47 protein-coding genes and 1 pseudogene are annotated in these 56,559 nt (G+C 69.3%); 21 read left to right on the top strand and 27 right to left on the bottom strand.

The genetic code is table 11. The features are described from left to right. Positions 1–230 precede the first annotated feature (230 nt). On the bottom strand, positions 231–2,021 hold the full coding sequence (gene recJ / locus QM569_RS04430) for a single-stranded-DNA-specific exonuclease RecJ (protein WP_414986016.1): 1,791 nt from the start codon (positions 2,019–2,021) through the stop codon (positions 231–233). Further along, positions 2,018–2,944: a phosphoglycerate mutase gene (locus QM569_RS04435; RefSeq protein WP_414986017.1), complete on the bottom strand. Its 927-nt coding sequence runs from the start codon at positions 2,942–2,944 to the stop codon at positions 2,018–2,020. Before QM569_RS04435 ends, recJ begins: the two co-directional genes overlap by 4 nt. A gap of 67 nt (positions 2,945–3,011) precedes the next feature. Between QM569_RS04435 and QM569_RS04440 the strand changes: the two genes are divergently transcribed. Then, entirely contained in the window at positions 3,012–4,265 is a 1,254-nt protein-coding gene (locus QM569_RS04440; RefSeq protein WP_414986018.1) for a lipoprotein-releasing ABC transporter permease subunit, read from the top strand. A 149-nt stretch (positions 4,266–4,414) separates the two neighbouring features. Then, positions 4,415–5,104 carry a lipoprotein-releasing ABC transporter ATP-binding protein LolD gene (gene lolD / locus QM569_RS04445; RefSeq protein ID WP_414986019.1) on the top strand — a complete coding sequence of 230 codons (690 nt, stop codon included), beginning with the start codon at positions 4,415–4,417 and terminating at the stop codon, positions 5,102–5,104. Between the two features lie 43 nt (positions 5,105–5,147). Here lolD and QM569_RS04450 read toward each other — a convergent pair whose 3' ends face one another. From QM569_RS04450 to QM569_RS04465, 4 genes are read right to left on the bottom strand one after another with little or no spacing between them, the layout of a single operon-like run. Next, positions 5,148–6,194, bottom strand: coding sequence for a VWA domain-containing protein (locus tag QM569_RS04450; RefSeq protein WP_414986020.1), 1,047 nt, complete (start codon positions 6,192–6,194; stop codon positions 5,148–5,150). Between the two features lie 3 nt (positions 6,195–6,197). Next, positions 6,198–7,133, bottom strand: coding sequence for a DUF58 domain-containing protein (locus tag QM569_RS04455; RefSeq protein ID WP_414986021.1), 936 nt, complete (start codon positions 7,131–7,133; stop codon positions 6,198–6,200). Further along, positions 7,114–8,103, bottom strand: coding sequence for an AAA family ATPase (locus tag QM569_RS04460; protein ID WP_414986022.1), 990 nt, complete (start codon positions 8,101–8,103; stop codon positions 7,114–7,116). The genes QM569_RS04455 and QM569_RS04460 overlap by 20 nt, the downstream gene beginning before the upstream one ends. Positions 8,104–8,117: 14 nt before the next feature. Then, positions 8,118–9,011: a S1C family serine protease gene (locus tag QM569_RS04465; protein WP_414986023.1), complete on the bottom strand. Its 894-nt coding sequence runs from the start codon at positions 9,009–9,011 to the stop codon at positions 8,118–8,120. A gap of 87 nt (positions 9,012–9,098) precedes the next feature. On the opposite strand from QM569_RS04465, the gene QM569_RS04470 reads away from it, so the two are divergent. The 9 genes from QM569_RS04470 (at position 9,099) to QM569_RS04510 (ending at position 20,084) form a co-directional block, all read left to right on the top strand. Further along, positions 9,099–9,911: a TatD family hydrolase gene (locus tag QM569_RS04470; RefSeq protein WP_414986071.1), complete on the top strand. Its 813-nt coding sequence runs from the start codon at positions 9,099–9,101 to the stop codon at positions 9,909–9,911. Between the two features lie 75 nt (positions 9,912–9,986). Further along, positions 9,987–10,511, top strand: coding sequence for a DNA-deoxyinosine glycosylase (locus tag QM569_RS04475; protein WP_414986024.1), 525 nt, complete (start codon positions 9,987–9,989; stop codon positions 10,509–10,511). After that, positions 10,508–11,275: a spermidine synthase gene (locus QM569_RS04480; RefSeq protein WP_414986025.1), complete on the top strand. Its 768-nt coding sequence runs from the start codon at positions 10,508–10,510 to the stop codon at positions 11,273–11,275. Before QM569_RS04475 ends, QM569_RS04480 begins: the two co-directional genes overlap by 4 nt. 1 nt (position 11,276) lies before the next feature. Further along, a complete protein-coding gene (locus tag QM569_RS04485; RefSeq protein ID WP_414986026.1) occupies positions 11,277–13,055 on the top strand; it encodes a GspE/PulE family protein in 1,779 nt (592 codons plus the stop codon). A gap of 107 nt (positions 13,056–13,162) precedes the next feature. Further along, complete coding sequence (locus tag QM569_RS04490; protein WP_414986027.1) at positions 13,163–13,654, top strand: tripartite tricarboxylate transporter TctB family protein; 492 nt, start codon at positions 13,163–13,165, stop codon at positions 13,652–13,654. An 18-nt stretch (positions 13,655–13,672) separates the two neighbouring features. After that, complete coding sequence (locus QM569_RS04495; RefSeq protein WP_414986028.1) at positions 13,673–15,184, top strand: tripartite tricarboxylate transporter permease; 1,512 nt, start codon at positions 13,673–13,675, stop codon at positions 15,182–15,184. 100 nt (positions 15,185–15,284) lie between these two features. Beyond that, positions 15,285–16,211 carry a DMT family transporter gene (locus QM569_RS04500; protein ID WP_414986029.1) on the top strand — a complete coding sequence of 309 codons (927 nt, stop codon included), beginning with the start codon at positions 15,285–15,287 and terminating at the stop codon, positions 16,209–16,211. 125 nt (positions 16,212–16,336) lie between these two features. After that, positions 16,337–17,431: a TRAP transporter substrate-binding protein gene (locus tag QM569_RS04505; protein ID WP_414986030.1), complete on the top strand. Its 1,095-nt coding sequence runs from the start codon at positions 16,337–16,339 to the stop codon at positions 17,429–17,431. Between the two features lies 1 nt (position 17,432). Then, complete coding sequence (locus QM569_RS04510; RefSeq protein ID WP_414986031.1) at positions 17,433–20,084, top strand: EAL domain-containing protein; 2,652 nt, start codon at positions 17,433–17,435, stop codon at positions 20,082–20,084. On the opposite strand, the gene QM569_RS04515 is transcribed toward QM569_RS04510, so the two are convergent. After that, positions 20,073–20,975 carry a DMT family transporter gene (locus QM569_RS04515; RefSeq protein WP_414986032.1) on the bottom strand — a complete coding sequence of 301 codons (903 nt, stop codon included), beginning with the start codon at positions 20,973–20,975 and terminating at the stop codon, positions 20,073–20,075. The genes QM569_RS04510 and QM569_RS04515 overlap by 12 nt on opposite strands. A 70-nt stretch (positions 20,976–21,045) precedes the next feature. Here QM569_RS04515 and QM569_RS04520 point away from each other — a divergent pair, with 70 nt between their 5' ends. Beyond that, positions 21,046–22,029 carry a quinone oxidoreductase family protein gene (locus tag QM569_RS04520; protein WP_414986033.1) on the top strand — a complete coding sequence of 328 codons (984 nt, stop codon included), beginning with the start codon at positions 21,046–21,048 and terminating at the stop codon, positions 22,027–22,029. Further along, complete coding sequence (locus QM569_RS04525) at positions 22,026–22,829, top strand: NUDIX hydrolase (protein WP_414986034.1); 804 nt, start codon at positions 22,026–22,028, stop codon at positions 22,827–22,829. Before QM569_RS04520 ends, QM569_RS04525 begins: the two co-directional genes overlap by 4 nt. Here QM569_RS04525 and QM569_RS04530 read toward each other — a convergent pair. Continuing rightward, the gene (locus tag QM569_RS04530; RefSeq protein WP_414986035.1) at positions 22,783–23,814 is read right to left on the bottom strand and encodes an NAD-dependent epimerase/dehydratase family protein; all 1,032 of its coding nucleotides are present in this window, start codon (positions 23,812–23,814) and stop codon (positions 22,783–22,785) included. The two genes, QM569_RS04525 and QM569_RS04530, sit on opposite strands and share 47 nt — an antisense overlap. 98 nt (positions 23,815–23,912) lie before the next feature. Between QM569_RS04530 and QM569_RS04535 the strand changes: the two genes are divergently transcribed. Beyond that, a complete protein-coding gene (locus tag QM569_RS04535) occupies positions 23,913–24,830 on the top strand; it encodes a LysR family transcriptional regulator (RefSeq protein ID WP_414986036.1) in 918 nt (305 codons plus the stop codon). A 49-nt stretch (positions 24,831–24,879) separates the two neighbouring features. On the opposite strand, the gene QM569_RS04540 is transcribed toward QM569_RS04535, so the two are convergent. From QM569_RS04540 to QM569_RS04555, 4 genes are all read right to left on the bottom strand, one after another. Further along, complete coding sequence (locus QM569_RS04540) at positions 24,880–26,529, bottom strand: Na/Pi cotransporter family protein (protein ID WP_414986037.1); 1,650 nt, start codon at positions 26,527–26,529, stop codon at positions 24,880–24,882. 69 nt (positions 26,530–26,598) lie between these two features. Next, a complete protein-coding gene (gene lspA, locus QM569_RS04545; protein ID WP_414986038.1) occupies positions 26,599–27,093 on the bottom strand; it encodes a signal peptidase II in 495 nt (164 codons plus the stop codon). Next, positions 27,094–29,940 carry an isoleucine--tRNA ligase gene (gene ileS, locus QM569_RS04550; RefSeq protein WP_414986039.1) on the bottom strand — a complete coding sequence of 949 codons (2,847 nt, stop codon included), beginning with the start codon at positions 29,938–29,940 and terminating at the stop codon, positions 27,094–27,096. It lies immediately after the preceding gene. Between the two features lie 84 nt (positions 29,941–30,024). After that, positions 30,025–31,023 (bottom strand): bifunctional riboflavin kinase/FAD synthetase, encoded by a 999-nt coding sequence (locus QM569_RS04555; RefSeq protein ID WP_414986040.1) that lies wholly within the window; start codon positions 31,021–31,023, stop codon positions 30,025–30,027. 112 nt (positions 31,024–31,135) lie between these two features. On the opposite strand from QM569_RS04555, the gene QM569_RS04560 reads away from it, so the two are divergent. After that, positions 31,136–31,693 (top strand): HNH endonuclease, encoded by a 558-nt coding sequence (locus QM569_RS04560; RefSeq protein ID WP_414986041.1) that lies wholly within the window; start codon positions 31,136–31,138, stop codon positions 31,691–31,693. A 39-nt stretch (positions 31,694–31,732) separates the two neighbouring features. Here QM569_RS04560 and QM569_RS04565 read toward each other — a convergent pair whose 3' ends face one another. The 3 genes from QM569_RS04565 to QM569_RS04575 all read right to left on the bottom strand — a co-directional run bounded on the left by QM569_RS04565 (position 31,733) and on the right by QM569_RS04575 (position 34,843). After that, the gene (locus QM569_RS04565) at positions 31,733–32,371 is read right to left on the bottom strand and encodes a DUF937 domain-containing protein (RefSeq protein WP_414986042.1); all 639 of its coding nucleotides are present in this window, start codon (positions 32,369–32,371) and stop codon (positions 31,733–31,735) included. 162 nt (positions 32,372–32,533) lie between these two features. After that, complete coding sequence (locus QM569_RS04570; RefSeq protein WP_414986043.1) at positions 32,534–33,649, bottom strand: acyl-CoA dehydrogenase family protein; 1,116 nt, start codon at positions 33,647–33,649, stop codon at positions 32,534–32,536. A gap of 12 nt (positions 33,650–33,661) precedes the next feature. Beyond that, entirely contained in the window at positions 33,662–34,843 is a 1,182-nt protein-coding gene (locus QM569_RS04575) for an acyl-CoA dehydrogenase family protein (protein ID WP_414986044.1), read from the bottom strand. 123 nt (positions 34,844–34,966) lie between these two features. Between QM569_RS04575 and purN the strand changes: the two genes are divergently transcribed. Next, complete coding sequence (purN, locus tag QM569_RS04580; RefSeq protein ID WP_414986045.1) at positions 34,967–35,548, top strand: phosphoribosylglycinamide formyltransferase; 582 nt, start codon at positions 34,967–34,969, stop codon at positions 35,546–35,548. A 27-nt stretch (positions 35,549–35,575) separates the two neighbouring features. Here the strand turns inward: purN and QM569_RS04585 are convergent, their stop codons facing one another. From QM569_RS04585 to QM569_RS04595, 3 genes are read right to left on the bottom strand one after another with little or no spacing between them, the layout of a single operon-like run. Then, complete coding sequence (locus QM569_RS04585) at positions 35,576–36,481, bottom strand: transglutaminase family protein (protein ID WP_414986046.1); 906 nt, start codon at positions 36,479–36,481, stop codon at positions 35,576–35,578. A gap of 4 nt (positions 36,482–36,485) precedes the next feature. Then, a complete protein-coding gene (locus QM569_RS04590; protein ID WP_414986047.1) occupies positions 36,486–39,086 on the bottom strand; it encodes a circularly permuted type 2 ATP-grasp protein in 2,601 nt (866 codons plus the stop codon). 13 nt (positions 39,087–39,099) lie between these two features. Continuing rightward, on the bottom strand, positions 39,100–42,510 hold the full coding sequence (locus QM569_RS04595) for a DUF2126 domain-containing protein (RefSeq protein WP_414986048.1): 3,411 nt from the start codon (positions 42,508–42,510) through the stop codon (positions 39,100–39,102). A gap of 72 nt (positions 42,511–42,582) precedes the next feature. On the opposite strand from QM569_RS04595, the gene QM569_RS04600 reads away from it, so the two are divergent. After that, a complete protein-coding gene (locus QM569_RS04600) occupies positions 42,583–43,308 on the top strand; it encodes an alpha/beta fold hydrolase (protein ID WP_414986049.1) in 726 nt (241 codons plus the stop codon). Positions 43,309–43,357: 49 nt separating this feature from the next. Here the strand turns inward: QM569_RS04600 and QM569_RS04605 are convergent, their stop codons facing one another. After that, positions 43,358–43,792, bottom strand: coding sequence for a type II toxin-antitoxin system VapC family toxin (locus QM569_RS04605; RefSeq protein WP_414986050.1), 435 nt, complete (start codon positions 43,790–43,792; stop codon positions 43,358–43,360). Then, positions 43,789–44,100, bottom strand: a complete 312-nt coding sequence (locus QM569_RS04610) for a type II toxin-antitoxin system Phd/YefM family antitoxin (protein WP_414986051.1) — start codon at positions 44,098–44,100, stop codon at positions 43,789–43,791. The genes QM569_RS04605 and QM569_RS04610 overlap by 4 nt, the downstream gene beginning before the upstream one ends. A 111-nt stretch (positions 44,101–44,211) precedes the next feature. Between QM569_RS04610 and QM569_RS04615 the strand changes: the two genes are divergently transcribed. Together QM569_RS04615 and pabB are read left to right on the top strand one after the other, a co-directional pair. Further along, positions 44,212–44,508: a helix-turn-helix domain-containing protein gene (locus QM569_RS04615; RefSeq protein ID WP_414986072.1), complete on the top strand. Its 297-nt coding sequence runs from the start codon at positions 44,212–44,214 to the stop codon at positions 44,506–44,508. An 88-nt stretch (positions 44,509–44,596) separates the two neighbouring features. Beyond that, on the top strand, positions 44,597–46,387 hold the full coding sequence (gene pabB, locus QM569_RS04620) for an aminodeoxychorismate synthase component I (protein ID WP_414986052.1): 1,791 nt from the start codon (positions 44,597–44,599) through the stop codon (positions 46,385–46,387). 73 nt (positions 46,388–46,460) lie between these two features. On the opposite strand, the gene QM569_RS04625 is transcribed toward pabB, so the two are convergent. Both QM569_RS04625 and QM569_RS04630 read right to left on the bottom strand, forming a co-directional pair. Continuing rightward, the gene (locus tag QM569_RS04625; RefSeq protein WP_414986053.1) at positions 46,461–47,285 is read right to left on the bottom strand and encodes a segregation and condensation protein A; all 825 of its coding nucleotides are present in this window, start codon (positions 47,283–47,285) and stop codon (positions 46,461–46,463) included. A gap of 83 nt (positions 47,286–47,368) precedes the next feature. Further along, positions 47,369–47,575 (bottom strand): DUF3460 family protein, encoded by a 207-nt coding sequence (locus QM569_RS04630; RefSeq protein WP_414986054.1) that lies wholly within the window; start codon positions 47,573–47,575, stop codon positions 47,369–47,371. 52 nt (positions 47,576–47,627) lie between these two features. Here QM569_RS04630 and QM569_RS04635 point away from each other — a divergent pair, with 52 nt between their 5' ends. Continuing rightward, a complete protein-coding gene (locus QM569_RS04635) occupies positions 47,628–48,131 on the top strand; it encodes an outer membrane protein assembly factor BamE (RefSeq protein WP_414986073.1) in 504 nt (167 codons plus the stop codon). A gap of 36 nt (positions 48,132–48,167) precedes the next feature. Beyond that, positions 48,168–48,800 carry a YitT family protein gene (locus QM569_RS04640; RefSeq protein WP_414986055.1) on the top strand — a complete coding sequence of 211 codons (633 nt, stop codon included), beginning with the start codon at positions 48,168–48,170 and terminating at the stop codon, positions 48,798–48,800. 515 nt (positions 48,801–49,315) lie between these two features. On the opposite strand, the gene QM569_RS04645 is transcribed toward QM569_RS04640, so the two are convergent. The 5 genes and pseudogenes from QM569_RS04645 to QM569_RS04665 all read right to left on the bottom strand — a co-directional run bounded on the left by QM569_RS04645 (position 49,316) and on the right by QM569_RS04665 (position 56,521). Beyond that, positions 49,316–50,272 (bottom strand): hypothetical protein, encoded by a 957-nt coding sequence (locus tag QM569_RS04645; protein WP_414986056.1) that lies wholly within the window; start codon positions 50,270–50,272, stop codon positions 49,316–49,318. 20 nt (positions 50,273–50,292) lie between these two features. Continuing rightward, positions 50,293–52,380 (bottom strand): methionine--tRNA ligase, encoded by a 2,088-nt coding sequence (gene metG, locus QM569_RS04650; RefSeq protein WP_414986057.1) that lies wholly within the window; start codon positions 52,378–52,380, stop codon positions 50,293–50,295. 140 nt (positions 52,381–52,520) lie between these two features. Further along, positions 52,521–53,492, bottom strand: a complete 972-nt coding sequence (locus tag QM569_RS04655) for a Bug family tripartite tricarboxylate transporter substrate binding protein (RefSeq protein WP_414986074.1) — start codon at positions 53,490–53,492, stop codon at positions 52,521–52,523. Between the two features lie 64 nt (positions 53,493–53,556). Then, a pseudogene (locus QM569_RS04660) lies at positions 53,557–55,251 on the bottom strand (diguanylate cyclase domain-containing protein); the annotation flags it as partial. A gap of 7 nt (positions 55,252–55,258) precedes the next feature. Further along, positions 55,259–56,521 carry a patatin-like phospholipase family protein gene (locus QM569_RS04665; protein WP_414986058.1) on the bottom strand — a complete coding sequence of 421 codons (1,263 nt, stop codon included), beginning with the start codon at positions 56,519–56,521 and terminating at the stop codon, positions 55,259–55,261. Positions 56,522–56,559: the final 38 nt, after the last annotated feature.

Here is a 56,559-nt window from a genome sequence, read left to right on the forward strand (position 1 = left end):
CCGCGCCCAAGCCTGCGCCCCGGTCCGCCCCCGCCCCCGCCCGCGCGCAGGTGGGCGCGAGCAAACCTGCCGCACCCCAAGCGCCCCGCCTGGCACCGCCCGCGCCCAAGCCCGCTGCCGCCAAGCCAGCGCCTGCTGCTGGCGGCAACGAGGATGATTGGGAGAGCTTCTGATTTGATAGCAGCCAGCGCTTGCTGCATAAGCGCTGGAGGCCGATTTGGCTTGAAATATCAGAGCTGCGCGCCTTCCACCAGGAACTGCACGCGCCGCTCGCCCTTCCACTCGTTCACGTCCAGCCGGAAGGCCAGCAGCACGCGCTCGGGCAGCTGCTCCGTGTGGCCGAACCAGATCGCGTCGATGGGGCTGCCCTGGTGCAGCAGCTTGAGCGACAGGTGGTTCCTGCCCTCGCCCACCAGCCGCTGGCTGAGCACCTGCACCTCCTCGCTGAACGTGGGCGGCGCGAAGCCCTGGCCCCAGACCTCGCGGTGCAGCGTGTCCACGATGTCGGCGCGCACATGCTCGGGGGCGAGCGGGCCGTCCGTCTCGATGCGGCGGGTGAGGGTGGCGGCGTCCAGCCATTCCTGCGCCACTTGCGCCAGGGCGCGCTCGAAGGTGTCGAACGCATCCTCGGCCACGGTGCAGCCTGCGGCCATGGCGTGCCCGCCGAACTTGACGATGACGCCGGGGTGGCGCTTGGCGACCAAGTCCAGCGCGTCGCGCAGGTGAAAGCCCGGAATGGAGCGGCCCGAGCCCTTGAGCCTGCCTGCCTCGCTGCTGGCCGCGAACACGAACGTGGGGCGGTGCAGCTTGTCCTTGATGCGGCTGGCCACGATGCCCACCACGCCTTCGTGGAAGTCGGGGTCGAACACGCTCACGGCGGGCGGCGGGGCAATGGCCCCCACGCTCGGCACTGGCGTGTCCTCGCTGCCCCCCGAGGGGGCGCTCGCCGCCTTGGGGCGGCCCGGCGGCGGCTCGGTGGCGCGCTGTAGTAGCCGCTCCACGAGAGCGAGCGCCTGCTCGCGCATGCCGCCCTCGATCTCGCGGCGCTCGCGGTTGATGCCGTCGAGTTGCGCGGCGAGCTGGGCGGCGCGGGCGGGGTCGTCGGTCAGCAGGCATTCGATGCCCAGCGTCATGTCGGCCAGCCGCCCTGCCGCGTTGATGCGCGGGCCGAGGGCAAAGCCGAAGTCGAAGGTGGTGGCCTGCGGTGCCTTGCGGCCTGCTGCGTGGAACAGCGCGGCGATGCCCGCAGGCATGGCGCCCGCGCGGATGCGCTTCAAGCCCTGGGCGACGAGGCGGCGGTTGTTGGCGTCGAGCTTGACCACGTCGGCCACGGTGCCCAGGGCGACCAAAGGCAAAAGAGGGTCGAGCTTGGGCTGGCTGGCGGCGTCGAACATGCCGCGCGCGCGCAGTTCGGAACGCAGCGCGAGCAGCACGTAGAACATCACGCCCACGCCCGCCATGGACTTGCTCTCGAACGCGCAGCCGGGCTGGTTGGGGTTGACGATGGCGTCCGCCAGCGGCAGCTCGGGGCCGGGCAAGTGGTGGTCGGTGACGAGCACTGAGAGGCCCAGCGCCTTGGCCTGGGCCACGCCCTCGACACTGGCGATGCCGTTGTCCACCGTGACCAGCACGTCCGCGCCGCGCTGCTTCACGCGGCGGGCTATTGCAGCGGACAGACCGTAGCCGTCCGCCACGCGGTCGGGCACCAGGTAGTCCACCTGCTGCGCGCCCAGCAGGCGCAGGCCGCGCACGCCCACGGCGCAGGCCGTCGCGCCGTCGCAGTCGTAGTCGGCCACGATGACGATGCGTTGGTTTGCAGCGATGGCATCGGCCAGCAGGCGGGCGGCGTCGGTGATGCCTTTCAGGCCCGCGGGCGGCAGCAGGCGGGCCAGGCCGTCGTCCAGTTCGCCCGGGGCGCACACGCCGCGCGCGGCGTACAGGCGGGCGAGCAGCGGGTGGATGCCCGCCTGCTCCAGCGCCCAGGCGGCGCGGGGGGGGATGTCTCTTGCTACTATTTTCATAGCTGCTTGTGCAGATCCAGCAAGCGCTGGGGCCTGAAAAGGCTTTGAATGCGCTGCGTGAGGGAGCGCGGCGCGGTGTGGAAGGCGAGGGTGTTGCGCTCGCCGCACAGCGTGAGCTGCACGGGCGCGCGGCTTTGCAGCAGGTCGGCGACGGGGCCAGCGTCCAGCGCCTGCCATGCCTGCGCCCACGCGCTCCAGTCCTCGCGCAGCGCGGCATCGCGCAAGGTGGTGGGCATCTGGGGCGGCGTTGCGTCGGTCAGCGCAGGCAGCGCGCCCGCGCCATGCACCCAGAAGGAATTGATGACCGGCAGCCCCCGCGCCGCGCGCTCGTCGTTGAAGGCATGGGTGTACAGCAGCATCTGCATCTCGCTGTGCAGCCGGTGCAGCGTGCGGGCCTGGCGGGCATCGGGCATCCAGGCGCGCACGTCGCGCAGCAGCACGCGCTCCAGTGAGGCGGTGGCCAGGCCGACGAACAGCGCGCCGCTGGCAAGCCAGCGCGTGGGCTGGTCGTAGTGCAGGGCGATGCCGTCCTCGGCGAACCAGGGCGCGACGATGGCGAGCAGGGCGCGCGATGCGGCTTCGTCCAGACCCAGCGCTTGCGGGTCGCGCAGCGTCACGTGGTCGGTGCTGACCTGCCACTGGCAGGGCGTGACGAAGGCCCAGGCCCCGTCAGTGGCGCGGCGGTGCCATGCGGCCCAGGGGATGCGGCCGTCTTCAAAAGGCAGGCCCAGGGCGCGCGCCAGGGCGCGCTCGTGCGGGGGGGAGAAGCTGGTTTCCTCGCCGCTGTCGCTCTGCGCCGGGTGGGGCGCCAGCCGGGCCAGCAGCTTGTTCAGATTCGGAAGGGCGAGGGTCTGCAAGGCTTGCCGGCACCCCTCGGCGGTACACGCGGCGTAGGGGATGAGCAAATGGTTCGTGTCCGACATGGGCGTATTGTCCGGGATGCCACAATCGCCCCGGCCCGCAGCGTGCGGGCTGCCTTTTCTCCCATTCATGCAAATCCCTTACGAACTGGCCCTGGGCTGGCGCTACACGCGCGCGGGGCGCGCCACGCGGCGCAACGGCTTTATCTCGTTCATCTCGGGCGTGTCCATGCTGGGCATCGCGCTGGGGGTGGCGGCGCTCATCATCGTGCTCAGCGTGATGAACGGCTTTCAAAAGGAAGTGCGCGACCGCATGCTGAGCGTGGTCTCGCACATCGAAATCTTTGCGCCCCAGGGCGCCGCGCTGCCCGACCCGGCGCGCACGCTGGCCGAGGCCCAGCAGAACCCCAACGTGGTCGGCGCCGCGCCCTTCGTGGCCGCGCAGGCGCTGCTGGCGCGCGGCGAGGACATGAGGGGCACCCTGGTGCGCGGCATCGACCCGGCGCTGGAAGGCGCTGTGACCGACCTGGCGGCGACCAACGCGCAGGTGCTGCAGCAACTGGCGCCCGGCGAGTTCCGCGTGGTGCTGGGCGGCGAATTGGCCCGCGCCCTGGGCGTGCGCGCGGGCGATGCCGTCACGCTGATCGCGCCTGCCGGCCAGGTCACGCCTGCGGGCGTGGTGCCGCGCCTCAAGCAGATGACGGTGGCGGGCACGTTCGACTCGGGCCACTACGAATACGACTCGGCCCTGGTGCTGCTGCACCACGAGGACGCGCAGCGCATCTTTCGCCTCGAAGGCCCCACGGGCGTGCGCCTGAAGCTCAAGGACTTGCACCAGGCGCGCGAGGTGGCGCAGCAACTGGCGGGTTCCTTGAGCGGCCAGTTGCTGATCCGCGACTGGACGCAGCAGAACCGCACCTGGTTCGCGGCGGTGCAGCTCGAAAAACGCATGATGTTCATCATCCTCACCCTCATCGTGGCCGTGGCGGCGTTCAACCTGGTCAGCACGCTGGTGATGACGGTGACGGACAAGCGCGCCGACATCGCCATCCTGCGCACGCTGGGCGCCAGCCCCAAAAGCATCATGGGCATCTTCGTCGTGCAGGGCGCCATGGTGGGCGTGATCGGCACCGCCGTGGGCCTGCTGCTGGGCCTCTCCATCGCGTTCAACATCGACGTGATCGTGCCCGCCATCGAGCGCGCATTGAACGCGAGCTTCTTGCCCAAGGACATCTACCTCATCAGCAAGATGCCCAGCGAGCCGCAGAGCAGCGACATCGTGCCCATTGGCGTGATCTCGCTGGTGTTGGCCTTCGTCGCCACCCTGTACCCGAGCTGGCGCGCCAGCCGCGTGAACCCCGCCGAGGCGCTGCGCTATGAGTGAGAAACACCCCCCTGAGACGCTTTGGGTCCTCCCCCCGCTCTCCCATTGCTGCGCAATGCGGGCAGGGGGACGCAGCCAGCGCGGCGGGGCGGCCCTTGCGCGGCTGCCCTGGTCTGGCGAGCGCCAGTTGCATGCCATGGATAACTGAGATGAATGCAGTGAAGAATGACGTGGTGCTCCAGGCCCAGGGCCTGACCAAGCGCTTTACCGAAGGCCGCCTGGACGTAACCGTTTTGCAAGGCGTGGACTTGCAGGTGCGCGCGGGCGAGACGCTCGCCATCGTCGGCGCGTCGGGCTCGGGCAAGAGCACGCTGCTGCACCTGCTGGGCGGGCTGGATGTGCCCACTGCTGGCACGGTGCGGCTGCAGGGCCAGGTGATGTCGTCCCTGTCGCCCGAACGCCAGGGCCAGCTGCGCAACCAGCACCTGGGCTTTATCTACCAGTTCCACCACCTGCTGCCCGAGTTCAGCGCGCTGGACAACGTGGCGATGCCGCTGCGCATGCGCCGCATGCCGCTGGCGCAATGCCATGCCGAGGCGGAGCGTGTACTTGCCTCCGTGGGCTTGAAAGAGCGGCTGCACCACCGCCCGGCGGAGCTGTCGGGCGGCGAGCGCCAGCGCGTCGCCATCGCGCGGGCGCTGGTCACGCGCCCCGCCTGCGTGCTGGCCGACGAGCCCACCGGCAACCTGGACCGGGGCACGGCGGACGGCGTGTTCGCGCTGATGCTGGAGCTGGCGCGCAGCCACGGCACGGCCTTCGTGATGGTCACGCACGACGAATCGCTGGCCGCGCGCTGCGGGCGCGTGCTGCGGCTGGTGTCCGGGGTGCTATCGGGTTGATAGCTGGTGGTGCTTGTCCATCAAGCGCTAGGGGCCAAAAAGGCTACAAAATCCGCCCGTACCACCACACCGACAGCGCCGCTGCCAGCAGGGCCAGCGCGGCGCCCGCCAGGGCGAGCAGGGCGGAAACCTCCGTCTCCTTCTTCTCCACCGTCAGCCGCGTGCTCAGGGCTTCATAGACTTTGCGCAGGTCTTGCGCCGTGGCGGCGTGGAAGTATTCGGCCGCCGTGCGCGTGGCGACGGCCTTGAGCGTTTCCTCGTCCAGCCGCACGCGCATGGACCAGCCCTCGAATCCGATGGTGTCGCCCGCCACCGTGCCCACGCCCACGGTGTACACGCGCACGCCCCGGTCGGCAGCCCACTGGGCGGCTTCGAGCGGATCGACCCCGGTGGTGCGCTGGCCGTCCGTCAGCATGATGATGGCGGCCGAGTGGTACGAGCCGGGCGCGACGGGCGTGAAGGACTTGGCGGGGTCTTGCTGCTTGCCGATCTCGTCGAGGGATCGGGGCCGCATGGCCTGGCGACCGCCCAGGGCCGCGATGTCGATGCCCGCGTCAGGGAACAGCGTGGCGAGCGACAGCATGATGCCGTTGCCCGTGGCCGTGCCGCGCTGCAGCTGGAAGCTGTCGATGGCTTTCACCAAGTCCTCGCGGCTCTGCGTGGGCAACTGCGCCAGTTGCGCGCTGCCCGCGAAGGCGACGATGCCCACGCGCACGTGGCGCGGCAGGTCGGCGATGAAAGCCTTGGCGGCGTTCTGCGCGGCGGTCAGGCGGTCGGGCTCCACGTCGGTGGCGCGCATGCTGCCGGACACGTCCATGGCGAGCATGATGGTTTGCTCCTGCGAGGGCAGGGTGATGACGGCCAGGGGGCGCGCTGCGGCCAGCAGCAGGGCGATCAAGGCCAGCAGGAACAGCGCGGGCGGAATGTGGCGGCGCAGGCGCTGGCCGGGGCCCAGGGCCTCGCGCACCAGGGCAAGGCTGGGGTAATTCAGCGCCGTTTTCTTGCGCCGATGTAGCAGCCACCAGTACAGCAGCACGAGCAAGGGTGCGATCAGCAGCAGCCAGAGCAGGGTGGGCCAGAGGAAGACCATGGTTCAGGTCGCCTGTGGTGGGCGCACGCGGCGGCGGCGCAGGTCCATGAATCGCAGCAGGGCGTCGGTCAGGTCGTCGTCCGTACGCAGCTCCAGCGTGTCGGCACCTGCGCGGTCCAAGCTGTCGCGCAACGCGGCCTCGCGCTCGGCGGCCAGGGCGGCGAAGCGGCGGCGGAAGGCGGCGTCGTGCGTGTCCACCTGCAATTGCTCGCCGCTCTCGGCGTCGCGCAGGGTGATGAGGCCCACGTCGGGCAGTTCCAGTTCCAGCGGGTCGAGCAGCCGCACTGCCACCACGTCATGGCGCTGCGCGAGCTGGGCCAGGGGCTTGTCCCACCCGGGCGTGCTGATGAAGTCGGACACCACGAACACGGTGCTGCGGCGGCGCAGCGTGGCCAGGCCCGCTTGCAGCAGGCGGTGCAGTTCGGTGGCTTTGCCTGCAGCCTGGGGTTGCAGCAGCGCATGCAGCAGGTGCAGCACGTGTGTGCGGCTGCTGCGTGGCGGCAGAACGGTGTTGACCGCAACGACTTGATCGTTGCCTTCTTGGTTTACGCCGCCGTACAGCATGGCCCCCACGCGGTTGCCGTGGCGCGTGAGCAGCCGCGCCAGCACGCCGACGAAGCCCGCGAGGATGTCGCGCTTGCTGTGGCCTTCGGGGCCGAAGGCGGTGGACGGGCTCAGGTCGAGCAGGAACCACGCCGCCATCTCGCGGTCTTCGGTGAACACGCGCACGTGCGGCGTGGCCAGGCGGGCGGTGACGTTCCAGTCGATGTGGCGCACGTCGTCGTGCGGCTGGTATTCGCGCAGGTCGGCCAGGTCGAGCCCGCTGCCGCGCATCAGCGTGCGCCAGTCGCCCTGCAGCAGGCCGTCCAGGCGGCGGATGACCGTCCACTCCAGCCTGCGCAGCAACTGCTCGGCTTTTTCAGGCGGCTTGGCGTTCATGCTGCAGGACGCGCGCTGGCGCGGGTATCTTGGCCATGATGCGGGCGATGAGCGCGTCGGCGTCCAGCCCTTCGGACAGGGCTTCGTACGACAGCGTCAGGCGGTGGCGCAGCACGTCGGCCGCCAGGTCGCGCATGTCCTCGGGCAGCGCGTAGCTGCGCCCGCGCAGCATCGCCAGGGCCTGCGCGCCTGCGGCCAGGGCGATGGTGGCGCGGGGGCTGGCGCCGCAGGCGATGAGGCCCGCCATGTCCTTCAGGCCGTGCCGGGCGGGCTCTCGCGTGGCCGCGACCAGCCGGGCGGCGTATTGCAGCAGGGATGGATCGACATAGACGGCCCTGCATTCGGTTTGCAGCGCTGCAAGCTGGGCGGTGGTGGCGACGGGCAGCACCTGCACGGGCGCTTCCAATGCGCGCTGGGCGATCACGAATTCTTCTTCTTCGGTGGGGTAACCCAGCAGCACCTTCATCATGAAGCGGTCCACCTGCGCCTCGGGGAGCTGGTAGGTGCCCTCGGTCTCGATGGGGTTCTGCGTCGCCATCACCAGAAAGGGCGCGGGCACGTGGTGCGTCTCGCCCGCGATGGTCACCTGCCGCTCCTGCATCACTTCCAGCAGCGCGCTTTGCACCTTGGCGGGCGCGCGGTTGATCTCGTCGGCCAGCAGCAGGTGGGTGAACACCGGCCCCAGCGTGGTGCTGAACTCGCCCGTGCGCTGGTTGTACATGCGCGTGCCCACCAGGTCGGCGGGCACCAGGTCGGGCGTGAACTGGATGCGCTTGAAGCTGCCCTGGATGGTGCTCGCCAGCGTCTTCACCGTCAGCGTCTTGGCGAGGCCCGGCACGCCCTCGACCAGCAGGTGGCCCTGGGCGAGCATGGCGACCATCACGCGCTCCAGGAAGAGGTCTTGCCCGACGACGACGCGCTTGACCTCGTACAGCACCTGTTCCATCAGGGTGGCGTTGTTGGCTTCCATGGTGTTCATTCCTTTCAGAAGGGCGGCATGCCCACGGCGGATGCGGCGTTTTCAATCGGAACGGCAAAGCCGATGCCAATGAAAGTGCGCGCAGGCGTGGGGTTGAGGATGGCGGTGACGATGCCCACCACCTCGCCATCGAGCGTGACCAGCGGCCCGCCGGAGTTGCCGGGGTTGGCGGCGGCGTCGAACTGGATCAGATGGGTGAGCTGGCGCTTGCCCTCGGGCGAGGTGAACTCGCGCTCCAGCCCCGAGATCACGCCCGCCGAGGCCGACGGCCCGATGCCGAACGGAAACCCCACGGCCACCACGTGGTCGCCAGCGCGCAGGCCCTGGGTGGAGCGCAGCGGCGCGGCCTGCAGGTCGTCGGGCACCTTCTGCGCCTGCAGCACGGCCAGGTCGTTCTCGGGCTGGATGCCGGTCACGCGGGCCGTCGTCTCCGTGCCGTCGTAGAAGGTAATGCCGATGCGGTCCGCGCCCGTGACCACGTGCAGGTTGGTCAGGATGGTGCCCTTGTCCACGATCACCACGCCGGTGCCCACGCCGCGCTCGATTTCTTGCCGGCTCTTGCGGTCGCGCCCATAGCCCGCCACGCGCACCACCGAGGGCGCGATGGCCTCTGCGGCCCGCGCGGCGGCGGATGGCGGCGTGGTGGTCTCCAGCGTGCGCAGCACGGCGGCGTCGATGTCTTCCTGCGTGATGGCGCGCGGCGCGGGGCGCTGGTGCAGCGCCAGGCTGGCGGCCAGCAGCGCGCCCAGCAGCACGATGGCCGCCCACAGGCCGCGCGTGCGGGGCTGGGGCGGCGCGGCGGCTACCACCGTGTCAGCGGGCGGCGGCGCATCGGGCGCCGGGGCCTGCGCGGGGCGGCGCGCGGCGCGGGAAGGGCTGTAAAGGGCGGGCCGGGGCATGCTGTCACCTTGCACGACCGCGCCGGGAAAGGGCGCGTGCGGATCACGTTAGCACGGTTCGCCGCGCCATGGGGCATCATCCCCCGCATGCCCGCCTGGATCGACACCCATTGCCACCTGGACGCCCCCGAGTTCGACCCCGACCGCGGCGCGGTGCGCGCCCAGGCCCGCGCCCAGGGCGTGGCCCGCTGCGTCATCCCCGCCGTGGAGCGCGCCAATTGGGACGCCGTGCGCGCGCTGGCGCACCAGCAGGGGGACAGCTACGCGCTGGGCATCCACCCGCTGTACACCGGCCGCGCGCAGGACGCCGACCTGGACCTGCTGGCGCAGGAACTGCAGCGCCACCGCGCCGACCCGCGCCTGGTGGCCGTCGGCGAGATTGGGCTGGACTATTTCGTACCGGGGCTGGACGCGCAGCGGCAGCAGAGGTTCTACCGCGCGCAACTGCAACTGGCCCGCCGCTTCGACCTGCCCGTGATCCTGCACGTGCGCCGCTCGGCGGACCAACTGCTCAAGGGCCTGCGCGAGCTGCCGGTGCAGGGCGGCATCGCCCACGCCTTCAACGGCAGCCTGCAGCAGGCGCGGGCGTTCATTGCCCTGGGCTTCAAGCTGGGCTTTGGCGGCGCCGTCACCTTCGACCGCGCGCTGCAACTGCGCCGCCTGGCGGCAGAACTGCCGCTCGACGCCCTGGTGCTGGAAACCGACGCGCCCGACATCCCCCCGCACTGGCTCTACGTCACCGCCGCCGAGCGCGCGGCGGGCGCGGCCCCCGCGCGCAACACCCCCGCCGAGCTGCCGCGCATCGCCGCCGTGGTGGCGGGTTTGCGCGGCATCACGCCCGAAGAACTGGCCCAGGCATGCCACGCCAATGCCTGCGCCGCGCTCCCACGGCTAGCATAAAAAATAGGAGTGTTTTTGGCCTCCAGCGCTTATGCAGCAAGCGTCATCAGCTATTTAATTGATAGTATCCACCCCATGACACTTGCTGACGCCCCCCGCCTCGTCGGCCTGCCGCCCATGGTGGGCTCTGGCACGCGCGTGCTGCTGTTGGGCAGCTTTCCCGGCGCGGCTTCGCTGCGGGCGCGGCAGTACTACGGGCATCCGCAGAATCACTTCTGGCGCATCCTCGCGGCGCTGTGGCCCGCGCCGCCGCTGCCGGGCGACTACGCCGGGCGCTGCGGCTGGCTGCTGGCGCGTGGGCTGGGGCTGTGGGACGTGTACGCCGCCTGCGAGCGCGAGGGCAGCCTGGACGCCAGCATCCGCAACGCCCAGGTCAACGACTTTGCGGGCCTGCATGTGCGGGTGCCCCGGCTGGCCGCCATCGCCCACAATGGGGGCGAGAGCTTTCGCCATGCCCGGGCCGTGCGCGCCGCGCTGGGGGCTGATCTGCCTTCGCTGCGCCTGCCCTCGACCAGCCCGGCGAATGCGTCGTGGAGCTTTGACAAGAAACTGAACGCCTGGCGCGAAGCCCTGGCCCCCTTTGTAGATGGATTGACGTGAGCCGCAAGAAAACAAGCACTGCCGATCTGCCCGAAGTCAGCGTCTCCGACGATGGCGAGGTGCGCCACCTGCACCTGGGCACGCCGTGGATTCAAGGCTCCATGCGCATTGCCGAGCCCTTCGAGCTGGAGCTGGAATACGTGCAGCGCATGATGGCCTGGCTGCTGTTCGCCGAGCCCTCGCAGGTGTCCAAGGGCCATGCCATGCAGCTCGGCCTGGGCGCGGGCGCGATCACCAAGTTCTGCCACAAGAAGCTGCGCGTCTGCACCACGGCCATCGAGCTGAACCCGCAGGTGCTGGCCGTGTGCCGCCAGTGGTTCAAGCTGCCGCCCGACGGCCCCAAGCTGCGCGTGGTGCTGGCCGATGCGGCCCAGGAGATACGCAACGCCATGTGGCAAGGCACGGTGGACGGCCTGTGCGTGGACCTGTACGACCACGAGGCGGCGGCCCCCGTGCTGGACAGCGCGGATTTCTACGCCGACTGCCGCGCTCTGCTGACGGAAACCGGCTGCATGACGGTCAACCTGTTTGGCCGCGCATCCAGCTTTGAGCGCAGCCTGCAAAGCATGGCGGCGGCCTTTGGCGACGAGGCGCTGTGGGCCTTCAAGCCCACGCGCGAGGGCAATACCGTGGTGCTGGCGCAGCGCACGCCCACGCGCCCCAAACGCATGGAGCTGGCGGCGCGGGCCGAGGCGGTGCAGGCGCGGTGGGACTTGCCCGCCACGAAATGGCTGCGGGTGTTCAAGCCCGTGAAAGGCACGTGAGATGAAGACGGCAAAGACGGCAACGACAACCCACATCGGCCCCGTGGACTGGCGCCGCTTGGTGGAATGGCTCAGCGAGGACGGCGTCATCTCCCGCGAGGAGGCCGAGCGCACCATCGCCCGCTGCTCGCAGGCCGAAAGCTCCCAGCACGCGCTGGTGCGCCTGACCAACGTGGCGATGGCGCGCGCCAGCGACGGCAAGCCGCTGGACATCGAGGCGCTGTCCGAATACCTGGCCCGGCGCGCGGGCCTTGCATACCTGCGCATCGACCCTTTGAGGGTGGACGTGGGCCGCGTGGCCGACACCATGAGCGCCACCTACGCCGAGCGCCACAAGGTGCTGCCCGTGCAGGTGACCAACACCGAGGTGGTGGTGGCAACCGCCGAGCCCTTCATCGACGACTGGGTGGCCGAGGTGGAGCGCCAGTCGCGCCGCAAGGTGCGCCGCGTGGTCGCCAACCCGCAGGACATCCACCGCTATACGGCGGAGTTTTTTGCCCTGGCCAAGACCGTGCGCGCCGCGCAGAAGGCGGGCGGGGCGGCGGCGGGCAGCAGCTTCGAGCAGCTGGTGGAGCTGGGCAAGAGCAACAAGCAGCTCGACGCCAACGACCAGGGCGTCGTCAAGGTGGTGGACTGGCTGTGGCAGTACGCCTTCGACCAGCGCGCGAGCGACATCCACCTGGAGCCGCGCCGCGACCAGGGCGTGATCCGCTTTCGCATCGACGGGGTTTTGCACCCCGTCTATCAGATGCCCATGGGCGTACACAACGCCATGGTCTCGCGCATCAAGCTGCTGGGCCGCATCGACGTGGTGGAAAAGCGCCGCCCGCAGGATGGCCGCATCAAGACGCGCAACCAGCGCGGCGACGAGGTGGAAATGCGCCTGTCCACCCTGCCCACGGCCTTCGGCGAAAAGATGGTGATGCGCATCTTCGACCCCGACAACGCCGTCAAGGACCTGGACGCGCTGGGCTTCGCGCAGCACGACGCCGAGCGCTGGGAGGAACTGGTCAAGCGCCCGCACGGCATCATCCTCGTGACCGGCCCCACGGGTTCGGGCAAGACCACCACGCTGTACTCCACCCTCAAGCGCGTGGCGACGGAAGAGGTCAACGTGAGCACGGTGGAAGACCCCATCGAAATGATCGAGCCCAGCTTCAACCAGACGCAGGTGCAGCCCCAGCTCGACTTCAACTTCGCCGAAGGGCTGCGCGCGCTGATGCGGCAGGACCCGGACATCATCATGGTGGGCGAAATCCGCGACCTGGAGACGGCCGAGATGGCGATCCAGGCCGCGCTCACGGGGCACCTGGTGTTTTCCACCCTGCACACCAACGACGCGCCCTCGGCCATCACGCGGCTGATGGAGCTGGGCGTGCCGCCGTATCTGCTCAACGCCACCATCCTGGGCGTGCTGGCCCAGCGCCTGGTGCGCACCCTGTGCAGGGCGTGCAAGCAAAAGGACGACGATGCGGGCCGCGAAGTGCTCATGGCCGCCGTCAGCCCCTGGAAGCTGGGCGGCGGCTACCACCCCTACAAGCCCGTGGGCTGCGTGGACTGCCGCATGAGCGGTTTTCGCGGGCGCATGGGCCTGTACGAACTGCTGACGGTGAGCGAGGCGCTCAAGGAGAAGATCAACCAGGCCCCGTCCATCGACACCCTGCGCCGCCAGGCCGTCAAGGACGGCATGCGCCCCCTGCGCCTGGCGGGCGCGCTGCGCGTGGCCGAGGGGCTGACCACGCTGCAAGAGGTGCTGACGGCCACGCCGCCGCTGCAATAGCAGTCTCCTCGGCGACATGTCGCCGTACGTAGGTGGAATCCACATGCGCGACGGGGGCTCTTGACCCCACAATTGCGCAGTCGAGATTTCCGCCAAGGAGACAATTCGTGAAAATCAAAAGTCAGAAAGACTTCTTCTCCGGCCTCATGTTCATGGGCGTCGGCGTGGCGTTCGCTGTGGGTGCGGGCACCTACACCGTCGGCAACGGCGCCCGCATGGGCCCGGGCTACTTCCCCCTCATCCTGGGCATCCTGCTCGCCGTCCTGGGCGCCGCCATCACCTTCTATGCCCTGACGGTGGAGAGCGGCCCCGACGGCGACAAGGTCGGCAAGTGGGCCTGGAAGCAGATCGTCTTCATCCTGCTGTCCAACTTCGCCTTCGGCGTCCTGCTGGTCGGTCTGCCGAGCTTCGGCGTGCCCGCCATGGGGCTGATCGTGGCGATCTACGGGCTGGTGTTCATCGCCAGCATGGCCGGGGAGAAACCCAACCACAAGGAAACCTTCGTCCTGGCCACCGTGCTGGCCGTGGGCAGCTACGTGGCTTTCGTCTGGGCGCTGAAACTGCAGTTCCCGGTGTGGCCCAGTTTCATTTCGGGTTAAGCGGCAGGAGCATCGACCATGGAATTGTTTGACAACCTGGCGACCGGCTTCGGCGTCGCCTTCACCTTCCAGAACCTCATCTACTGCCTGGTGGGCTGCATTCTGGGCACGCTGATCGGCGTGCTGCCCGGCATCGGGCCCGTGGCCACCATCGCCATGCTGCTGCCCGCCACCTACGCGCTGCCCCCGGTGGCGGCGCTCATCATGCTGGCGGGCATCTACTACGGCGCGCAGTACGGGGGCTCCACCACGGCCATTTTGGTGAACCTGCCGGGCGAATCGTCCTCGGTGGTGACCGTGATCGACGGCTACCAGATGGCGCGCCGGGGCCGCGCAGGCCCTGCGCTCGCCGCCGCCGGCCTGGGCTCGTTCTTCGCGGGCTGCGTGGGCACGCTGATCCTGGCCGCCTTTGCGCCGCCGCTGACCGAGGTCGCCTTCAAGTTCGGCCCCGCCGAATACTTTTCGCTGATGACGCTGGGCCTGATCGGCGCCGTGGTGCTGGCCTCGGGCTCGCTGCTCAAGGCCGTCGCCATGATCGTGCTGGGCCTGCTGATGGGCCTGGTGGGCACCGACGTGAACTCGGGCGTGGCCCGCTACAGCTTCGACATCCCTGAGCTGACGGACGGCATCAACTTCGTCGTGATCGCCATGGGCGTGTTCGGCTACGGCGAAATCATCGCCAACCTCTCCAAGCCCGAGGACGACCGCGAGGTGTTCACCGCCAAGGTGCAGGGCCTGATGCCCACCAAGGAGGACTTCAAGCGCATGGTGCCCGCCGTGCTGCGCGGCACGGCGCTGGGCTCGGCCCTGGGCATCCTGCCCGGCGGCGGCGCGCTGCTGGCGGCCTTCGCTGCCTACACCATCGAGAAGAAGACCAAGCTCAAGCCCGGCGAAGTGCCGTTCGGCAAGGGCAACATCCGCGGCGTGGCGGCGCCCGAGTCGGCCAACAACGCGGGCGCGCAGACCTCGTTCATCCCGCTGCTGACGCTGGGCATCCCGCCCAACGCCGTGATGGCGCTGATGGTGGGCGCCATGACCATCCACAACATCCAGCCCGGCCCGCAGGTGATGACCAGCAACCCCGAGCTGTTCTGGGGCCTGATCGCCTCGATGTGGCTGGGCAACACCATGCTGATCATCCTGAACCTGCCGCTCATCGGCATGTGGATCAAGCTGCTGACCGTGCCCTACCGCTGGCTGTTCCCGTCCATCGTGCTGTTCTGCGCTGTGGGGGTGTACGGCACCAACAACAACACCTTCGACGTGTGGCTGGTGGGCATCTTCGGCTTCATCGGCTACGTGTTCTACAAGCTGGGTGTGGAGCCCGCGCCGCTGCTGCTGGGTTTCATCCTGGGCCCCATGATGGAGGAGAACCTGCGCCGCGCGCTGCTGCTCTCGCGCGGCGACTGGAGCGTGTTCGTCACGCGCCCGCTGTCGGCGGGGCTGCTGGCCGCCGCCGCGCTGCTGCTCGTCATCGTGCTGCTGCCAGCGGTCAAGAACAAGCGCGAGGAAGCCTTCGTCGAAGACTAGGCTGGCTGCATGCCCGGCCGGTTCTCCGGCCCTGGAACGGCGGCGCCTGCGGGCGCCGTTGTTTTTTGCCAAGATGGCGGGCCTGGAATATGGATAAAAAGTGCCACCAACCCAATACCCACAAGCACAAGCAGCTAGAAAAAGCATAGCAGGCGGGCTCGTGCTCGCCGTGTGCGGCTCCGTCGCCTTCAGCGGCAAGGCCATCATCGTCAAGCTGGCGTACCGCCACGGCGTGGATGCCGTCACGCTCATCATGTACCGCATGCTGTTCGCCCTGCCCATCTTCGCGGTGATGGCGTGGTGGTCCAGCCGGGGCCGGCCGCCGCTCACGCGCCGGGACTGGCTGGGGGTGCTGGGCCTGGGCGTCACGGGCTACTACCTCGCCAGCTTCCTGGACTTCGCGGGGCTGGCCTACATCAGCGCCGGCCTGGAGCGGCTCATCCTGTACCTCAACCCCACGCTGGTCATGATGCTCGGCTGGCTGCTGTACGGGCGCGGCATCCGCTGGACGCAGGCCGTGGGCATGCTCATCAGCTACTGCGGCGTGGTGCTGGTGTTTGGGCTCGAAGCCAACCTGCAGGGCGCGCACGCCGCCTGGGGTGCGCTGCTGGTGTTCCTGAGCGCGGTGAGCTATGCCGTCTATCTGGTCTATAGCGGCGAGATGGTGCGGCGCCTGGGCTCGCTGCGGCTGGTGGGGCTGGCGACCACGGTGGCCTGCCTGTGCTGCCTGGCGCAGTTCGCGGTGCTGCGGCCCCTGTCGGCGGCGGTGGTGGCGCCCGAGGTGATCTGGCTGTCCGTGCTCAACGCCACGCTGTGTACGGCGGCGCCCGTGCTCATGGTGATGATGGCCATCGAGCGCATCGGCGCGGGCATGGCGGCGCAGACGGGCATGGTGGGGCCGCTGTCCACCATCCTCATGGGCATCTGGATTCTGGGCGAGCCCTTCACCGCCGGGCTGGCGGCGGGCACGGCGCTGGTCATCGCGGGTATCTTCGTTTTCACGCGCGGGGCGCGCGGCAGGGCCTGAATCCGCTGGCGTCCGGGGGCAGAGAGTCCGGTCAGGCGCGTACCCGGACGGTGCGTGGTGTTTTGCCGACAGCCGGTTCGGCCCGGCGGAGCAACTTGGTCAAGAATGGGGGGCTGTCACCCGCCATGCCCCCAATCCCCGCTTTTCATCGTCGGCTCCGTCGCGGCACCGCGCTGGTGAGCATCGCGCTGTCCGCGTGGGCCTGCCTGCCGCCGCCCGCCGCCGCGCAGGCGGCGCCGTACCGGCTGCGCATCGTGGGCGGCCTGGAGGGCAGCAACCAGTACACCCGCCTGGAAGAGCCCTTCTGGACGCGCGAGCTGTCGCGCCTGAGCGGCGGCAGGTTCACCGCCGACATCGTGCCCTTCGACCGCGCGGGCGTGCCCGGCGCCGAGATGCTGCGCCTGCTGCAACTGGGCGTGGTGCCGTTCGGCACCATGCTCATGAGCTCGCTCGCGGTGCAGTACCCCGAGTACACCGCGCCGGACCTGGCCGGGCTCAACCCCGACATTGCCACGTTCAGGTCCACCCTGGCGGCGTTCAGGCCCTATCTTGAAAGGGCGCTGCGCGAGCAGCACGGCGTGGAGCCGCTGGCGGTGTACATCTACCCGGCCCAGGTGGTGTTCTGCAAAAAGCCCCTGGGCGGCCTGGCCGACCTGCAGGGCCGCCACACGCGCGTGTCTTCGTCCACCCAGGCTGATTTCGTGAGCGCCCTGGGCGGTGTGCCCGTGGTCACGGGCTATGCGCAGATCGTGCCCAGCCTCAGCAGCGGCAGCACCGAATGCGCGGTCACCGGCACCATGTCGGGCAACACGCTGGGCCTGCCGTCCATCACCTCGTACATGCACACCTTGCCGCTGACCTGGGGGCTGGCGGTTTTCGGGGCCAACCAGGCCGCGTGGCAGTCGCTGCCAGCGGCCCTGCGCGAACTGCTGCGGCGCGAGCTGCCACGGCTGGAGGCAGCGGTCTGGGACCAGTCCGAGCGCGAGACTGCGGACGGCACGGCCTGCAACCAGGGCGCTGCCGCCTGCTCCGGCGGGCGCAAGGGCCGCATGGCGGTGGTGTCCACCTCGCCGCAGGACGAGCGCCGCCGCCGCGAGATCCTGGAGTCCACGGTGCTGCCCCGCTGGGTGCAGCGCTGCGGGGCGCGGTGCGCCCAGGTCTGGAACCAGACCATAGGCCCCGTGCGCGGCTTGCTCGCCGCCCCCGCAAAGCCGCGATGAGATGAGCGAGACCGTCACCACCCCGCTGCGCATCAGGGCCTTCGTGGGCACGGGCGTGGCGGTATTCATGGCGGCGGTGGCGCTGGTGACTTTCGTGCTGGCGTGGAACGCGCGCAATGCGGCGCTGGACGACAGCGCGGCCCAGGCCAACCGTTTCGTCGCCGGGGCCGAGGCCGCGCTCAACCGCGCGCTGCTGTCGGTGGACGTGATGCTCGCCAGCACGGACGAGCTGCTGGGCCTGTCGGGCACCGCACGCGACGCGATCGACGCCGCTGCCGCCAGCCAGCGGCTGCGCAGCTCGGCGCGGCAGAACCTCATGGTGCGCTACGTGGCGCTGCTGGACGAGGCGGGCCGCAGCATCGCATCGTCCGACGCATCCGGCAGCGCGCTGCAGGTGCAGCTGCCGCCAGGCTTCCTGGACGCGGTACTCGCGCAGCCCGTCTCCGTGCTCATGGTCAGCGCGCCGGTGGTGAGCTTCGCCACGGCCGAGCGCGTGCTGTACTTCGCGCGCCAGCTGTACCTGGCTGGGGGCGCCCGCGTGGTCGCGGTGGCCGAGCTGCCGGTCAGAGCCCTCGGCTCCGTGCTGGGGCAGGGCGCAGACATCAGCGGCCTGCAGGTGACGCTGGAGCGCGTGGGCGGGCAGTTGCTGCTGGGCATACCCCACCGCGAGGAGCGTACGGCCCCCACGCTGTCGCCGCCGCTGGCCGAGCTGGGCGACAGCGGCCTGCAGTGGCGAGCGCCTGCGCGCCTGAGCGGCGAACCCGCGCTGGTGGTGTTTCGCCCGCTGCTCTACCAGGACCTGCGCATCTCCGCCAGCGTGCCCAGGCGCGACGCGCTCGCCGGCTGGCGCGCCCAGCGCAACGCCATCGCGTTCACGGGCCTGATGTTCATGGCCATGGTGCTGGGCGCGGGCGTGCTGGCACTGCGCTACCTGGACCGTCTGTCGCAGGCGCGCGCCGCCATCGCCCAGTCCAAGACCGAGCTGGACCAGGCGCTCGAATCCATGGTCAGCGGTTTCGCGCTGCTCGACAGCGCGCACCGCGTGGTGCGCTGGAACAGCCGCTTCGAGGAAATCTACCCCTGGCTGCGCGGGGTGCTGGAGCCGATGGTGCCGTTCAGCACCATTCTGGAAGAAGACGCGCGCTACCACTTGCCCGACGCCACCGACGAGGAGCGCGCGCGCCGGGTGGAGCTGCGCCTGCTCAAGCAGACACAGCTGCACGAGCCGCACGAGCAGGTTCTGCCCAACGGCCGCACCATCCAGATCACCGAGCGATCCACGCCCGATGGCGGGCTGGTCATCACCTACCACGACGTGACCGCGCTGCGCCGCGCCAGCGCCGAGATCGAGAGCCTGGCCTTCTACGACCCGCTGACCAACCTGCCCAACCGCCGCCTGCTGATGGACCGCATGCAGCAGCTCATCGCGGCCAGCGTGCGCAGCGGGCAGTACGGCGCGCTGCTGTTCCTGGACCTGGACCATTTCAAGACCCTCAACGACACCCAGGGGCACGAGGTGGGCGACCTGCTGCTGTGCCAGGTGGCCGACCGCCTCAAGAGCTGCGTGCGCCGCGAGGACACCGTGGCGCGGCTCGGCGGCGACGAGTTCGTGGTCATGCTGCACGAGCTGTCCACCCGCAGCGAGGAGGCAGCCGCCCATGCGCGCCGCGTGGGCGAGAAGATCCTGCGCAAGCTCAATGCGCCCTACGCGCTGGGCGGCCAGACGCACCACAGCACGGCCAGCATCGGCGCCACGCTGGTGGGCGGCAGCCAGCAGCAGCCCACGGTGGACCTGCTCAAGCAGGCCGACATCGCCATGTACCAGGTCAAGTCGCAGGGGCGCAACGCGCTGTGCTTCTTCGACCCGCAGATGCAGATCGCCATCAGCGCCCGCGCCCAGCTCGAAAACGACCTGCAGGCCGCGCTGGCGGGGCGGCAGTTCGAGCTGCACTACCAGCCCCAGTTCCACCTGGACGGGCACATGGTGGGCGCCGAGGCGCTGATCCGCTGGCGCCACCCCACGCGCGGCCTGATCGCGCCGGGCGCCTTCATCGGCGTGGCCGAGGAGAGCGAACTCATCGTGCCCATGGGCCACTGGGTGCTGCGCACCGCCTGCGAGCAGCTCGCCGCGTGGCAGGACGACCCGCGCTTCAAGCACCTGCAGCTCTCGGTCAACGTCAGCGCGCGGCAGTTCCGCCAGCGCGACTTCGTGGCCCGCGTGGTCGAGGTGCTGCGCGAGACGGGGGCGCGCGCCCATCTGCTCAAGCTGGAGCTCACCGAGTCGCTGGTGCTGGACAACGTGGACGACACCATCGCCAAGATCGGCCTGCTCAAGACCAAGGGCGTGCGCTTCTCGGTGGACGATTTCGGCACCGGCTACTCGTCGCTGGCCTACCTCACGCGGCTGCCGCTGGACCAGCTCAAGATCGACCAGTCCTTCGTACACCACCTGGGCGCCAGCCACACCGACGGCGTGATCGTGCAGACCATCATCGGCATGGCCCGCAACCTGGAGCTGGACGTGATCGCCGAGGGCGTGGAAACCCAGGACCAGAAGGACATGCTGACGGCCTACGGCTGCCAGTTCTTCCAGGGCTACCTGCTCGGGCGCCCCATGCCTGCGGCGGAGCTGGAAGTGCTGCTATCTGCGTGAGGATGACACCACGATCCCGCCCACGATCAGCGCGAACGCCACGGCGTGGAACAGGCGCGGCGTCTCGCCCAGGAAAGCCGCCGACAGCAGCGCCGCGAACAGCGGCGTGAGGTTGGAGAAAAACCCCGCGACGGCAGGCCCCGCGCGCTGCACGCCCGCGCCCCAGAAGCGGTAGGCCAGCACGGCAGGCCCCACGGCGATGAACGCCAGCGCAGCCGCCAGCGGCCAGCCCCATTCGGCGTGCGCGCGCCCCGCCGCCCACTCCGCGCCCGCGAACGCGCCCGACCAGCCCAGCCCGAAGAGCACCTGCGCCATCAGGAACGCCGCCCAGTCGCCGCGCACGCTGGCGGGCTCGCGCGTGGCGGGCAGCAGCCAGCTGTAAAAAGCCCACGAGACGGTGGCCAGCACCATCAGCAGGTCGCCCGGCACCAGCCGCAGCGCCAGCAGCTGCGCCCATTCGCCCCGGCTGAGCACGATGAGCACGCCGCACATCGACAGCAGCGCCCCCGCCAACTGCCGCCGCGTGACCGGCGCGCCGAAGCACAGCGCGCCCACGGCCAGCATCCACACCGGCATGCTGGAGCCCACCAGCGTGGTGTTGATGGGGGTGGAAGTCTGCAGCGCCATGTACTGGAAGGCGTTGTACAGCCCGATGCCCAACAGCCCCAGCAGCGCGTAGCGCCGCCAGTGCGGCCACAGCGGGCTGCCCCGGCGCAGCACGGGGCGCGCCAGCGGCAGCAGGATGGCGAAGGCCAGCACCCAGCGGATGAAGTTGAGCGCAAGGGGCGAAATGAGGTCGTGTACCAGGCGGCCGATGACGGCGTTGCCTGCCCACAGCAGCGGCGCCGTCACCAGCAGCGCCGCCGTGCCGGGCGTGAGTCTTTGGGTCATGCTCCCGACTGTAATGGCGGATTCGTGGCAGGATGGCCGCCGTTTCTGTTTCATTTGGAGCCCTGTTGCCATGAGCCTCGCCGTCCAGATCCGCCAGCCCGGCGGCCCCGAAGAACTCCGCCTCGTCGATGTCGCGGTGGGCGAACCCGGCCCGGGCGAAATCCGCATCCGCCACCGCGCCATCGGCCTGAACTTCATCGATGTCTATCACCGCACGGGCCTGTACCCTTTGAGCCTGCCCGCCACCATCGGCATGGAGGCCGCAGGCGTGGTTGAGGCCGTGGGCGAGGGTGTCACGCACCTGGCGCCCGGCGACCGCGCCGCCTACGCCAGCCAGCCGCCCGGCGCCTACTGCGAGGCGCGCGTGATGCCCGCCCGATGCGTGTGCAAGCTGCCCGACGCCATCAGCTTCGAGACCGGCGCGGCCATGATGCTCAAGGGCCTGACGGCGCAGTACCTGCTGAAAAGAACCCTGCCCGTGGAAGGCTTGCAGCCGGGCGACCACGTGCTCTTTCACGCCGCCGCCGGGGGTGTGGGCCTGATCGCCACGCAGTGGGCCCGGGCCCTGGGCCTCTCGCTCATCGCCACGGCGGGCAGCGACGCCAAGTGCCAGCTGGCGCTGGACAACGGCGCGGCGCACGCCATCAACTACGCCCAAGAGGACTTCGCCGCCCGCGTGAAGGAGATCACCGGGGGCAAGGGCGTGAAGGTGGTCTATGACAGCGTGGGCAAGGACACCTGGGACAAGTCGCTGGACTGCCTGCGCCCCTTCGGCCTGATGGCGAGCTTCGGCAACGCATCCGGCCCCGTGCCGCCGTTCGCGCCCGGCGTGCTGGGCGGCAAGGGCTCGCTCTACGTCACGCGCCAGACGCTGTTCACCCACATCGCCACGCGCGAGGCCACGCAGGCCATGGCGGATGATCTGTTCGCCGTGGTCGCCAGCGGGCGGGTTTTGATCCACATCGCCCAGCGCTACCCGCTGGCCGAGGTGCAGCAGGCCCACCGCGACCTGGAAGCGCGCAAGACCACCGGCTCCACCATCCTCACGCTGTGACGGGCTTCGACCGCTGGCTGGCCGAGGCCCGGCAATCCGCCCGCCAACCCCCCGCGCGGCCACGCCAGCCGCTCGTGGTGGTCGGGCACGAAGTGGGCTCGGTGGAAGACGGGTTTTTAAGCCAAATCGGCCTCCAGCGCTTATTGGACAAGCGCTGGCAGCTATCAAAAAACGAGCAATCCTGGTGCCTGGACGTGCCGCCCGAGGCCGCCACCGAGGCCCTGAACGCCCTGGCCGCCGCCCTGCACGCGCAGGGCCTGTGCGGCCCTTGGCGCAACGAGCAGCTGGCCGTGTGCAACCCGGCGGGCGACGTGATCGGCACCGTGGAGCGCGGCGCGGTGCGCGTGCTGGGCATCGCCACGCGGGCCGTGCATCTGGTGGGCCTGGCGCCCGATGGCCGCATGTGGGTGCAAAAGCGTTCGCTGACCAAGCCCACCGACCCCGGCTTGTGGGACACGCTGATGGGCGGCATGGTCCCGGCTGCCGACTCCCTGCACGACGCCCTGGCGCGCGAGACCTGGGAAGAAGCGGGCCTGCACGTGGACGCGCTGGCGGACCTGCGGCACGGCGGCCACGTGGACTTCAGCCGCCCCAGCCGCGAGGGCGGCGGCGCGGGCTATATGCGCGAGCGCATCGACTGGTTCCGCGCCGAGGTGCCCCACGGCATGGAGCCGTGCAACCAGGACGGCGAGGTGGAGCGCTTCGACCTGCTGCCGATGACTGCCGTGCGCGAGCAGGTGGCGCAGGGCCTGTTCACGCTGGAAGCCGGGCTGGTGATCGCGGCGTTCCTGGGGCTGTAGCCGCAGGTGCAGGCAGGCAGCCCAGGCCCTGCAGCGTGGTTTGCACGGCCTCGTCCAGCGGCGTGTGCGGCTCCGCGCCCAGCACGGCGCACAGGGCGTCGTTGGCCATGCCCACGGGCTGCTGCCACAGGTAGCGCATCTCGCGCAGTTCGCGCAAGGTGGGCGCCAGCGGCGCGGCCAGCGCGGTCAGCCACCACGGGAACGCGCGCACCCGGGGCTGCGCGCCGCCGCTGCGCACCACGGCGCGGACTATGGCGGCGGCCATCTGCGTGCCGTCCGCGTCCCAGTGCCCGGCCATGTGGAAGGGCGCGAAGGCGGGCAGGGCGGCGCGGCGCTCCAGCAGCAGCACCATGGTGCGCGCCACGTCGGGCAGGTACGACCACTGGTGGCCCACGCCCGGCTGGCCGGGCTGGAGTACCGTGGCGACGGGCCGCCCGGGCTTGACCAGGCCCTGTGCGAACCAGCTATTGCCCACCTGGGGGCCGAAGAAGTCGCCCGCCCGCACGATGATCATGCGGCAGCCGCCCGCATCGGCCGCCTGCTGCAAACGCCGCTCCAACTCCACGCGCACGGCGCCCTTGCGGGTGCGGGGGCGCTGCGGGGAATCCTCGCGCAGCACCGGGAAGGCATCGGGCCCGTAGTTGTAGACCGTGCCGGGCAGCACCACCGTGGCGCCCGCCGCCGTGGCGGCCGCGATGGTGTTGTCGATCATGGGCAGCACCAGTTCGCTCCAGCGCCGGTAGCCGGGCGGGTTGACGGCATGCACGATGGCGTCGCAGCCCTGGGCGGCGGCCACCACGTCCTCGCGCCGCAGGGCGTCGCCGCGCACCCAGGCCATGCCGTCGCGCCGCTCGCCGCCCGGGGCCGCGTGGCGGTGCAGCGCGTACACGTCCCAGCCCTGGTCGCGCAGTTGCCGCGCCACCTCGCCGCCGATGCCCCCGGTCGCGCCGAGGACCAGGACCTTTCTGTTGTTGCCGTTTGCCATGGATTGCTTTCTGAAGGGGGTTGCGATGCCTGGCAGTGTCGGCGCGTTGGCCGTGCAATGGAATTGCTGAAAATCGCCGCGTAGCTATACATTTATGTATGACTCAAACCCTGGACAACCCGCGCATCGGCTGGGAGCTGGTGCGCTCCTACCTGGCCGTGCTGCAAGAGGGCTCGCTGTCCGGCGCGGCCCGCGCGCTGGACGTGACCCAGCCCACCGTGGGCCGCCACGTCGCCGCGCTGGAGCAGGCCCTGGGCCTGGCGCTGTTCACCCGCTCGCAGCAGGGCCTGCTGCCCACCGAGGCGGCGCTGGCGCTGCGCCCGCACGCCGAGGCCATGGGCCATTCGGCGGCGGCCCTGGTGCGCACCGCCAGCGGCCATGGCGACGGCGTGCGCGGCACGGTGCGCGTCACGGCCAGCGAGGTGATGGGCGCCGAGGTGCTGCCGCCGATCCTGGCGCGGCTGCAGGACGTACACCCGGCGCTCCGGGTGGAGCTGGTGTTGAGCAACCGCGTGCAGGACCTGCTGCAGCGCGAGGCCGACATCGCCATCCGCATGACCGAGCCCCGGCAGGACGCCCTGGTCGCCCGGCGCGTGGGCCGCGTGGAACTGGGCCTGCACGCCCACCCCCGCTACCTGCAGGCGCACGGTACGCCCGCCGCCCTGGCGGAGCTGCGGCACCACCGGCTGATCGGCTTCGACACCGAAACGCCCTTCGTGCGCGCGGCGCAAAAAGCCGTGCCCGCCTGGCTGCGCGACCACTTCGCCGTGCGCAGCGACAGCGACCTGGCGCAACTGGCCTTCATCCGCGCGGGCGGCGGCATCGGCGTGTGCCAGACGCGGCTGGCGCGGCGCGCCCCGGCGCTGGTGCGCCTGCTGCCCGGCGAGTTCGCGCTGGGGCTGGACACCTGGGTGGTGATGCACGAGGACCTGCGCGCCAGCCCCCGCTGCAAGCGCGCGTTCGACGCTCTGGTGCAGGGGCTGCAGCAGTACGTGGACGGCGAGGATGCTACTTGATTGATAGCTGCCTGCGCTTGCTGCATAAGCGCTGGCGGCCAAAAAGACCTTAAACCTGATCCACCGTGGGCCGCAGCCGGCTGGGCGCCAGCGCCCCCGCCGATTCGAGAATGGGGTAGGCCACGGAGCACAGCAGCGAGTTGATGCGCTTGAGTTCGCTGATGAGGTCGATGTGCAGCGAACTCGTCTCGATGCTCTGCACCGTCTTGTCCGACAGCCGCGCCAGGTGCGTGGCCGAATAGGCGCGCTCCAGGTCGCGAAAGCGCGCCTTTTCTTCCAGCAGCTTCTGCGCGTCGCGCACGTTGCCGTTCAAAAACACGCTCATCGCCAGCCGCAGGTTGTCGATCAGGCGCGCGTGCAGCTCGTTGATCTCGTCCATGCCCGCCTCGGAGAACTGGCGGCCCTTCCTGATCTTCTTGTCCTCGATGTCGATCAGCACGCGCTCGATGATGTCGCCCACCTGCTCCATGTTGATGGTGAAGCTGATGATGTCCGTCCAGCGGCGGCTCTCGGCCTCGCCCAGCGCCTCGCGCGAGATCTTGGTCAGGTAGTACTTGATGGACGAGTACAGCCCGTCCACCTCGTCGTCCATCTTGCGCAGGCGCTCGGCCAATTGCAGGTCGTTCTTCTTGATCACGTCGAGCACGCCGCGCAGCATGGTCTCCACCACGTCGGCCTGGTGCAGCGCCTCGCGCGCCGCGCACGATATGGCCAGCGACGGCGTGGACAGGGCCGAAGGGTCGAGGTGGTGCGGCCGCTGGTCCTGCGCGCCCGTGGGCTGCGGCAGCAGGTGCGCCACCCAGCGCGCCACCCACTGCGTGAAGCCGATGAAGCCCACGCTGATGATGACGTTGTAGCCCAGGTGGAACAGCACCACGCCCTGGGCCGTGCCCGGCATGTAGGGCTGCACGTGGCGCAGCCACAGGCCGATGAAGGGCGCCACCAGCAGCACGCCCAGCAGCTTGAAGACCATGTTGCCCACCGTCACCCGCCGCACCTCGATGGCCGACTTGGCGGTGGTCAGCACCGCCAGCAGGCCGCTGCCCAGGTTGGCGCCCAGCACCAGGCCCAGGGCCACGTCCAGCGGCACCACGCTGGAGGCGGCCATGGCCGCGATCAGCAGCACGATGGCCAGGCTGGAATAAGCCAGCACCGCCAGCAGCGCGCCCAGCACGATCTCCATCACGATGTCGCTGCTGACCGAGCCCAGCATGGCGCGGATGACGGGCGAGGCCAGCATGGGGCCGCTGGCCTGCACCACCATCTCCAGCGCCAGCAGCATCAGCCCCAGGCCGATGAGCGCATGCCCCAGGTGCCCGGCGGTGGTGGCCTGGCGCGATATGAACAGCACCACGCCCACGAAGATGAACAGCGGCGACAGCCACGACAGGTCGAACGAGAACAGCACCGACATCAGCGCCGTGCCCACGTCCGCGCCGCGCATCACCGCCAGCGCGGCGGGCAGGGTGATGAGCCCCTGGCCCACGAAGGACGAGGTCATGAGCGAGGTGGCCGTGCTGGACTGCACCAGCGCCGTCACCCCCATGCCCGTGAGCGCCGCCGTGAAGCGGTTGCCCATGCTGCGGGCCAGGATGGCGCGCAGCTTGGCGCCGAACACGCGCAGCACGCCCGTGCGCACGAGGTGCGTTCCCCAGACCAGCAGCGCCACGGCTGCCAGCAGGTTCAAGAGGTGTTTCATGCAGGATCGGAGAGAGGTTCTTGTGTCACAAAACTGACACAGAAGCATACTCCCGATTCGATAGCAGCGTTACCGCTCGCGCCGCACCCTCAGCAGTTCGTCCAGGATCAGGCAGGCCGCCCCCATGGTGATGGCCGAGTCGGCGATGTTGAACGCCGGAAAGTGCCAGCCCGCCGCGTGGAAGTCCAGAAAGTCCACCACGTAGCCGTGCATCATGCGGTCCACCACGTTGCCCACCGCGCCGCCCAGGATGCTCGACAGGGCGAAGCAAAACATCTTCTGCCCCGGGTGCGCGCGCAGCTGCCACACGATGAACAGGGTGGCCGCCGCGCCGATGCCCGTGAACAGCCAGCGCTGCCAGCCGCCCGCGTCGGCGAGGAACGAGAACGCGGCCCCCGTGTTGTGCGCCCGCACGATGTTGAAGAAGCTGGTGACGGGCGTGGCGTCGCCCAGCTGGTAGTAGCCTAGGATCAGCGTCTTGGTGAACTGGTCCAGGATCAGGACGACGACGGCCCAGCCCAGCCAGGGCCACATGCCGGGAGCAGAGGAGGACGTGCGCGCCATTTATGCAAACTCCCGTGGCTCGCCCGCACCGAACAGGTTGCTGGTGCAGCGGCCGCACAGCGTGGGGTGGGCGGCGTCCTGGCCCACCTCGGGGCGGTAGTGCCAGCAGCGCTCGCATTTGGTGTCAGAACTGGCTCTGACGCTTATCTGGAGGGCGCTACCAGCTACCAATTCAATAGCGGACGTGATGAACACGAACTTCAGGTCGTCGCCCAGGCTGGCGAGCAGCGCGTGGTCCTCGGGTGCTGCCGCCAGCGTGACCACGGCCTGCAGCGACGAGCCCACGGCGCCGGTGGCGCGCACGGCCTCGATCTCCTTGTTCACCGCGTCGCGGATTGCGCGCAGGCGCTCCCACTTGGCGGCCAGGCCCTCGTCGGCCGTGGGGATGGTCTGGTAGGTTTCCAGGAAGATGGTGTCGGACGTGCCGAACACCTTCCAGGCTTCTTCCGCCGTGAACGAGAGGAACGGCGCCATCCAGCGCAGCATGGCGTGCGTGATCTGGTGGAGCGCGGTCTGGGCGCTGCGGCGCGCGAGGCTCTTCTCCGCAGTGGTGTAGAGCCGGTCCTTGAGCACGTCGAGGTAGAAGCCGCCCAAATCCTCGGAGCAGTAGAGCTGCAGCTTGGCGACCACGGGGTGGAATTCATACACCTTGTAGTGCGCCAGGATGTCCTGCTGCAAGGCCGCTGCGCGCGAGAGCGCGTAGCGGTCGATCTCCAGCATCTGCGCAAACGGCACGGCGTCCTTCGCGGGGTCGAAGTCGCTCACGTTGGCGAGCAAAAAGCGCAGCGTGTTGCGGATGCGGCGGTAGCTGTCCACCACGCGGGCGAGGATCTTGTCGTCGATGGCGAGGTCGCCCGAATAGTCGGTGGACGCGCACCACAGGCGGATGATCTCCGCGCCCAGCTTGCCGCTCACCTCTTGCGGTGAGACGGTGTTGCCCAGCGACTTGCTCATCTTCTTGCCCTGGCCGTCCACGGTGAAGCCGTGCGTGAGCAGCCCGCGATAAGGCGCGCGCCCGAAGATGGCCGAGGCCAGCAGCAGCGATGAGTGGAACCAGCCCCGGTGCTGGTCGTGCCCTTCCAGGTACAGGTCGGCCTCGGGGCCTTCGTCGTGGTGCATGCCCGCGTGCGTGCCGCGCATCACGTGCCAGAAGGTGGAGCCGGAGTCGAACCACACTTCGAGGATGTCGGTGCTCTTGGTGTAGTGCTTGGCGTCCTCGGCGCCCAGGATTTCTTCCGCCGTCACGCGGCTCCAGGCTTCGATGCCGCCTTGTTCGACGATGTCCGCCGCCTGGTCGATGATTTCCATCGTGCGCGGGTGCAGCTCGCCCGAATCGGTGTGCAAGAAGAACGGGATCGGCACGCCCCACGAGCGCTGGCGCGAGATGCACCAGTCGGGCCGCCCGGCGATCATGTCGCGCAGGCGGGCCTTGCCGTTCTCGGGGTAAAAGCGCGTGTGCTCGATGGCATCCAAGGCGATCTGGCGCAGCGTCTGCGCGGGCTTCTGCGCCGGGTCGGTGAACACGCCCTCGCCCTCGTCCATGCGCACGAACCACTGCGCTGCGGCGCGGTAGATCACGGGCGTCTTGTGGCGCCAGCAGTGCGGGTAGCTGTGGGTGATGGCCTGCGTGCCCATCAGGCGGCCCGCGACCTTGAGCGCGTCGATGATGACCGGCACGGCCTTCCAGATGTGCTGGCCGCCGAACAGCGGGAAGTCCGCCGCGTAGGTGCCGTTGCCCTGCACGGGGTTCAGGATGTCCTCGTATTTCAGGCCGTTCGCCACGCAGGAGTTGAAGTCGTCCACGCCATACGCGGGCGACGAATGCACGATACCCGTGCCGTCGTCCGCCGTGGCGTAGTCGGCCAGATAGACGGGCGAGAAGCGGTCGTAGCCCTTGTCGGCTTGGGCCAGGGGGTGCTTGAAATTGATGTGGTCGAGCCTGGCGCCCACGGCGGTGGCGACCACGCTGCCGGTGATGCCCCAGCGCTCCAGGCACTTGTCCACCAGCGCGCTCGCCACGATGACCAGGCCGCGCTCGGTGTCCACCAGGCTGTACTCCAGCGCGGGGTTCACGTTCAGCGCCTGGTTGGCGGGGATGGTCCACGCGGTGGTCGTCCAGATCACGGCGAAGGCGGGCTTGGCCAAAGCGGGCAGGCCGAACGCGGCGGCGAGCTTGTCCGGCTCGGCGGCGGGGAACATCACGTCCAGCGTCTGGCTGCCCTTGTCCGCGTATTCGATCTCGAACTCGGCCAGCGACGAGGCGCAGTCGAAGCACCAGTACACGGGCTTGAGGCCGCGATAGACGAAGCCGCGCTCCATCACCTTCTTGAGCGCGCGCAGCTCGCCCGCCTCGCTCGCGTAGTTCATGGTCTTGTAGGGGTTGTCCCATTCGCCCAGCACGCCCAGGCGCTTGAAGTCCGCCATCTGCTGCGCGATCTGCTCGGTGGCGAAGGCGCGGCCCCGGGCCTGCATCTCGTCGCGCGGCAGGTTGCGACCATGCAGCTTCTCGATGGCGTTCTCGATGGGCAGGCCGTGGCAGTCCCAGCCGGGGGTGTAGAGCGCGTCGAAGCCTTCGAGCTGGCGCGCCTTGGTGATCATGTCCTTCAGGATCTTGTTCACCGCGTGGCCGATGTGCAGCTGCCCATTGGCATACGGCGGGCCGTCGTGCAGGATGAACTTGGGCGCATTGCGCCGCGCGTCGCGCAGCTTTTTATAGATGCCCTTGTCGTCCCACTCCTGGGCCCAGCCCGGCTCGCGCTTGGGCAGGTCGCCGCGCATGGGGAAGGGCGTGTCGGGCATGTTCAGCGTGGCGCGGTAGCCGCTGGCGGGGGTGGGTTTTTCAGACATAAAAGACCTTGTGGGCCGCTTGCAACAGGCGCGAGCAGCTATTGAATCAGGAGCGTTTGAGAGACGGCGGCAGCAGGCGCCGCGTCAAATTCGGTCGCGCGTGGTCTGGCGGCGGGTGGATGCGAAGTACGCGCGGGCGTCGTCGCAGTCGCGGGCGATGCCAGCGGTCAGGGCGTCGAGGCTGTCGTATTTGCGCTCGTCGTGCAGTTTGTGCAGGAGTTCCACGCGCACGATTTTACCGTAGGCCCCCTCGGCGCCCAGGTGGGCGGGCCAGTCCAGGCAATGCGTTTCGAGCAGCACGCGCCCGCCGTTCACGTCGGCAGGGTCCAGCGAAGGGCGCACGCCCAGGTTGGCCACGCCGGGCAAGGGTTCATCGGCAAGCCCATGCACCCGCACCGCAAAGATGCCGCTGGCGGCGGGTTTCCAGTGCGCAAAGCGCAGGTTCAGCGTGCGAAAGCCCAGGCCGCGCCCCAGCTTGCGCCCATGCACCACGTGGCCGCTGATGGCATAGGGGCGGCCCAGCAGGCGAGCGGCGGCGTCCATGTCGCCACGCGCCAGGGCCTCGCGCACGGCGGAGCTGGACACGCGCAGGCCGTGTACCTCGTAGCTGTTCATGCGCGCCACGTCGAAGCCGCGCTCGCCTCCGGCGGCGTCGAGCATCGCGTAGTCGCCCGCGCGCTGCGCACCGAAGCGGAAGTCGTCGCCCACCAGCACGTAGCGCGCGCCCAGGCCCCGCACCAGCACCTCGTCGATGAACGCCTCGGGCGGCAGCGCCGCGAGCCGCTCGTTGAACGGCAGCACCACGGCCTGCTGCACGCCGCAGCGCGCCAGTTCGCAGAGCTTGTCGCGCAGCGTGCCGATGCGGGCGGGGGCCAGCTCGGGGCGCTTGTGCCGGCCCGCGAAGTAGTCGCGCGGGTGCGGCTCGAAGGTCAGCGCGCAGCTCGGCACGCCGCGCTGCTGCGCCTCGCCGTTCAAGAGCGCCAGCATGGCCTGGTGGCCCCGGTGTACGCCGTCGAAGTTGCCGATCGTGAGGGCGCAGGCCCGCGCCACGCCAGGGTGGTTGAAGCCACGGAAAATCTTCATTGGGTGCTTCTTGTTTTATAGCTGCCTGCGCTTGTCCATCAAGCGCTGGAGGCTTATTTCATATGAAAAGTGTATATTGTGCGTCAGCGTTCCCATTCACAGGAGGCGTTTCGTGAAAGTCTTGAAGCTGTCGGCCCAGGGGCTGCCGCAATCGTGGATTTCGCTGGAGCAGGCCGTCACGCACTACGCGGCGGGCGAGGTGCGCTGGGAGCTGGGCGCCCAGGTCGCGCGGTTCCGGGGCGGGCACAACGCCATCACGGGAGAGCAGTCGGTGATCGCGGTCAACAGCATCATCGGCACCAAGGGCGTGCCGCGCATCAACCCGTTCGACCTCAAGCCCGGCCTCACCAACGCCAAGCTCTTCGCGCGCGACCGCAACGTCTGCGCCTACTGCGGCGGGCGCTTTCATGAGGACGACCTCACGCGCGAGCACATCCTGCCCTTCGCGCGCAACGGGCAGGACCACTGGATGAACGTCGTCACCGCCTGCCGCCCCTGCAACCACCGCAAGGGCCCGCGCACGCCCGAGCAGGCGCACATGCCGCTGCTCTACGCCCCCTACGTGCCCAGCCTGTGGGAAGACTTCATCCTGCGCAACCGGCGCATCCTGGCCGACCAGATGGAGTTTCTGATGGCGCACGTGCCCCGGTCGTCGCGGCTGTTGAGCTGACTGGACGCGGGGTTTCTTTTTTGACGGAGAAGGGCTGGTTCAGCGCCGCCCGCCCAGCAGCCCCGCGCCCAGCTTGAACAGGTCGCCCGCGTCGAGCTGCCCGTCGCCGTTCTGGTCGAGCAGACTGCCCAGCAGGCCGCCGCCCAGGCCACCTTGCTGCTGCACCTGGGCGCGCTCCTGGCCCAGGGTCTGGCCCAGGGCGGAGGCGTCCAGGTTGCCGGACTTGACGTGGTTGGCCAGGTAGGCCATGACGATGGGCGCCAGCATGGCGAGCAGCTGGCCCGCGTTGGCGCCCAGGCCGGTGGCCTGGCCGAGCTGGCTTTCGGCGCGCTGCCGGTTGCCGCCGAGGATGTGGCCCAGGATGGCCGCGCCGTCGCCCAGGCCGCCGCTGCGGCTGCCGCCACCGCCGCCGAGCACGGAGCCCAGCAGGTCGCCCAGGCCGCCCAGCCCCTGGGGCATGGCCTGGCTGTGGTCGCGTTCCAGCGCGCCGAACAGGGCGGCTGCGCCTTGCGGCTGTGATGCGTTGTGGCCCAGCGCGCCCAGCAGCAGCGGCAGGGCGGCGCCGACGGCGGACTGGATTTGCTGGGTGTCGGCGCCGAGCTGCTGCGCCATCTGCTGCATGGGGGCGCCCTGGAGCTGGCCCAGCAGGTCATCGACCATGGATTGCTGTGTGTTCATGCGAGTGTCCTCTTGCCGTGGTGCCTAACGAAAGGCCCAGTATGCATGCCCGGCGGGCCGTCGGGTGCCGCAGCGGGAGTCGTGACAGTTTTTCACATTGAAGCGATAAAAAGCCCCGAAGGCGCTGGGCCTGCGGGGCTTTTTGCGGTGGAGGCGGGTCGCTCAGGCGAACACGCCCGCCGTGTCCTGCATGCGCTCGCTGACTTCGCCCAGGTGGTGCAGCGTGTCGCCAAACGTCATTTCGAGCTGCGTGAGCTTCTTGAAATAGTGGCTCACTATGTACTCGTCCGTCACGCCGATGCCGCCGTGCATCTGCACGGCCTGCTGGCCCACGAAGCGCATGGACTGGCCGAGCTGCACCTTGGCGCGGGCGATGGCGCGGCGGCGTTCTTCGGTGGGGGCGCCGAGCTTGAGGCTTGCGTAGTAGCTCATCGAGCGGGCCAGCTCCAGCTGCATCTTCAGATCGGCCGCGCGGTGGCGCAGCGCCTGGAAGCTGGCGATGGGCACGCCGAACTGCTTGCGCTGGTTCAGGTAGTCGAAGGTGGCTGCGGCGGTCTTGTCCATCACGCCCACGGCTTCGGCGCACAGGGCGGCGATGCCGGTGTCCACGGCCAGCTCCAGGGCGGCCAGGCCGTCGGTGGTGACGAGGGTGGCGGGGGTGTTGGTCAGGCGCAGGTCGCTGGCGCGGCTGCCGTCCTGGGTGAGGTAGCCGCGCGTGGTGACGCCGCCGGCGCTGCGCTCGACCAGGAACATGCAGAGCTTGCCGTCGAATTCGGCGGGCACCAGGTAGGCGTCGGCCTTGTCGCCGGCGGGCACGATGTTCTTGATGCCCGTGAGCGCGTAGCCCGAGTGGTTCTTGGTGGCCTTGGTCTCGCACACGTCGAGCTTGTAGCGCGCCTTGCGCTCCACCTGGGCGAGCACGACCAGGGCTTCGCCGCTGGCGATGCGGGGCAGCCAGGCGGCCTTGACGTCATCGGGGGCGTACTGCGTGAGCACGCTGCTGGCGATGAACGCGTGGGACAGCGGCTCCATCACGATGCCGCGGCCCAGCTCCTCCATGACGACCATCGCGTCGATGGCGCCCAGGCCCATGCCGCCGTGCTCCTCGGGCACCGTGAGGGCCGTCAGGCCCAGCTCGGCCAGTTCGGTGTACACGGCACGGTCGAACCCGCCCGCGGCGACGATGCCGCGGCGGCGTTCGAACGTGTAGCCTTTTTCGACCCACTTGCGGGCGGCGTCGCGCAGCTGCTGCTGGTCGTCGGAAAAATCGAAATCCATGTCTGTATCTCCTTAGCCCAGCACGGTTTGCGCCACGATGTTGCGCTGCACTTCGTTGGAGCCGCCGTAAATCGTGGTCTTGCGCAGGTTGAAATAGGTGGAGGCGAGCGGCGCGTTCGCCACGGAGCCGCCGGGGAAGACGCCCTGGTAGCCAGCGGCCATCGCCTCTTCGATGAAGGGGAGGCTGTAGGGGCCTGCGGCCAGCATCATCAGCTCGGCATAGCGCTGCTGGATCTCGCTGCCCTTGATCTTGAGCAGGCCCGCGATGTCCAGCGAGTTCTTGCCGCTCTTCTCGGCGGAGAGCACGCGCAGCACCAGCATTTCGAGCGCGACGATGTCCACTTCGAGCAGCGCGATCTGGTCGCGAAAGCGCTGGTCGTCCCACATGCCTTCGGCCTTGGCGATGCGTTTGAGGCGCTCCAGCTCGCGCTTGCTGCGGTTCACGTCGGCGATGTTGGTGCGCTCGTGGGAGAGCAGGTGCTTGGCGTACGTCCAGCCCTTGTTCTCCTCGCCGATCAGGTTCTCGGCGGGCACCTCGACGTTGTCGAAGAAGACTTCGTTGACCTCGCACTCGCCGTCGAGCAGCTTGATTGGGCGCACCGTGACGCCGGGCGACTTCATGTCCAGCAGCAGGAAGGAGATGCCGGTCTGCGGCTTGCCCTCGTTGCTGGTGCGCACCAGGTTGAACATCCAGTCGCCGTGCTGACCCAGGGTCGTCCAGGTCTTCTGGCCGTTGACGATGTACTTGTCGCCCACGCGCTCGGCGCGGGTCTTGACGGATGCCAGGTCCGAGCCCGAGCCGGGTTCGGAATAGCCCTGGCTCCACCAGACTTCGCCGCTGGCGATGCCGGGCAAGAAGCGCTCTTGCTGCTCCTTGTTGCCGAAGGCCATGATGACGGGCGCCACCATCACGGGGCCGAAGGGAATGATGCGCGGCGCACCGGCCAGCGCGCATTCTTCTTCGAACAAGTGCTTTTGCACGGCGGTCCAGCCGGGGCCGCCGAACTCCTTGGGCCAGCCAAAGCCCAGCCAGCCTTTCTTGCCGAGGATCTTGGCCCAGCCCTGAAGGTCGTCGCGGGTCAGGCGCAGGGCGTTGTGGACCTTGTGGGCGGTTTCGGGGGGAAGGTTGGCGCGGACCCAGGCGCGAATTTCTTCGCGGAAGGCCTGCTCTTCGGGGGTGAAGGTGAGATCCATGGTCGGTGTGTCTCCAGTGAAGTGCCCGATTGCAGCACGGGCGTTCTTTTATTTCTGTCCGGGTGGCGACATGCCCGGTTGGGCGCACAGGCTGGCGGGCACGGCGGGGATAATTCGCGGCAAATGAAAAACATCGTGATTCTGATCTCTGGCGGCGGCTCCAACATGGCGGCCATCGTGCGCGCGGCGCAGCAGGAGAACTGGGCCCAGCGCCACGGCGCCCGCGTGGTGGCGGTCGTCAGCAACCGGGCCGACGCGGGCGGACTGGTCTTTGCGAAGGAGCAGGGCATCGCCACCGAGGTGTTGGACCACAAGGGCTTTGCCAGCCGCGAGGCGTTCGACGAGGCGCTGGCGGCGCTCATCGACCGGCACGCCCCCGCGCTGGTGGTGCTGGCCGGGTTCATGCGCATCCTCACGCCCGGCTTCGTGGCGCGCTACGCGGGGCGGCTGGTCAACATCCACCCCTCGCTGCTGCCCGCGTTCACGGGCCTGCACACGCACCAGCGCGCCATCGACGCGGGCTGCAAGTTCGCGGGCGTGACGGTACACCAGGTGACGGCGGAGCTGGACGTGGGCCCCATCCTCGACCAGGCCGTGGTGCCCGTGCTGCCGGGCGACACGGCCGAGACGCTGGCGGCGCGCGTGCTCACGCAGGAGCACGTGATCTACCCGCGCGCCGTGCGGGCGCTGATCTCTCAAATTTGATAGCTACAAGTGCTTGTTGGATAAGCGCTAGAGGCTGTTTTTGACCATAACCGGCCCCGCCACGGGCTCGACGGTCACGGCCACGTGCGGGACGTGGTGGTCGCCGCCGTGGATCACGCCGCGCAGTGGTGACACGTCGGAGAAGTCGCGCCCCAGGGCCAGCGTCACGTAGTCCGCGCCCGCCGCACGGTCGTTGGTGGGGTCCAGGCCGAACCATTCGCCGTCCGGCTCGCCCGGCAGCCACACGGACACCCAGGCGTGCGAGGCGTCGGCCCCCACCAGCCGGGGCTGGCCTGGGGGCGGTTCGGTGAGCAGGTAGCCGCTGACGTAGCGCGCGGCCAGGCCCATGCCGCGCAGGCAGCCGATCATGACGTGGGCGAAGTCCTGGCACACGCCCCGGCGCAGCCGCAGCGATTCCAGGGCGGGCGTGCTGGCGTCCGTGGCCTGCGCGGCGTATTCAAAGTCGGCATGGATGCGCGACATCAGGTCGCGCGCGGCGTCCATCAGCGGGCGGCCTGCCGCAAAGCTGGGCCGGGCGTAGGCCACGAAGTCGTCGTGCCGGGGCACGTAGGGCGAGGGGAAAGCGAATTCCGCCGCGCTTTCGTAGGGCGCGCCACGGCGGTAGCGCAGGCTCTCGCGCACGGCTTCCCACGGCGGGCCGGGGGGCGGGGCGGGGGGCGCCAGGGTTTCGAGCAGGCTTTCGGCGCGCACGTGCAGCAGCGCGTGCGTGAAAGGCAGGCTGAAGCAGGCGCGCGTGTTGCCGAACACGTCTTCGGCCACATCGCATTGCAGCGGCTTGGGCTCTATTTGCAGCGTGTGGGACAGCAGTTGCTGCGCGCCGTCGCTGCGGGGGCGCAGGTGGGCCAGGTGCAGGGCGTTCTTGACCGCCGGGGTGTAGTGGTAGGTGGTCTCGTGGATGACGCGCAGGCGCATGGTTTCAAGCCCCCACGCTGTGCCGCGTGGCGTCGGCGGAATGGGTGAAGTAGCGCGTCGCCAGCGTGTCCGACAGTTGCCACACGCCCTGCGTGCAGGCCGCGAGGTGGTGCGCCAGCACGGCGTGGCGGCCCTGGGCGTCCTGCGCGCACAGGGCGTCCAGCGTGAGGTCGATGGCGGGAATGGCGGTGGTCGCCGTCTCGGTGGGCGCACCGGCGGCGGCCTCGATCTTGGCGATGCGCCCCAGCAGGGTCTTGGCCACCCAGGCCAGCGAGCGCGGGTTGTCGGGGTCCAGCACCAGCAGGTCGAGCAGCGCGGGCAGGTCGCGCCGCTGCTGGTACTGGGCGTGAAAGGTGATGGTGCTGTCGAACAGCACCAGCAGGGCCTCGAAGCCGCCCTCGTCGTGTACGGCGCCGGTGGCCAGGCCCTGCGCCAGCGCACCGGCCAGGAAGCCCAGGCGTTCCAGGTGGCGGCCTATGGACAGCATGCGCCAGCCGTCGTCGCGCGTCATGCGGTCGGTCTGTTCGCCGGTCATGGCCGCCATGCGGCCGATGAGCGACTCCAGCAGGCGCAGCGCCTCCAGCGGCGAATATTCGCTGGCGTCGCCGCCCGGGGCGTGGGTGAAGAAGTCGGCCTCGGCGCGCACGATGAGGTTCCAGTACTCCTGCGACAGCCGGTCGCGCACGGCGGACGCAGCGCCCAGGACGCCGCGCAGGTTGTAGCCCACGCTGGTGGCCTGTTCGTCGCCCGCCAGCCCTGCGATCAGCGCGCGCTCGAACACGCGGCGGGCCTGGGTGGCGGGGGGCACACCGGGCAGCACCATGCCTTGCTCCCTGGCCAGGGCGGAGAGCCAGGCCAGCAGCGGCTGCGAGGTCTGGTCCTCGCCGTTGAGGCATTGCAGCGCGATGCGCGCCAGGCGCGTGGTGTTCTCGGTGCGCTCGGTGTAGCGGCCCAGCCAGAACAGGTTCTCTGCCGCGCGGCTGGTCACCTGGCGGCTGCGCTGCACGGCGGCGGGCGCGGCCTGGCGCGGGGGCAGCAAGGTGGTGGTGTCCACGGGGCCGCTGGTTTGCACCCACACGTCGGCGCTGCTGCCGCCGCGCTGCATGGACGCGATCTCGCGGTCGTCCGTCGCGATGCGCGCCAGTCCGCCCGGCAGCACGCGCCAGGAGCGCGGGCCGTCGCTCACCGCGAACACGCGCAGCATGACCGAACGCGGCTCGATGTGGCTGCCGCGCTGGCTGCCCTGCAAACTGGTTCGCCACGTGGGCATCTGCGACAGCGGCAAGTGGGCCTGCACCGTGTATTCGTCGCCCTGGCGCGCGATGCGGCTGGACCATTCGCCCAGCTCCAGTTGCGACAGCGCTCCGCACAGCACCGGTGCCTGCTGGCGGCCGCCGGGCCAGGTGGGGCGGATGACGCTGTGCGCCAGCCGGGGCAGCACGTCCTGCATGGCTGTGCGCTCGCCGCACCACCAGGTGGGCAGCGACGGCAGGGACAGCTCCTCGCCCAGCAAATGTTGTGACAGCGCGGGCATGAAGCCCAGCAAGGCCGACGACTCCAGGAAGGCCGAGCCGGGCGCGTTGGCCACCAGCACGTTGCCCGCGCGGATGACCTGCAGCAGACCGGGCACGCCCAGGCGCGAGTCGCTGCGCAGCTCCAGCGGGTCGAGGAACTCGTCGTCCAGGCGCTTGAGGATGCCATGCACGGGCTGCAGGCCGTGCAGGGTCTTGAGGTACAGCCGGTCGTCGCGCACCGTGAGATCGCTGCCTTCCACCAGCGCCAGGCCCAGGTAGCGCGCCAGGTAGGCGTGCTCGAAGTACGTCTCGTTGTACGGCCCGGGCGTGAGCAGCACGATGCGCGCCTGCGCACCTTCCGGGCTCATCTGGCGCAGGCCGTCGAGCAGGGCGCTGTAGGTGGCGGCCAGGCGCTGCACCTGCATGCGGCGGAACGCCTCGGGGAACAGGCGCGAGATGAGCAAACGGTTTTCCAGCAGGTAACCCAGGCCCGACGGCGCCTGCGTGCGCTGGGTGACCACCCACCAGTCGCCCTGTGCGTCGCGGGCCATGTCGAAGGCGGCGATGTGCAGGTGCGTGCCGCCCACGGGCTTGGCGCCGTGCATGGCGCGCAGGTAGCCGGGGTGGCCGTGTACCAGCGCGCTGGGCAGCAGGCCGTGCCGCAGCAGGTCCTGCGGGCCGTACACGTCGGCCATGACGCTGTCGAGCAGGCGTGCGCGCTGCAGCACGCCGGTTTCGATGCGCGCCCAGTCGGCGGCCGAGAGGATGAGCGGGAACAGGTCCACCGACCAGGGCCGCTGCGGCCCGCCCGCGTCGGCATAGACGTTGTAGGTGATGCCGTTGTCGCGCACCTGGCGCTGCAGGATCTGCGTGCGGCGATCCAGGTCCTGGAAGCCCTCTGGCCCCAGATTATCGAAAAAAGTGCCCCAGGCGCTTGCCAGACCTGGGCTGGCAGCTATGGAAAAAGGAGCATCCGGGGCGGCAGCGCCGCGCAGCTCGTCAAAGTGCCCGGGCGCGGCGGAAGGCGCCAGTGCGGACGCCAGGCTGGCGGCGGTCTCTGGCAAGTCGGGGGTTTGGGGGGCAGTGTCCACCGGCCAAATGTACTCAAGGTCTCATCTTGCGCCGCAGGTCCAGGGTGAACGGGAATTCGCGGCTGCCCGGCAGCGCGATGGTGGCGGGCGGCACGGACAGCGGCCCGGGCGTGTGGCCCATGCGGAAGAAGCGCGCCAGGCGGCGGCTCTCGGCCTCGTAGGCGTTGACCGGGAAGGTGGTGTAGTTGCGCCCGCCCGGGTGCGCCACGTGGTACTGGCAGCCGCCGAGCGACTTGTTCATCCAGGTGTCCACGATGTCGAAGGCGAGCGGCGCGTGTACGCCGATGCTGGGGTGCAGGGCGCTGGGCGGGTTCCACGCCTTGTAGCGCACGCCCGCGACGAACTCGCCCTGCGTGCCCGTGGGCTGCAGGGGCAGGGGCTCGCCGTTCACGGTGACCACGTAGCGGCTTTCGTTGAGGCCGGTCACGCGCACCTCGATGCGCTCCAGCGACGAGTCCACGTAGCGCACGGTGCCGCCCACGGCGCCTTCCTCGCCCATCACGTGCCAGGGCTCCAGGGCGCTGCGCAGGGTCAGTTCGATGCCCATGGACTGCACCGCGCCGATGAGCGGGAAGCGGAACTCGAAGTGCGGCGCGAACCATGCCGGGTCGAAGGCGTAGCCCGCCGCGTTCATCTCGGCCAGCACGTCGTGCAGGTCTTGCTGGATGAAGGCGGGCAGCATCCAGCGGTCGTGCAGCTCGGTGCCCCAGCGGGCGGCGGGGGCTGCGTACGGCGCGTTCCAGAAGCGGGCGATGAGGGCGCGCAGCAGCAACTGCTGCACCACGCTCATGCGGGCGTGCGGCGGCATCTCGAAGGCGCGCAGCTCCAGGAGGCCCAGGCGGCCCGTGGCGGAGTCGGGCGAGTACATCTTGTCGATGGAAAACTCGCTGCGGTGGGTGTTGCCCGTCACGTCGATGAGGATGTTGCGCAGGGTGCGGTCCACCAGCCAGGGCGGCATGTCCTGGCCGTAGCGGGCGCGGTTCTCGCGGATTTCGCGCAGGGCGATTTCCAGCTCGTACAGCTGGTCGTTGCGCGCTTCATCGACACGCGGCGCCTGGCTGGTGGGGCCAATGAACAGGCCGCTGAACAGATAGCTCAAGCTGGGGTGGTTGTGCCAGTACAGCAGCAGGCTGGCCAGCAGCTCGGGGCGGCGCAGGAAGGGCGAGTCGGCGGGCGTGGCCCCGCCCATCACGAAGTGGTTGCCGCCGCCGGTGCCGGTGTGGCGGCCGTCGGTCATGAACTTCTCGGCCGACAGGCGCGTCTCCCAGGCCGCGTGGTACAGGAACTCGGTGTGCTGCACCAGCTCGTTCCAGTGGCTGGCGGGGTGGATGTTCACCTCGATCACGCCCGGGTCGGGCGTGACCTGCAGCAGCTTCAGGCGCGCGTCGCGCGGCGGCGGGTAGCCTTCCAGCACGATCTTGACGCCCAGCTCCTCGGCCGTGGCCTCGACGGCGGCGAGCAGGTCCAGGTATTCCTCCAGCCGCGCCAGCGGGGGCATGAAGACGTAGAGCACGCCGGACTTTTCGCCCTGCTGCTCGGCCTTGGGGCCGTTGGCGCGGCGCGGGTCGCGCGCTTCCACGCACAGCGCGGTGCGGGTGAGGTCGTGGGCCGATGCGAAGCGCGCGGGCTGCGCGGGCGCGGGGCCGCTGTGGCTGGTTTGGAACACGCGCCGCGCCTGCGCGGGCTGCGGCGCCGCCTGCTGCGCGTAGCGTGCCTGCAGTGCGTCGGCAGCGGGCAGCGGCTGCAGCGGCGCGGTGGGGTCTTGCGCAATCAGGTAGGGGTAATCGGCCTGGCTCACCCAGGGCAGGCTGTCGAGCGGCAGGCGGTAGCCCATGGGCGAGTCGCCGGGCACCAGGTACATGCGTTCGTCGCGGAAGAACCACGGCCCCGTGCTCCAGATGCCGTCGCCCGGCTGCAGCGGCAGCACGTAGCCGACCACGCTGTCGAGCTTCTGCTCGAACACGCGGCGCAGGCGGGCGCGCTCCAGCTCGTCGTCCAGCCGGGCGTCGAACGGGTCCACGTTGACAGGCAGGCGGCGTTCGCGCCAGAGGTAATAGAACACGTCCTCGTAGCCGGGCCGGATGTAGCGGTCCGTCAGGCCCAGCTTGCGCGACAGCGTGTGGATGAAGCGGTGCGCGTCCTCGCTGGTGTAGTGCGAGGGGTTGCGCTCGTCGGCGAAGAGGTCGGGGTTGCGCCACGTGGGCTGGCCGTCCGCGCGCCAGCAGATGGACAGTGCCCAGCGCGGCAGCTGCTCGCCCGGGTACCACTTGCCCTGGCCGAAGTGCAGAAAGCCGCCCTGGCCGTATTCGGCACGCAGCTTGTGGACGAGTTCGGTGGCGTAGCCGCGCTTGGTGGGCCCGAGCGCGTCGGTGTTCCATTCGGGCGCGTCGCGGTCGGAGACGGCCACGAAGGTCGGCTCGCCGCCCATGGTCAGGCGCACGTCGCCCGCCGTCAGGTCAGCGTCCACCTGCTCGCCCAGGGCCAGCACGGCCTGCCACTGGTCGTCGGTGTAGGGCTTGGTCACGCGGGGCGATTCGTAGATGCGCGTCACGCGCATTTCGTGGGCGAACTCCACCTCGGCCTCGTCCACCAGGCCCTCGATGGGTGCGGCGCTCGACGGCTGCGGCGTGCAGGCCAGCGGGATGTGGCCCTCGCCCGCGAGCAGGCCGCTGGTGGCGTCCAGCCCGATCCAGCCCGCGCCGGGCAGATAGACCTCGCACCAGGCGTGCAGGTCGGTGAAGTCCACCTCGGTGCCGCTCGGGCCGTCCAGCGCCTTCACGTCGGGCGCAAGCTGGATCAAATAGCCCGACACGAAGCGCGCCGCCAGCCCCAGGTGGCGCAGCAGCTGCACCAGCAGCCAGCCGGAGTCACGGCACGAGCCGCTGGATTTTTGCAGCGTCTCCTCGGGCGTCTGCACGCCGGGCTCCAGGCGGATGAGGTACTTGATGTCCTGCGCCACCTGCTGGTTGAGCTGGACCAGGAAGTCGATGGTGCGCTGCCCTTTCTGCCCCATCTGGCGGTTGATCTTGTCCAGGTAGCGCTTGAGCAGCGGCGTCATCGGCCCGGGCGAGAGATAGGGCGTGAGTTCCTGCCGCAGCGCCTTGCGGTACTTGAAAGGCACGTGCTCGGCCTCCGGCTCCAGGAAGAAGTCGAAGGGGTTATAGACCGCCATCTCGACGACCAGGTCCACCGTGACCTTGAACGCGCGCGTCTTCTCGGGGAAGACCAGCCGCGCCTGGTAGTTGGCGAACGGGTCCTGCTGCCAGTTGATGAAGTGCTGCTCTGGCTCGACCTTCAGCGAGTACGCAATGACGTTGCTGCGGCAGTGCGGCGCGGGCCGCAGACGCACGGTTTGCGGCCCCAGGCCCACGGGCCGGTCGTACTGATAATGGGTGACGTGGTGGAGTGCGGCATGGATAGGCATATGCGGTGCATGCTAGCAAGTCCCGAGCCATCGCGGGCGAATTTCAGCCTGCACCAAATTGGTGATTTCTAAATGCTTTCTCTGCAACCTCAACTCGTGCTCCTGCCCGGCCTGGCCGCCGACGACCGCATGTGGCGCGGCGTGCTGCCCCTGCTGCCCGCCGCGCTGCGGCCCACGGTGGCCACGGCCCACCAGGATGCGTCGCTGCACTCGCTGCAGGACATCGCCGCGCAACTGCTGGCGCGGCATGCGGGGCCGCTGGTGCTGGCGGGCGCATCCATGGGCGGCATGGTCGCCATGGAAGCCGCGCGCCAGGCGCCCGGGCGCCTGGCGGGCCTGGCCCTGCTGGGCACCACGGCCCGGCCCGAGACAGCGGAGATGCGCGCCCTGCGCGAATCGGCCATCGCGTTGTTCGAGCAAGGCCGCGTGCGCGAGGTGATCGAGCCCAACGTGGCCTTGGCCTTCCACCCCGCCAACGCCGCCCGGCCCGAGCTGGTGCAGGCGTACCTCGACTTTGTTTTGGACGCAGGCGCGGCGCAGCTCATCCGCCAGAACCGCGCCGTCATCCACCGGCCCGACGCGCGCCTGCACCTGCCCCGCGTGGCCTGCCGCACGCTGGTGGTGTGCGGCGAAGCCGACCAGCTCACGCCGCCCGAATGCTCCCGGGAGCTCGCCGCCCTGGTACACGGCGCCGAGCTGCACGTGCTACCCGACTGCGGCCACATGCTGACCATGGAGCAGCCCGAGGCAGTCGGCCAATTGCTGCTGCGGTGGCTGGATGCCCTGCAGGCCGGGTGATGATCAAATGCTCATCTTTCAATAGCTACCAGCGCTTTCTGGATAAGCGCTAGAGGCCGATTTTGCCCCAAGGATTGACGAGAGCCACGCCCGTTTTGGCATAACCGCCCGCATCCCGCGACACCACCGCCAGCCCATGGTGCATGGCCGTCGCGGCAATGATCAGATCGGGCTGCGGGAAGGTATGGCCCACGCTGCGCCCTTCCTCCACCAGCAGCCGCCACTTGAACATCACGTCTTCGCTCACAGGCAGCACCCGGCCCTCGAACATGGGGCGCAGTTGCAGATTCAGCCAATCGGTGAGCGCAGCGCGCTTGTGCAGGTCGTCCACCCGCTCGATGCCGAAGCGGATTTCGGCAAAGGTCACGGTGCTGACGAACAGGCTCTCCAGCGGCTGCGCGCTGACAAAAGCCACCACCTGGGGTTCAGGCCGGGGCCGCCGCAATTCAGACAGGACGTTGGTGTCGAGCAGAAAGCCCTTCACAGCGCCACGTCACGCACCGGCGCGGCCACGGGTGCGGCCACCACAAGCTCCACATCCCGGCAGGGCGATGCGGCCAGTACATCCACCAGCGCCTGGCCCGTGCGCTCCCCTTGCAGGCGGCGGAAGTCCTCCGCCGCAATCACCACGACCTCATCGCGCCCATGCACCGTCACATGCTGCGGCCCGTCGCTGCGCACGCGCCGCACCAACTCGCTGAAACGCGCCTTGGCGTCTTGAAGCAGCCAATGCCCCGGCGGCGGAGCGGGGCGCTGGGGTGGTGAGGTTCTGAGCTCTGAAAATCTAGTCATGCAGACTAGATTAGCATGCCCGCCCGAACGCGGCAAGTTATCACCGGCATTGCCCGGACATCCCTTGGTTGCTCAGTTCCGCCGTGAACATCTTTCCTCGCACGGTGGCACATCCGCGCTCGCCGGTTGCAGGCCGGGCTGTCGCAAGACCAGTTGTCCGAACTGCTGGACGTAGGCCCGGAAGCCGTCTCGCGCATGGAGCGCGGCGTGGTCATGCTGACCATTCCCCGGCTGGTGGAATTGTCCAATGCGCTGAACTGCCCCGTCGAAGCCTTCATCCCCCGCGTCAGCGGCTCCACACAATCAGGCGCCAACGAGATCGCCCGCATGCTCAAGCCGCTGAACAAGAAGGACGTGCAGTTCGTTATGGATATCCTGGAGCGCACCTGCATCCACCTGGCTTCGTGAATGGAAGCCAGGAGATAATCAATCACTCCTCTTTCAATAGCTGCTAGCAATTGCCACACAAGCGCTAGGGGCCAGTTTCATTTGCGAAGTGACCACGGCCCGCATCGACTTCACCCAGCCGCTGGACCCCGCCGCTCCGCGCCTGCGCCATGCCTTCGCGGCCCCGCTGCAGGTGCTGGCGGCGCATGAGATTCATGAAGTGCGCGGCGTGCTGCAGGCTGTGTACGCCGCCGCGCAGCAGGGCCGCTGGTGCGTGGGTTACGTGTGCTACGAGGCCGCGCCCGCGTTCGATGCCGCCTTGCGCGTACACGCCGCCGACGGCCCGCTGGCCTGGTTCGCCGTGTACGAGACGCCCGCCCCCTGGCCTGACGGTGTGGAGCAAGGCAGCGCCCAGGTGCATTGGCAGGGCGGCCACGACCGCGCCGCGTTCGACGCCGCCCTGGCCCGCATCCAGCAGGCCATTGCGGCGGGCGAGCTGTACCAGGTCAACCACACCGCGCCGCTGGCGGGCACGCTGCAAGGCAGCCCCGCCGCCCTGTTCGCCGCGCTGCAACGCGCCCAGCCGGGCGGCTACGCGGCGCACATCGACGCGGGCGATGAGCAGGTGCTCTCCGTCTCGCCCGAGCTGTTCTTCGACTGGCGCGAAGACGCAGAAGGCGGCGACATCCTGGCCCGCCCCATGAAGGGCACGGCCCCGCGCGGCGCCACGCCCGGCGAGGACGCGCGCCAGTCCGTGTACCTGCGCACGGCGCCCAAGGAGCGGGCCGAGAACGTGATGATCGTGGACTTGCTGCGCAACGACCTCTCGCGCATCGCCCAGCCGCACAGCGTGCGCGTGCCCGCGCTCTTCGCCACTGAAAAACTGCCGACCGTGTGGCAGATGACATCCGACGTGCGGGCGCGCACGCGCCAGGGCACCACCCTGGCCGACGTGTTCACAGCGCTGTTCCCCTGCGGCTCCGTCACCGGCGCGCCCAAGGTGCGCGCCATGCAGCTCATCCATGCGCTGGAGCCCGCGCCGCGCGGCGTGTACTGCGGCGCCGTGGGCGTGGTGCGGCCGCACGGCGCGGCGGACGGCGCCACCGGCCTGCACCGCGTGGCCGCCACCTTCAACGTGCCCATCCGCACCGTGGTGCTGCGCGCAGATGCCGCCACCTGCGGCATCGGCAGCGGCATCACATCGGGCGCCCAACCGCAGGCAGAATGGCAGGAATGGGCGACGAAGCGCGCCTTCGTGGAGCGTGCCAGCATGCCGTTCGAAATCCTGGAAACCCTTGCGCTGCACGATGGCAAGCTGCAGCACACCGACCTGCACGTGCAGCGCATGGGTGATGCGGCGGCGCATTTCGGCTACCCCTGGAACGCCCACGCCGTGCGGCAGGAACTGCAGATCGCCGTGCTGCAGCACCTGTCCGGCGACTGGCGCGTGCGCCTGCTGCTGGCCGCCGACGGCGGCGCGCGCACCGAGGCGTTGGCGCTGCAGCCCACCGCCGGGCCCGTGCGCCTGCGCCTGGCCGACAAGCCTTTCGAGGCCGCGCACGGCGAGTTCGTGCGCTACAAGACCACGCGCCGCGAGCACTACGCGGCCTTCGCGCCCGCGCCGGGCTCCGGCGTGTTCGACACCGTGCTGTGGAACGAGGCTGGCGAGATCACCGAAGGCACCTTCGGCAACATCGCCGCCTGCATCGATGGCCGCTGGGTGACCCCGCCCCTGTCATCGGGCCTGCTGCCCGGCGTGGGCCGCGCCGTGGCGCTGCGCGAGGGGCGGGTGGTGGAAGCCGTGCTGCGTTTGGAAGACGCGCCGCGCGTGGCGCAGTGGGCCTTCGTGAACAGCCTGCGCGGGTGGCTGGCGGCGGAGCTGGTGCTATCAAATAAATAGCTTTTGGCGCTTGATGGATAAGCGCTACAGGCCCATTTGATGCATCGGTCCAGCGCGCAAAGGTCAAAAAAACCTATGTGGGCGTGTACGCCAGCCGCACGTAGATGGGCGCGAACGCCTCGGCCTGGGTGATCTCGATCAGCGTCTCCTTCGCCAGCTCCAGCAGCGCGATGAAGGTCACTACCAGCACGGTGCTGCCCTTCTCGGGCTCGAACAGCTCCTCGAACTCGACGAAGCGGCGGCCCTGCAGCGTCTTGAGCACCATGCTCATGTATTCGCGCACGCTCAGTTCCTCGCGGGTGATCTTGTGGTGCTGCACGAGCTTGGCGCGCTTCAGGATGTCGCGCCACGCCTCTTGCAGTTCCACCACGTGTACGTCCGGGAAGCGCGGCTGCAGGCTCTGCTCGATATAGACCTGCGCCTTCAAGAAGTCGCGCCCGTACTGCGGCAGGTGCGACAGGCGCATCGCCGCCAGCTTCATCTGCTCGTATTCGAGCAGGCGGCGCACCAGCTCGGCGCGCGGGTCCTCGGGCTCCTCGCCGCCTTCCTGCTTCTTGGGCGGCAGCAGCATGCGCGACTTGATCTCGATCAGCATGGCCGCCATCAGCAGGTACTCGGCCGCCAGCTCCAGGTTGCGGCTGCGGATCTCATCGACATAGGCCAGGTACTGGCGCGTGACGCCCACCATGGGGATGTCCAGGATGTTGAAGTTCTGCTTGCGGATCAGGTACAGCAGCAGGTCCAGCGGGCCTTCAAAAGCCTCCAGGAAGACTTCCAGCGCGTCGGGCGGGATGTACAGGTCGGTGGGCAGCGCAAACAGCGGCTCGCCGTACAGGCGCGCGATCGCCACCTGGTCCACCACGTCGGGCATGCCGCTGGCGTCGCTCTCCGTGGTCATGTGTTGCTATTGAATAAATAGCTGCCAGCGCTTGCTGGATAAGCGCTGGAGGCCGATTTGACCATTAATAATCAACCCATCCATCAGTCCGCGTTGGTCTGATAGACGTAGGGCTTTTGCGCGACCTGGGCGGCGCGGTATTCGCCCCAGATGCTGCGGTCCACCTTCTTGTCCCACAGCAGGGCGCGGCCCGCCTGCTGCTGCTGGTCCAGCTCGGGCTTTTGGCGCTTGAGCTGGTTGATGAACTGCGTGGTGTCGGACTGGTAGTCGGGGCGGCGGAAGATGGACATGACTGTTAACCTCTGAATCGTCTGGATTTTACCGGGAGCCCCCATGGCCTTGATGAAACACCGCGCCGCCGCCATCGTGCTGGCCACGCTTGCCTTCGCCCTCACCGCCTGCGACCCGCAGCGCATCAGCGAGCTTCAGCCCGGCGTCTCCACCGAGGCCGACGTGCGCGACCGCTTCGGCGTGCCCGAGAACGTGTGGGACGAGCCCGGCGGCGCCCGCACGCTCGAATACAACCGCCAGCCTGCGGGCCAGGTCAACTACATGATCACCATCGGCCCCGACGGCAAGCTGACCGCCGTGCGCCAGGTGCTCACGCCCGAGAACTTCGCCCGCGTACAGCCCGGCATGGGCATGGACGCCGTGCGCCGCCTGCTGGGCAAGCCCGCCAAGGTCACGCCCTACGAGCTCAAGCGCGAGACGCACGCCGACTGGCGCTTTGCGCAGGCGCCCAACCAGCCCAAGCTGTTCACCGTGGTCTATGGCGCGGACCACACGGTGCTGCGCACCCAGACCGGCGACGACCTGGAAGCGCCGGAGATGAAGGGTGGTCGATAGCTGCCGATTGGCGCGCTGCTTGCTTGCCCCGGAGCCATGCCAGAAGACGCCGCCGCATCGCCGCCATCGCCGCCATCCCTGCGCCACGGCGCGTTCGAGGACGCGCAGGCGCTGTTCGCGGGCACGCTGTTCGTCGCCATGGCGCTCATGCTGTTCAACCAGGCGGGGCTGCTGGTGGGCGGCACGGCGGGGGTGGCGTTCTTGCTGCACTACGTCACCGGCGTCTCGTTCGGCAAGCTGTTCTTCGTGGTCAACCTGCCGTTCTACTGGTTCGCCTGGACGCGCATGGGGCGCGAGTTCACGGTCAAGACCTTTGTCTGCGTGGGTTTGTTGTCGCTGCTCACCGAGCTGTTCCCGCACGTGATGCACGTGGACTACCTCAACCCGCTGTTCGCCTCGCTGCTGGGCGGGCTGCTGCTCGGCACGGGCTGCCTGTTCCTGGCGCGGCACCGCTCCAGCCTGGGCGGGGCCACGGTCGTGTCGCTGTACCTGCAAAGCCGCTACGGCATTCGGGCGGGCAAGGTGCAGATGGCGATCGACGGCACGGTGGTGCTGCTGGCGCTGTTCGTCGTGCCGGTGGAGCGGGTGGCGTATTCGGTGCTGGCGGTGCTGGTGATGAGCGGGTTCTTGTGGATCAGCCACCGGCCTGGGCGGTATGTGGGGCATTGAGTTTTGACTCAAATCGGGCTGTAGCGCTTATGCAGCAAGCACAGGCAGCTATCTTTTTTGATTACTGCCGGGTGTTTGGGGGCCGTATGCCGGGACTCGCCCCGGCGGGCGACCTACTTTCTTGCCGCGCGGCAAGAAAGTAGGCAAAGAAACGCGCCCCACGTCTGCGACCCCTTCGCTGCGCTACGGGGCAAACCTGCGGCGGGGCGGTTGCGGGGTGCGCTGTAGAACTCACTGCGCGCCTGCGGCGCTCCGTTCAAACAACTACAGCGAGTCAGATCACGAAGCATGGGCGCTGCGACGCCCATGCCACCCCGCAACCGCCCCGCCGCAGGCGCAGCCTCAAGGGGGCGGGGGCAAGCCGGGCCATCGCTGCGCTCGGCCTGGCTCTCGCGGCGCGAGGCGCCTGCGCTGGGTGGGGGTGGCAACGGTATCCAAATACCTGGAAGCCTTCAAAAAAGATAGCTGCTTGCGCTTTCTGCGTAAGCGCTACAGGCGGATTGGATGTGCAACGCTCACATCAGTCGCTGCAAATGATCCTTCAGCGTTTGCAGGTTCACGAAGCTCAATTCGTACATGGCGCTCAGGCCTGCGGCCTGTTCCTGGGTCAGATCGGCAGAGCAGATCAGGAAGCGGCTGCGGTCCACGTCCAGGCGTTTGCGTAGGCGCAGGTATTTGTCGATGTCCCGACGGAACTCGCCGCTCTTGCATTCGATGCAGATCGGGGGCTGGCCTGTGGGCAGGCACACCACGTCCAGCTCGTGCAGGTCTTCGTTGGGAAACACCACCTTGACGCCGCGCGCGCACGAAAAGCCCGCCGCCCGCTCGCGCGCATGCTCCAGCAGGCACATCAGCGCGTACCACTCCAGCCAGCCGCCGTCGAAGAACTGGCGCACGGCTGGCGCGGTTTGCAAGGTCAGGCGCACGATCTTTTCGGGCTTCTGGTAGTGGTAGCGCGCAAAGAACGTGTGCTCGTAGAGCTGGCGGCACAACTGGTTGATGGCCTGCGCATCCTTCTGCGGCAGCTTGCCCAGTTCCAGGTTCACCCAGCTATGGCTCTTGCGGTAAGCAAAGCGCACGCGGTCGATCAGTTCGCCAAAAAGCGCGTAGTTGTCGCCCAGCCGCTGGGCGGCATCGTCGAAGAAGCCGCTGGTATCGACGTTGGCGTAGTCGAATTGCGCTTCGATCTTGCGTGCGGCAAACCATTGCAGCAACGGCGCATGCTGCTCGGCGCTTGTCAGGGCGCCGGGGGACGCGGGCGCAGGGTGGGGCGCGGCCGCCTCGGCGGCGGCTTTTAGCGTCTGTAGCTCGCGCGTGGCGATGGTCAGCCGCTTGACCAGTTCCTCGACGAAATACACCGTGCCATAGACGGTGCTGGGCGTGCCGCAACGCCCGCAGGCCGCCTGGGTGTTGATGGGTGTCTGTGCGTCTTCGCAAACGAAGCCGCATTTTTTGCAACGGTAGATCGGCATGCGCGCAAGCCTCGGCGTCGTCAACGCACCCGCATCCCCGGCTGCGCGCCCGGCCACGGGTTGAGCACGTAGATGCCGGGGTTCGCCTTCTCGTCCCCATGGCTCGCCGCCAGCACCATGCCTTCGCTCACGCCGAACTTCATCTTGCGCGGCGCCAGGTTGGCGACCATTACCGTGTGCTTGCCGATCAGATCCTCGGACTTGTAGCAGCTTGCGATGCCGCTGAACACGTTGCGGTGGCGGCCCTCGCCCACGTCCAGCGTCAGGCGCAGCAGCTTGGTGGAGCCCTCGACCGGCTCGCAGTTCACGATCAGCGCGATGCGCAGGTCGATCTTGGCGAAGTCGTCGATGGTGATGGTGTCCGCGATGGCCTCGCCGCCCGGGTTTGCTACGGTTTCGGTAGCTGCTGGCGCTTGGCTGGCGGGCGCTGGGGGCTCAAACAATGCATCGAGCTGCTCAGGCGTCACGCGCTGCATCAGGTGCTTGTATTCACCGATCTGGTGGCCTGCGCCCAGCGGTTTTGCCACGTCGTCGAAGCCCTCGGGCGGCACGATGAGGAAGTGGGCCACCTCGGCCGCCACCTGGGGCAGGATGGGCTTCAGGTACAGGGTGAGGATGCGGAACGCCTCGATGCAGGTGGAGCAGACCTGGTGCAGGCGCGTCTCCATGCCGTCCTGCTTGGCCAGCTCCCACGGCTTGTTGGCATCGACATAGGCGTTCACCCGGTCGCACAGCAGCATGGTTTCGCGCACGGCGCGCGCGGTGTCGCGGGCCTCGTAGGCGGCGACGAGGGCGGCGTTCTGCGCGCGCAGGTGTACCAGCAGCGCCTGGCCGTCCGCATCGGCCTCGGCCAGCTTGCCGCCGAAGCGCTTGTGGATGAAGCCTGCGGCGCGTGACGCGATGTTGACGTACTTGCCGATCAGGTCGGCGTTCACGCGCGCCAGAAAGTCGTCGCGGTTGAAGTCGATGTCTTCGTTCTTGCCGTTGAGCTTGGCGCCCAGGTAGTAGCGCAGCCACTCGGGGTTCATGCCCAGCGCCAGGTACTTGAGCGGGTCCAGGCCCGTGCCCCGGCTCTTGCTCATCTTCTCGCCGTTGTTCACGGTCAGAAAGCCGTGTACGCAGACCTTGGTGGGCGTCTTGCGGCCGCTGAACTTCAGCATGGCGGGCCAGAACAGCGTGTGGAAGGTGATGATGTCCTTGCCGATGAAGTGGTACTGCTCCACGGCGGGGTCGGCCATGTAGGCGTCGTAGTCCTCGCCGCGCCGGGTCATCAGCTCCTTGAGCGAGGCGAGGTAGCCCACGGGCGCGTCCAGCCACACGTAGAAGTACTTGCCGGGCGCATCGGGGATCTCGATGCCGAAGTAGGGCGCGTCGCGGCTGATGTCCCAGTCGTCCAGGCCGGTGCTGGTGGTTCCATCGGGGTTGGTGCGCGTGCCGAACCATTCCTTGATCTTGGCGGCCACCTCGGGCTGCACGTGCTGGCCGTTCTGCGTCCACTCGGTCAGGAACGCCACGCAGCGCGGGTCGGAGAGCTTGAAGAAGAAGTGTTCCGACGTTTTCAGCACCGGCTTGGAGCCCGACAGCGACGAGTACGGGTTGATGAGGTCGGTGGGCGCATAGACGGAGCTGCACACCTCGCAGTTGTCGCCATACTGGTCCTTGGCGTGGCAGCGCGGGCACTCGCCCTTGATGAAACGGTCGGGCAGGAACATGTTCTTCTCGGGGTCGAAGAACTGCTCGATGGTGCGCGTCTCGATGAAGCCGGCTTTCTTCAGGTCCAGGTAGATCTGCTGCGACAGCGCGTGGTTCTCGGGGCTGTCGGTGTTGCTCCAGTTGTCGAAGGCGATGTGAAAGCCGTCCAGGTACTGCCGGCGCCCGGCGGCGATGTCGGCCACGAACTGCTGGGGCGTCTTGCCCGCCTTTTCGGCGGCGATCATGATGGGCGCGCCGTGCGCGTCGTCCGCGCCCACGAAGTTCACCGTGTTGCCCTGCATGCGCTGGGCGCGCACCCAGGTGTCGGCCTGGATGTATTCCAGGATGTGGCCGATGTGGAAGTTGCCGTTGGCGTAGGGCAGGGCGGTGGTGACGAAAAGCTTGCGTGCGGTCATGGCGGTGTTTTTCTGCGCGGAACCCGCAATTTTAGTGGACGCGCCAAAACGCAGGGTTTGAAGCGTTTTTGGCCTCTAGCCCATATGTGGCGGGCACTGGTAGCTATAAAATCAGTAGCGTTGACAGAGGCTCCCCCCTGCTATTGCCGGGGAATGCCCGCGCGCTGGATCACGCTGCTCCAGCGCTGGATTTCGCTGGCCAGCAGCGCGGCCAGTTGCTCGGGTGTGCCGCCGTGCGGCTGCACGCCCAGGCTGGCCAGGCGCTGCTTCACGTCGGGTGCTGCGAGGGCGGCGTTCACGTCCTTGTTCAGCCGGGCGATGACGGCGGGCGGCGTCCTGGCGGGCGCGGCCAGCGCGTTCCACGACGTGACGTTGTAGCCCTTGGCCGCCGGGTCGCTGTCGGCCACGGTCGGCACACCGGGCAGTTCGGGGACTGGCCTGTCGCCCATCACCGCCAGCGCGCGCAGCGCCTTGCCGCTGATCTGGGCCACCACGGGCGCGAGGATTTCCACCGCCGCGTCCACCTGGCCGCCGCGCAGCGCGTTCAGCACGGCGCCCGAGCCGTTGAAGGGCACGACCTGCACGTCGATGCCCAGCGTGGTCTTGAGCAGCTCCGCCGCGAGGTGCTGCGTGCTGCCGATGGCGATGGTGCCGATGTTGAGCTTGCCCGGCTGGGCCTTGGCCTGGGCGATCAGCTCCTTCATCGAGCGGATGGGGCTCTCGTGGGCCACCAGCACGGCCAGGTCGAAGGTGCCGAGCAGGACGACGGGCGCGAAGTCCTTGGTGGCGCTGTAGGGCAGCGACTTGAACAGCCCCTCGCTGACCGCACTGGCGTTGGACATGAGCAGCAGCGTCAGCCCGTCGGGCGCGGCCTGCGCCACGGTGGTGGCGGCCACCACGCCGCCCGCGCCGGGTTTGTTGTCGATGACGACGGGCTGGCCCGTGGCGTCGGCCATCCTCGTGGCCACGCTGCGCGCCGTGAGGTCGGCCACGCCGCCGGGGCCGAAGGGCACGACGATGCGCAGGGGCTGGCTGGCGGCCCGGGCGTGCGGCAGGAGCCAGGGCACGGCGGCAGCGGCCAGCAGCGTGCCGGAAAAGCGTCTTCTTTGCATGGCGTCGTCTCCAGGTCAGTGTCAGTGTCAGCGTCAGCGTCAGCGTCAGCGCGGCGGCCCTTTTGTGGCGGTACATGTCCTCGTCGGCGTGCTTGAGCAGGGCCTGGGCGTTCTGGCCGTCGCGCGGGTACAGGGCGTGGCCCACGGCGGCGCCCACGCTCACGGCCTCGCCAGCGGGCACGCCTTCCAGCGTGGTCAGCGCGGGCGCGAGCGCGGCCGCGATGTGCTCGCGCACGGTCTGCGCCTTGGCGTCCTCGTCCACGCCGTGCAGCACGGCCACGAACTCGTCGCCGCCCAGGCGCGCCAGCATGTCGTTGGCGCGCAGCTGGCCGCGCAGGCGCTGCGCCACTTCGGCCAGGGCGCGGTCGCCGTTGTCGTGGCCCCAGCGGTCGTTCAGCGGCTTGAAGCGGTTCAGGTCGATGAACAGCAGGGCAAAGGGCATGGCGGCCTGCCCCGCAGGCCGGGGCTGCGTGAGCGTGGCCAGGATGTGCTGCAGCGCGCTGCGGTTGGCCACGCCGGTGAGCGGGTCGGTGAACAGGCTGTGCCGCATGTGGTGGAAGTTGTTGGCCAGCTCGCCGATCTCGTCGTTGCGCTGCACGTGGATGGGCGTGTGGATGTCGCCTTCGCCCACGCGGCGCACGGCCTGGGTGAGCGAGTGCATGTCCCTGGCGACGCCGCCAAAGATGCGCAGCCCCAGGGCCAGCGCCAGCCCCAGCGCCAGCAGGCCCAGCGCGGCCACCAGCACCACGTCGCGGCGGATGCCCGCGAGCATGTCGTCGCGCGGCAGGGCGACGACGGCCATCCAGTGCAGGCCCGCGTCGTCGGCCACGCGGTGGTAGGCGATCTGTATGGGGTGGCCGCTGGCGTCGTTGAACAGGGCGGTGCCGCTGGCCTGGTGGAACAGCGGGCTCAGTTGCGCGTACACGGCGGCGACGAGCGCGTCGCCGCTGGTGGCGGCGTTGACGCGCTCGGGCCGGGCGTCGCCGGTCTGCCGGATGTTGGGCATGTCCGACGCGGCGATCACCGCGCCGTCGCGCTCCAGCACGAAGGCCCGCCCGCCGGTCGGCAGCGGCAGGCCGCGCATGAACTGCTGCAGCGCGTGCAGCGACACATCGACAGCGGCCACGCCCTCGAACGCGCCCTCGGGCGAAGCCACGCGGCGGGCCAGGGTCATCACCAGGTCCTTGGAGCTGAAGTCGATGTACACCGGCGTCCACACCGGCCCGCTGGCGGCGCGCGCCTGCTGGAACCAGGGGCGGGTGCGCGGGTCGAACAGCGTGGCCTCGGTGGACAACGGCACGGGCGCGGCGCTGATGCCGTCGAGCCGGTAGTAGCGGCGGTGGGCGGCGGCCTCGATCTTCAGGCGCAGCTCGCCCAGGTCCGGGCCACGGCGCATCACCGCTACATTCTGGCCCGCCAGGTTGCCGTAATAGACGTAGCTGCCGCCCTGGCCGCCGATGGTGGTGGCGGCCCACAGGCGCATGCGCAGCTCGGGCAGGCCGGGGGTGATGTCGGGCTCCATGGGCTGCCCGTCGGGGACGGCGGCTTCCAGCGCGGCGCCCGCGCCCTGCACGTGCCAGGCCACGTTCTGGCCGATGCGCGCGGCCATCTCCGTCATGAGCTGCTGCGACAGCGTGGTCACCGTCTTGCTGCCCATCCAGTACCACAGCACGCCCAGCGTGCCCGTGAGCAGCGCGATCAGCATCACGAAGGGCAGCACCAGGGAGAGCTTGAGCGAGGAACGTTTGTGCGCTTGCATGGGCGGGTCAGTCGGAGGCAGAGGTTAGCGCACTCGTGTGTACCTCGGGCCAGCCGAAGAAGCGGCACACCTCGGCGCGCATCGCCAGCGTGTCGGCGCGGCCCAGGGCCATTAGCTCCTGGGTGTAGCCGGACTCGAACAGCAGGTAGCTCGCCAGCGCCGCGCCGCGCACGTCGGCCATGTCGGACGTGACGCCCAGGGCGCCCAGCAGGGTGCGCACGGGGCCGGGCAGCTCGCCCACGTGGCGCGCGGCCACCGCGTCCAGGCGCTGCGATGGCGCGATGACCAGCAGCTCGATGGGGCGCAGGCTGCTCAGGGCGCGCGCCTCGGCGGGGATGAGCGACAGCGTCTGGTTGATGCGCTGCACGCGCTCCACGTCCACCGACAGCGCGTCCAGGAAGATGTTGGACAGCGCGTGCCCCGCGATCTGCGCGAGCGACGGGTAGCCGGGCGTGGGCTGGGCCGTGGCGTCGCCCCGGGGCTCGTGCATGCGGCCCGCGCCGATCACCAGCACGCGCTCGGCCCCCAGGTGGATGGCGGGCGCGATGGGCGCGGACTGGCGCATGGAGCCGTCGCCGAAGTATTCGGTGCGCCCGTCCACCGTGATGCCCTTGGCCGGGAAGATGAAGGGAATGGCCGAGGACGCGAGCAGGTGCTCGTGCGTGATGCGGTCGCAGGCGGCCCTGCGCTGCGAGCGCACCCAGGGCTTGACGGGTGCGGCCGACTCGAAGAACGTGACGTGCTCGCCCGAGCTGTAGCTCGACGCCGTGACGGCCAGCGCCGTCAGGTGCCCCTTGCGGATGAGCCGGGGCAGGCGCACCAGGGGCACCATCTTGACCAGCAGCTTCTCCAGCGGCGTGTTGTCCAGCAGCGAATGCGGCCGCATGCGCCGCCAGCGCGCCAGCGCCCAGCCCATGGACAGCAGCGTGAGCCAGCGCGCCCCGCTGCGCATGACCGAGAGCGAGTCGGCCCCATAGACCTGCGTGGCGCGGAACTGGCTCCACACCCGCGCCATGCGGCGCACGGCGCGGTCGAAGTGGTCGGCCCCGCAGGCCAGCGCCGCCGCGTTGATGGCGCCCGCCGACGTGCCGGTGATGATGGGAAAGGGGTTGGGCCCGTGGCCCTGGCCGCAGGCGTTGCGGATGTCGGCAATGGCCTGCAGCACGCCCACCTGGTAGGCGGCCCGGGCGCCGCCGCCGGTCAGCAGCAGGCCCGTGGCGCGCGGCGGGGCGCCGTCAGTGGCTGCGGCTGGGGAGGGTGCGAAAGGCATCGATGGCGGGAAGGTGCGTTGTACCGAGTGTGGAATGC

It is taken from the genome of Acidovorax sp. (assembly GCF_047607405.1).
Taxonomy (GTDB): domain Bacteria; phylum Pseudomonadota; class Gammaproteobacteria; order Burkholderiales; family Burkholderiaceae_C; genus Acidovorax.

What these genes read in the sequence shown, in the direction of transcription:
- QM569_RS04510 (WP_414986031.1), top strand. Translation starts at nt 17,433, where the DNA reads ATGAGCGAGACCGTCACCACCCCGCTGCGCATCAGGGCCTTCGTGGGC.
- QM569_RS04450 (WP_414986020.1), bottom strand. Translation starts at nt 6,194, where the DNA reads ATGGTCTTCCTCTGGCCCACCCTGCTCTGGCTGCTGCTGATCGCACCC.
- QM569_RS04535 (WP_414986036.1), top strand. Translation starts at nt 23,913, where the DNA reads ATGACTCAAACCCTGGACAACCCGCGCATCGGCTGGGAGCTGGTGCGC.
- QM569_RS04435 (WP_414986017.1), bottom strand. Translation starts at nt 2,944, where the DNA reads ATGTCGGACACGAACCATTTGCTCATCCCCTACGCCGCGTGTACCGCC.
- QM569_RS04455 (WP_414986021.1), bottom strand. Translation starts at nt 7,133, where the DNA reads ATGAACGCCAAGCCGCCTGAAAAAGCCGAGCAGTTGCTGCGCAGGCTG.
- QM569_RS04505 (WP_414986030.1), top strand. Translation starts at nt 16,337, where the DNA reads ATGCCCCCAATCCCCGCTTTTCATCGTCGGCTCCGTCGCGGCACCGCG.
- QM569_RS04470 (WP_414986071.1), top strand. Translation starts at nt 9,099, where the DNA reads ATGCCCGCCTGGATCGACACCCATTGCCACCTGGACGCCCCCGAGTTC.
- QM569_RS04460 (WP_414986022.1), bottom strand. Translation starts at nt 8,103, where the DNA reads ATGGAAGCCAACAACGCCACCCTGATGGAACAGGTGCTGTACGAGGTC.
- QM569_RS04540 (WP_414986037.1), bottom strand. Translation starts at nt 26,529, where the DNA reads ATGAAACACCTCTTGAACCTGCTGGCAGCCGTGGCGCTGCTGGTCTGG.
- QM569_RS04645 (WP_414986056.1), bottom strand. Translation starts at nt 50,272, where the DNA reads ATGCCGATCTACCGTTGCAAAAAATGCGGCTTCGTTTGCGAAGACGCA.
- QM569_RS04665 (WP_414986058.1), bottom strand. Translation starts at nt 56,521, where the DNA reads ATGCCTTTCGCACCCTCCCCAGCCGCAGCCACTGACGGCGCCCCGCCG.
- QM569_RS04595 (WP_414986048.1), bottom strand. Translation starts at nt 42,510, where the DNA reads ATGCCTATCCATGCCGCACTCCACCACGTCACCCATTATCAGTACGAC.
- QM569_RS04630 (WP_414986054.1), bottom strand. Translation starts at nt 47,575, where the DNA reads ATGTCCATCTTCCGCCGCCCCGACTACCAGTCCGACACCACGCAGTTC.
- QM569_RS04565 (WP_414986042.1), bottom strand. Translation starts at nt 32,371, where the DNA reads ATGAACACACAGCAATCCATGGTCGATGACCTGCTGGGCCAGCTCCAG.
- QM569_RS04440 (WP_414986018.1), top strand. Translation starts at nt 3,012, where the DNA reads ATGCAAATCCCTTACGAACTGGCCCTGGGCTGGCGCTACACGCGCGCG.
- QM569_RS04635 (WP_414986073.1), top strand. Translation starts at nt 47,628, where the DNA reads ATGAAACACCGCGCCGCCGCCATCGTGCTGGCCACGCTTGCCTTCGCC.
- QM569_RS04600 (WP_414986049.1), top strand. Translation starts at nt 42,583, where the DNA reads ATGCTTTCTCTGCAACCTCAACTCGTGCTCCTGCCCGGCCTGGCCGCC.
- purN (WP_414986045.1), top strand. Translation starts at nt 34,967, where the DNA reads ATGAAAAACATCGTGATTCTGATCTCTGGCGGCGGCTCCAACATGGCG.
- QM569_RS04495 (WP_414986028.1), top strand. Translation starts at nt 13,673, where the DNA reads ATGGAATTGTTTGACAACCTGGCGACCGGCTTCGGCGTCGCCTTCACC.
- lolD (WP_414986019.1), top strand. Translation starts at nt 4,415, where the DNA reads ATGAATGCAGTGAAGAATGACGTGGTGCTCCAGGCCCAGGGCCTGACC.
- QM569_RS04575 (WP_414986044.1), bottom strand. Translation starts at nt 34,843, where the DNA reads ATGGATCTCACCTTCACCCCCGAAGAGCAGGCCTTCCGCGAAGAAATT.
- QM569_RS04475 (WP_414986024.1), top strand. Translation starts at nt 9,987, where the DNA reads ATGACACTTGCTGACGCCCCCCGCCTCGTCGGCCTGCCGCCCATGGTG.
- QM569_RS04585 (WP_414986046.1), bottom strand. Translation starts at nt 36,481, where the DNA reads ATGCGCCTGCGCGTCATCCACGAGACCACCTACCACTACACCCCGGCG.
- QM569_RS04520 (WP_414986033.1), top strand. Translation starts at nt 21,046, where the DNA reads ATGAGCCTCGCCGTCCAGATCCGCCAGCCCGGCGGCCCCGAAGAACTC.
- QM569_RS04555 (WP_414986040.1), bottom strand. Translation starts at nt 31,023, where the DNA reads ATGAAGATTTTCCGTGGCTTCAACCACCCTGGCGTGGCGCGGGCCTGC.
- QM569_RS04465 (WP_414986023.1), bottom strand. Translation starts at nt 9,011, where the DNA reads ATGCCCCGGCCCGCCCTTTACAGCCCTTCCCGCGCCGCGCGCCGCCCC.
- QM569_RS04625 (WP_414986053.1), bottom strand. Translation starts at nt 47,285, where the DNA reads ATGACCACGGAGAGCGACGCCAGCGGCATGCCCGACGTGGTGGACCAG.
- QM569_RS04530 (WP_414986035.1), bottom strand. Translation starts at nt 23,814, where the DNA reads ATGGCAAACGGCAACAACAGAAAGGTCCTGGTCCTCGGCGCGACCGGG.
- QM569_RS04640 (WP_414986055.1), top strand. Translation starts at nt 48,168, where the DNA reads ATGCCAGAAGACGCCGCCGCATCGCCGCCATCGCCGCCATCCCTGCGC.
- QM569_RS04655 (WP_414986074.1), bottom strand. Translation starts at nt 53,492, where the DNA reads ATGCAAAGAAGACGCTTTTCCGGCACGCTGCTGGCCGCTGCCGCCGTG.
- lspA (WP_414986038.1), bottom strand. Translation starts at nt 27,093, where the DNA reads ATGGCGCGCACGTCCTCCTCTGCTCCCGGCATGTGGCCCTGGCTGGGC.
- QM569_RS04485 (WP_414986026.1), top strand. Translation starts at nt 11,277, where the DNA reads ATGAAGACGGCAAAGACGGCAACGACAACCCACATCGGCCCCGTGGAC.
- ileS (WP_414986039.1), bottom strand. Translation starts at nt 29,940, where the DNA reads ATGTCTGAAAAACCCACCCCCGCCAGCGGCTACCGCGCCACGCTGAAC.
- recJ (WP_414986016.1), bottom strand. Translation starts at nt 2,021, where the DNA reads ATGAAAATAGTAGCAAGAGACATCCCCCCCCGCGCCGCCTGGGCGCTG.
- metG (WP_414986057.1), bottom strand. Translation starts at nt 52,380, where the DNA reads ATGACCGCACGCAAGCTTTTCGTCACCACCGCCCTGCCCTACGCCAAC.
- QM569_RS04515 (WP_414986032.1), bottom strand. Translation starts at nt 20,975, where the DNA reads ATGACCCAAAGACTCACGCCCGGCACGGCGGCGCTGCTGGTGACGGCG.
- QM569_RS04570 (WP_414986043.1), bottom strand. Translation starts at nt 33,649, where the DNA reads ATGGATTTCGATTTTTCCGACGACCAGCAGCAGCTGCGCGACGCCGCC.
- QM569_RS04610 (WP_414986051.1), bottom strand. Translation starts at nt 44,100, where the DNA reads ATGACTAGATTTTCAGAGCTCAGAACCTCACCACCCCAGCGCCCCGCT.